The sequence below is a fragment of the Streptococcus cristatus ATCC 51100 genome (assembly GCF_011612585.1).
Classification (GTDB): domain Bacteria; phylum Bacillota; class Bacilli; order Lactobacillales; family Streptococcaceae; genus Streptococcus; species Streptococcus cristatus_H.
The window spans coordinates 346,028-401,866 of record NZ_CP050133.1; the positions used below are offsets into that span (position 1 = coordinate 346,028).

General features: G+C 42.6%; 64 protein-coding genes, 1 tRNA gene and 4 pseudogenes (2 of these 69 only partly in view). 60 read left to right on the top strand and 9 right to left on the bottom strand.

Going from position 1 to position 55,839, the window contains the following annotated elements:
- From HBA50_RS01735 to HBA50_RS01815, 17 genes and pseudogenes are all read left to right on the top strand, one after another.
- Positions 1-263: the final stretch of an enoyl-CoA hydratase gene (locus HBA50_RS01735; RefSeq protein WP_045500604.1), read on the top strand. The gene continues 529 nt to the left of window position 1, outside the view; the window shows 263 of its 792 coding nt (coding positions 530-792); the start codon falls outside the window, past its left edge; it ends in the stop codon at positions 261-263.
- Between the two features lie 118 nt (positions 264-381).
- Complete coding sequence (gene fabT / locus HBA50_RS01740) at positions 382-816, top strand: fatty acid biosynthesis transcriptional regulator FabT (protein WP_045500607.1); 435 nt, start codon at positions 382-384, stop codon at positions 814-816.
- On the top strand, positions 816-1,790 hold the full coding sequence (locus HBA50_RS01745; protein WP_045500609.1) for a beta-ketoacyl-ACP synthase III: 975 nt from the start codon (positions 816-818) through the stop codon (positions 1,788-1,790). The genes fabT and HBA50_RS01745 overlap by 1 nt, the downstream gene beginning before the upstream one ends.
- A gap of 54 nt (positions 1,791-1,844) precedes the next feature.
- Complete coding sequence (locus HBA50_RS01750; protein ID WP_005591706.1) at positions 1,845-2,069, top strand: acyl carrier protein; 225 nt, start codon at positions 1,845-1,847, stop codon at positions 2,067-2,069.
- A gap of 129 nt (positions 2,070-2,198) precedes the next feature.
- Positions 2,199-3,173, top strand: a complete 975-nt coding sequence (gene fabK, locus HBA50_RS01755; protein ID WP_005591707.1) for an enoyl-[acyl-carrier-protein] reductase FabK — start codon at positions 2,199-2,201, stop codon at positions 3,171-3,173.
- Entirely contained in the window at positions 3,166-4,086 is a 921-nt protein-coding gene (gene fabD, locus HBA50_RS01760; RefSeq protein WP_045500612.1) for an ACP S-malonyltransferase, read from the top strand. Before fabK ends, fabD begins: the two co-directional genes overlap by 8 nt.
- A gap of 12 nt (positions 4,087-4,098) precedes the next feature.
- Complete coding sequence (gene fabG / locus HBA50_RS01765) at positions 4,099-4,833, top strand: 3-oxoacyl-[acyl-carrier-protein] reductase (RefSeq protein WP_045500614.1); 735 nt, start codon at positions 4,099-4,101, stop codon at positions 4,831-4,833.
- Between the two features lie 51 nt (positions 4,834-4,884).
- Positions 4,885-6,117 carry a beta-ketoacyl-ACP synthase II gene (gene fabF, locus HBA50_RS01770; RefSeq protein ID WP_045500616.1) on the top strand — a complete coding sequence of 411 codons (1,233 nt, stop codon included), beginning with the start codon at positions 4,885-4,887 and terminating at the stop codon, positions 6,115-6,117.
- Positions 6,118-6,612, top strand: a complete 495-nt coding sequence (gene accB / locus HBA50_RS01775) for an acetyl-CoA carboxylase biotin carboxyl carrier protein (protein ID WP_045500619.1) — start codon at positions 6,118-6,120, stop codon at positions 6,610-6,612. It abuts the gene before it with no gap.
- A complete protein-coding gene (gene fabZ / locus HBA50_RS01780; RefSeq protein WP_008809611.1) occupies positions 6,609-7,031 on the top strand; it encodes a 3-hydroxyacyl-ACP dehydratase FabZ in 423 nt (140 codons plus the stop codon). The genes accB and fabZ overlap by 4 nt, the downstream gene beginning before the upstream one ends.
- An 18-nt stretch (positions 7,032-7,049) precedes the next feature.
- Positions 7,050-8,417, top strand: coding sequence for an acetyl-CoA carboxylase biotin carboxylase subunit (locus HBA50_RS01785; RefSeq protein ID WP_045500622.1), 1,368 nt, complete (start codon positions 7,050-7,052; stop codon positions 8,415-8,417).
- Between the two features lie 65 nt (positions 8,418-8,482).
- Complete coding sequence (gene accD, locus HBA50_RS01790; protein ID WP_045500624.1) at positions 8,483-9,346, top strand: acetyl-CoA carboxylase, carboxyltransferase subunit beta; 864 nt, start codon at positions 8,483-8,485, stop codon at positions 9,344-9,346.
- Entirely contained in the window at positions 9,343-10,113 is a 771-nt protein-coding gene (locus tag HBA50_RS01795; RefSeq protein ID WP_045500627.1) for an acetyl-CoA carboxylase carboxyl transferase subunit alpha, read from the top strand. The genes accD and HBA50_RS01795 overlap by 4 nt, the downstream gene beginning before the upstream one ends.
- A 182-nt stretch (positions 10,114-10,295) precedes the next feature.
- Positions 10,296-10,844, top strand: a complete 549-nt coding sequence (locus tag HBA50_RS01800; protein ID WP_009659051.1) for a carboxymuconolactone decarboxylase family protein — start codon at positions 10,296-10,298, stop codon at positions 10,842-10,844.
- Positions 10,845-11,091: 247 nt separating this feature from the next.
- Complete coding sequence (locus tag HBA50_RS01805) at positions 11,092-11,670, top strand: TetR/AcrR family transcriptional regulator (protein WP_045500633.1); 579 nt, start codon at positions 11,092-11,094, stop codon at positions 11,668-11,670.
- Positions 11,667-12,347 (top strand): annotated as a pseudogene (locus HBA50_RS01810) (ABC transporter ATP-binding protein). The gene HBA50_RS01805 and the pseudogene HBA50_RS01810 overlap by 4 nt, the downstream one beginning before the upstream one ends.
- A 3-nt stretch (positions 12,348-12,350) precedes the next feature.
- Positions 12,351-13,502 (top strand): FtsX-like permease family protein, encoded by a 1,152-nt coding sequence (locus tag HBA50_RS01815; RefSeq protein ID WP_045500636.1) that lies wholly within the window; start codon positions 12,351-12,353, stop codon positions 13,500-13,502.
- A gap of 27 nt (positions 13,503-13,529) precedes the next feature.
- Here the strand turns inward: HBA50_RS01815 and HBA50_RS01820 are convergent, their stop codons facing one another.
- Entirely contained in the window at positions 13,530-13,997 is a 468-nt protein-coding gene (locus HBA50_RS01820; RefSeq protein ID WP_045500638.1) for an NUDIX hydrolase, read from the bottom strand.
- A 121-nt stretch (positions 13,998-14,118) separates the two neighbouring features.
- Here HBA50_RS01820 and truA point away from each other — a divergent pair, with 121 nt between their 5' ends.
- From truA to tig, 5 genes are all read left to right on the top strand, one after another.
- Positions 14,119-14,868: a tRNA pseudouridine(38-40) synthase TruA gene (gene truA / locus HBA50_RS01825; RefSeq protein ID WP_005591721.1), complete on the top strand. Its 750-nt coding sequence runs from the start codon at positions 14,119-14,121 to the stop codon at positions 14,866-14,868.
- Positions 14,858-15,619, top strand: coding sequence for a bifunctional hydroxymethylpyrimidine kinase/phosphomethylpyrimidine kinase (locus HBA50_RS01830; protein WP_045500641.1), 762 nt, complete (start codon positions 14,858-14,860; stop codon positions 15,617-15,619). Before truA ends, HBA50_RS01830 begins: the two co-directional genes overlap by 11 nt.
- Positions 15,609-16,091, top strand: a complete 483-nt coding sequence (locus HBA50_RS01835) for an ECF transporter S component (protein WP_045500643.1) — start codon at positions 15,609-15,611, stop codon at positions 16,089-16,091. The genes HBA50_RS01830 and HBA50_RS01835 overlap by 11 nt, the downstream gene beginning before the upstream one ends.
- 12 nt (positions 16,092-16,103) lie before the next feature.
- A complete protein-coding gene (locus HBA50_RS01840) occupies positions 16,104-16,667 on the top strand; it encodes a TIGR01440 family protein (protein WP_045500645.1) in 564 nt (187 codons plus the stop codon).
- Positions 16,668-17,093: 426 nt separating this feature from the next.
- The gene (gene tig, locus HBA50_RS01850) at positions 17,094-18,377 is read left to right on the top strand and encodes a trigger factor (RefSeq protein ID WP_045500647.1); all 1,284 of its coding nucleotides are present in this window, start codon (positions 17,094-17,096) and stop codon (positions 18,375-18,377) included.
- Positions 18,378-18,550: 173 nt separating this feature from the next.
- On the opposite strand, the gene HBA50_RS01855 is transcribed toward tig, so the two are convergent.
- Positions 18,551-19,441 (bottom strand): helix-turn-helix domain-containing protein, encoded by an 891-nt coding sequence (locus HBA50_RS01855; protein ID WP_045500649.1) that lies wholly within the window; start codon positions 19,439-19,441, stop codon positions 18,551-18,553.
- A 183-nt stretch (positions 19,442-19,624) separates the two neighbouring features.
- Here HBA50_RS01855 and HBA50_RS01860 point away from each other — a divergent pair, with 183 nt between their 5' ends.
- The 10 genes and pseudogenes from HBA50_RS01860 to HBA50_RS01905 all read left to right on the top strand — a co-directional run bounded on the left by HBA50_RS01860 (position 19,625) and on the right by HBA50_RS01905 (position 26,976).
- Positions 19,625-20,026 carry a hypothetical protein gene (locus HBA50_RS01860; protein ID WP_045500652.1) on the top strand — a complete coding sequence of 134 codons (402 nt, stop codon included), beginning with the start codon at positions 19,625-19,627 and terminating at the stop codon, positions 20,024-20,026.
- 613 nt (positions 20,027-20,639) lie between these two features.
- Entirely contained in the window at positions 20,640-21,371 is a 732-nt protein-coding gene (gene rlmB, locus HBA50_RS01865) for a 23S rRNA (guanosine(2251)-2'-O)-methyltransferase RlmB (protein WP_045500654.1), read from the top strand.
- Positions 21,371-22,015: a hypothetical protein gene (locus tag HBA50_RS01870; protein ID WP_045500657.1), complete on the top strand. Its 645-nt coding sequence runs from the start codon at positions 21,371-21,373 to the stop codon at positions 22,013-22,015. Before rlmB ends, HBA50_RS01870 begins: the two co-directional genes overlap by 1 nt.
- Positions 22,016-22,158: 143 nt before the next feature.
- Positions 22,159-23,022, top strand: coding sequence for a DegV family protein (locus tag HBA50_RS01875; RefSeq protein ID WP_045500660.1), 864 nt, complete (start codon positions 22,159-22,161; stop codon positions 23,020-23,022).
- Between the two features lie 183 nt (positions 23,023-23,205).
- Positions 23,206-23,652, top strand: a complete 447-nt coding sequence (gene rplM / locus HBA50_RS01880) for a 50S ribosomal protein L13 (RefSeq protein WP_003026230.1) — start codon at positions 23,206-23,208, stop codon at positions 23,650-23,652.
- 18 nt (positions 23,653-23,670) lie between these two features.
- Complete coding sequence (gene rpsI / locus HBA50_RS01885) at positions 23,671-24,063, top strand: 30S ribosomal protein S9 (RefSeq protein WP_015605730.1); 393 nt, start codon at positions 23,671-23,673, stop codon at positions 24,061-24,063.
- A gap of 206 nt (positions 24,064-24,269) precedes the next feature.
- Positions 24,270-24,710, top strand: a pseudogene (locus HBA50_RS01890) (FtsX-like permease family protein); the annotation flags it as partial.
- Positions 24,711-24,768: 58 nt separating this feature from the next.
- Positions 24,769-25,074, top strand: a pseudogene (locus tag HBA50_RS10160) (DUF898 family protein).
- Between the two features lie 328 nt (positions 25,075-25,402).
- Positions 25,403-26,452, top strand: a complete 1,050-nt coding sequence (locus HBA50_RS01900; protein ID WP_045500665.1) for a DUF389 domain-containing protein — start codon at positions 25,403-25,405, stop codon at positions 26,450-26,452.
- 5 nt (positions 26,453-26,457) lie between these two features.
- Positions 26,458-26,976, top strand: coding sequence for a GNAT family N-acetyltransferase (locus tag HBA50_RS01905; RefSeq protein WP_045500667.1), 519 nt, complete (start codon positions 26,458-26,460; stop codon positions 26,974-26,976).
- A gap of 5 nt (positions 26,977-26,981) precedes the next feature.
- Here the strand turns inward: HBA50_RS01905 and HBA50_RS10215 are convergent, their stop codons facing one another.
- The 4 genes from HBA50_RS10215 to HBA50_RS01925 all read right to left on the bottom strand — a co-directional run bounded on the left by HBA50_RS10215 (position 26,982) and on the right by HBA50_RS01925 (position 28,852).
- Positions 26,982-27,248, bottom strand: a complete 267-nt coding sequence (locus tag HBA50_RS10215; RefSeq protein WP_045500670.1) for a hypothetical protein — start codon at positions 27,246-27,248, stop codon at positions 26,982-26,984.
- 182 nt (positions 27,249-27,430) lie between these two features.
- Complete coding sequence (locus HBA50_RS01915; RefSeq protein ID WP_045500673.1) at positions 27,431-27,634, bottom strand: CsbD family protein; 204 nt, start codon at positions 27,632-27,634, stop codon at positions 27,431-27,433.
- Positions 27,635-27,770: 136 nt separating this feature from the next.
- Positions 27,771-28,400 (bottom strand): DUF421 domain-containing protein, encoded by a 630-nt coding sequence (locus HBA50_RS01920; RefSeq protein ID WP_045500676.1) that lies wholly within the window; start codon positions 28,398-28,400, stop codon positions 27,771-27,773.
- The gene (locus HBA50_RS01925) at positions 28,400-28,852 is read right to left on the bottom strand and encodes a DUF3290 family protein (protein WP_045500949.1); all 453 of its coding nucleotides are present in this window, start codon (positions 28,850-28,852) and stop codon (positions 28,400-28,402) included. The genes HBA50_RS01920 and HBA50_RS01925 overlap by 1 nt, the downstream gene beginning before the upstream one ends.
- A 212-nt stretch (positions 28,853-29,064) precedes the next feature.
- On the opposite strand from HBA50_RS01925, the gene HBA50_RS01930 reads away from it, so the two are divergent.
- Positions 29,065-29,137: transfer RNA gene (locus HBA50_RS01930), tRNA-Thr, on the top strand.
- A gap of 53 nt (positions 29,138-29,190) precedes the next feature.
- Here HBA50_RS01930 and HBA50_RS01935 read toward each other — a convergent pair.
- Positions 29,191-29,454: a SemiSWEET family transporter gene (locus tag HBA50_RS01935; RefSeq protein WP_005591744.1), complete on the bottom strand. Its 264-nt coding sequence runs from the start codon at positions 29,452-29,454 to the stop codon at positions 29,191-29,193.
- Between the two features lie 403 nt (positions 29,455-29,857).
- Here HBA50_RS01935 and HBA50_RS01940 point away from each other — a divergent pair, with 403 nt between their 5' ends.
- From HBA50_RS01940 to HBA50_RS02030, 18 genes are all read left to right on the top strand, one after another.
- The gene (locus HBA50_RS01940; RefSeq protein ID WP_015605723.1) at positions 29,858-30,304 is read left to right on the top strand and encodes a LytTR family DNA-binding domain-containing protein; all 447 of its coding nucleotides are present in this window, start codon (positions 29,858-29,860) and stop codon (positions 30,302-30,304) included.
- Between the two features lie 5 nt (positions 30,305-30,309).
- Complete coding sequence (locus HBA50_RS01945) at positions 30,310-30,975, top strand: LiaF transmembrane domain-containing protein (protein WP_045500678.1); 666 nt, start codon at positions 30,310-30,312, stop codon at positions 30,973-30,975.
- A 135-nt stretch (positions 30,976-31,110) separates the two neighbouring features.
- Entirely contained in the window at positions 31,111-31,299 is a 189-nt protein-coding gene (gene rpmB, locus HBA50_RS01950) for a 50S ribosomal protein L28 (protein WP_001140948.1), read from the top strand.
- A gap of 145 nt (positions 31,300-31,444) precedes the next feature.
- Entirely contained in the window at positions 31,445-31,810 is a 366-nt protein-coding gene (locus tag HBA50_RS01955) for an Asp23/Gls24 family envelope stress response protein (protein WP_005591747.1), read from the top strand.
- A 2-nt stretch (positions 31,811-31,812) separates the two neighbouring features.
- Positions 31,813-33,477 (top strand): DAK2 domain-containing protein, encoded by a 1,665-nt coding sequence (locus HBA50_RS01960; RefSeq protein ID WP_045500682.1) that lies wholly within the window; start codon positions 31,813-31,815, stop codon positions 33,475-33,477.
- Between the two features lie 263 nt (positions 33,478-33,740).
- Positions 33,741-34,331, top strand: a complete 591-nt coding sequence (locus tag HBA50_RS01970) for an SP0191 family lipoprotein (protein WP_045500684.1) — start codon at positions 33,741-33,743, stop codon at positions 34,329-34,331.
- A 143-nt stretch (positions 34,332-34,474) separates the two neighbouring features.
- Positions 34,475-34,657 carry a hypothetical protein gene (locus HBA50_RS01975; protein WP_045500686.1) on the top strand — a complete coding sequence of 61 codons (183 nt, stop codon included), beginning with the start codon at positions 34,475-34,477 and terminating at the stop codon, positions 34,655-34,657.
- Complete coding sequence (locus HBA50_RS01980) at positions 34,654-34,848, top strand: hypothetical protein (protein WP_045500688.1); 195 nt, start codon at positions 34,654-34,656, stop codon at positions 34,846-34,848. Before HBA50_RS01975 ends, HBA50_RS01980 begins: the two co-directional genes overlap by 4 nt.
- Positions 34,835-35,710, top strand: a complete 876-nt coding sequence (locus HBA50_RS01985; protein WP_045500690.1) for an ABC transporter ATP-binding protein — start codon at positions 34,835-34,837, stop codon at positions 35,708-35,710. The genes HBA50_RS01980 and HBA50_RS01985 overlap by 14 nt, the downstream gene beginning before the upstream one ends.
- A gap of 11 nt (positions 35,711-35,721) precedes the next feature.
- A complete protein-coding gene (locus tag HBA50_RS01990) occupies positions 35,722-36,456 on the top strand; it encodes an ABC transporter permease (protein WP_045500692.1) in 735 nt (244 codons plus the stop codon).
- Between the two features lie 4 nt (positions 36,457-36,460).
- On the top strand, positions 36,461-37,567 hold the full coding sequence (locus HBA50_RS01995) for a sensor histidine kinase (RefSeq protein ID WP_045500694.1): 1,107 nt from the start codon (positions 36,461-36,463) through the stop codon (positions 37,565-37,567).
- Positions 37,564-38,163 (top strand): response regulator transcription factor, encoded by a 600-nt coding sequence (locus HBA50_RS02000; RefSeq protein WP_045500696.1) that lies wholly within the window; start codon positions 37,564-37,566, stop codon positions 38,161-38,163. Before HBA50_RS01995 ends, HBA50_RS02000 begins: the two co-directional genes overlap by 4 nt.
- Before the next feature lie 161 nt (positions 38,164-38,324).
- Positions 38,325-40,025, top strand: a complete 1,701-nt coding sequence (locus HBA50_RS02005; RefSeq protein ID WP_045500698.1) for an acetolactate synthase large subunit — start codon at positions 38,325-38,327, stop codon at positions 40,023-40,025.
- Positions 40,018-40,494 carry an acetolactate synthase small subunit gene (gene ilvN / locus HBA50_RS02010; protein ID WP_005591757.1) on the top strand — a complete coding sequence of 159 codons (477 nt, stop codon included), beginning with the start codon at positions 40,018-40,020 and terminating at the stop codon, positions 40,492-40,494. Before HBA50_RS02005 ends, ilvN begins: the two co-directional genes overlap by 8 nt.
- A 64-nt stretch (positions 40,495-40,558) precedes the next feature.
- Positions 40,559-41,581 (top strand): ketol-acid reductoisomerase, encoded by a 1,023-nt coding sequence (ilvC, locus tag HBA50_RS02015; protein ID WP_045500699.1) that lies wholly within the window; start codon positions 40,559-40,561, stop codon positions 41,579-41,581.
- Between the two features lie 66 nt (positions 41,582-41,647).
- The gene (gene ilvA, locus HBA50_RS02020; protein WP_045500700.1) at positions 41,648-42,898 is read left to right on the top strand and encodes a threonine ammonia-lyase IlvA; all 1,251 of its coding nucleotides are present in this window, start codon (positions 41,648-41,650) and stop codon (positions 42,896-42,898) included.
- A 93-nt stretch (positions 42,899-42,991) separates the two neighbouring features.
- Positions 42,992-43,891, top strand: coding sequence for an SPFH domain-containing protein (locus tag HBA50_RS02025; protein WP_045500701.1), 900 nt, complete (start codon positions 42,992-42,994; stop codon positions 43,889-43,891).
- Positions 43,892-44,001: 110 nt separating this feature from the next.
- Positions 44,002-44,217, top strand: coding sequence for a capsule biosynthesis transcriptional regulator (locus HBA50_RS02030; RefSeq protein WP_001130035.1), 216 nt, complete (start codon positions 44,002-44,004; stop codon positions 44,215-44,217).
- A gap of 93 nt (positions 44,218-44,310) precedes the next feature.
- On the opposite strand, the gene HBA50_RS02035 is transcribed toward HBA50_RS02030, so the two are convergent.
- Positions 44,311-45,051, bottom strand: coding sequence for an amino acid ABC transporter ATP-binding protein (locus tag HBA50_RS02035; protein WP_045500703.1), 741 nt, complete (start codon positions 45,049-45,051; stop codon positions 44,311-44,313).
- Positions 45,048-46,613: an ABC transporter substrate-binding protein/permease gene (locus tag HBA50_RS02040; protein ID WP_045500704.1), complete on the bottom strand. Its 1,566-nt coding sequence runs from the start codon at positions 46,611-46,613 to the stop codon at positions 45,048-45,050. The genes HBA50_RS02035 and HBA50_RS02040 overlap by 4 nt, the downstream gene beginning before the upstream one ends.
- 190 nt (positions 46,614-46,803) lie before the next feature.
- On the opposite strand from HBA50_RS02040, the gene HBA50_RS02045 reads away from it, so the two are divergent.
- The 9 genes and pseudogenes from HBA50_RS02045 to sufB all read left to right on the top strand — a co-directional run.
- On the top strand, positions 46,804-48,639 hold the full coding sequence (locus HBA50_RS02045; RefSeq protein ID WP_243746225.1) for a DUF2207 family protein: 1,836 nt from the start codon (positions 46,804-46,806) through the stop codon (positions 48,637-48,639).
- 88 nt (positions 48,640-48,727) lie between these two features.
- On the top strand, positions 48,728-49,570 hold the full coding sequence (locus tag HBA50_RS02050) for an undecaprenyl-diphosphate phosphatase (protein WP_045500706.1): 843 nt from the start codon (positions 48,728-48,730) through the stop codon (positions 49,568-49,570).
- Positions 49,571-49,681: 111 nt separating this feature from the next.
- Positions 49,682-50,425, top strand: a complete 744-nt coding sequence (mecA, locus tag HBA50_RS02055) for an adaptor protein MecA (RefSeq protein WP_005591765.1) — start codon at positions 49,682-49,684, stop codon at positions 50,423-50,425.
- Positions 50,416-51,588 carry a glycosyltransferase family 4 protein gene (locus HBA50_RS02060; RefSeq protein ID WP_045500708.1) on the top strand — a complete coding sequence of 391 codons (1,173 nt, stop codon included), beginning with the start codon at positions 50,416-50,418 and terminating at the stop codon, positions 51,586-51,588. The genes mecA and HBA50_RS02060 overlap by 10 nt, the downstream gene beginning before the upstream one ends.
- An 83-nt stretch (positions 51,589-51,671) precedes the next feature.
- Positions 51,672-52,444 (top strand): annotated as a pseudogene (gene sufC, locus HBA50_RS02065) (Fe-S cluster assembly ATPase SufC).
- 41 nt (positions 52,445-52,485) lie between these two features.
- Positions 52,486-53,748 carry a Fe-S cluster assembly protein SufD gene (sufD, locus tag HBA50_RS02070; protein WP_045500710.1) on the top strand — a complete coding sequence of 421 codons (1,263 nt, stop codon included), beginning with the start codon at positions 52,486-52,488 and terminating at the stop codon, positions 53,746-53,748.
- Between the two features lie 40 nt (positions 53,749-53,788).
- Complete coding sequence (locus tag HBA50_RS02075) at positions 53,789-55,021, top strand: cysteine desulfurase (RefSeq protein ID WP_045500712.1); 1,233 nt, start codon at positions 53,789-53,791, stop codon at positions 55,019-55,021.
- Entirely contained in the window at positions 55,008-55,445 is a 438-nt protein-coding gene (gene sufU, locus HBA50_RS02080) for a Fe-S cluster assembly sulfur transfer protein SufU (protein ID WP_045500714.1), read from the top strand. Before HBA50_RS02075 ends, sufU begins: the two co-directional genes overlap by 14 nt.
- A 17-nt stretch (positions 55,446-55,462) precedes the next feature.
- A protein-coding gene (sufB, locus tag HBA50_RS02085) for a Fe-S cluster assembly protein SufB (RefSeq protein ID WP_045500716.1) crosses the window boundary here: on the top strand, positions 55,463-55,839 show its beginning. The gene runs 1,036 nt beyond the window's last position; only the first 377 of its 1,413 coding nucleotides appear in the window; it begins with the start codon at positions 55,463-55,465; the stop codon falls past the right edge of the window.

Genomic DNA, 55,839 nt, shown 5'->3' on the forward strand with positions numbered 1-55,839 from the left:
TGGATTATGGTTTGCTTTATAAGGTCTGTGAAGCAGAAAAACTGGAAAAAACAACGGAACAGTTGCTGAAGAAGCTAAAACGCGGCTCGCTGAATTCTTACAGAGCTATGAAAGAAATGGTCTGGAAGAGTTTATTTAGCGGTTGGAAAGAGTATGCAGAGCTGGAGTTGGCTTTGCAGAAATCCCTTGCTTTCACAGAGGACTTCAAAGAAGGCGTCCAGGCTTACACTGAGAAGCGTCGTCCTCAATTTACAGGTAAGTAAGGATTTTGCAGGCTAAGAAAATTGTTTGAAAATCAAATAAATTTTCAAAAGGACTTGCAAATTATTTTGAGATCTGATAAAATTTGAATGTCAAAGTATTTATGAAGGAGGTGTTGGTTTGAATTATCAATTAGTCAATGATTATTTAACATCCATTTTTAATAATGTTTTGGTTATTGAAGAGTCCAGCCTCCGAGGTAGTCAATTTAAAGACGTCTCTATTAAAGAAATGCACACTATTGATGTTATTGGTACCATGCCTAATGCGACTCCAAGCGATATTTCAAAGGAATTGTTAGTCACTTTGGGGACTGTCACAACCAGCTTGAATAACTTGGAGCGTAAAGGGTATATCGAGCGTCGCCGTTCATCCATTGACCGTCGTGTAGTTCATCTGAGTTTGACCAAGAAGGGGAGGCTCTTGTATCGCCTTCATAAACGATTCCACAATCGCATGGTCATGCAAGTAGTGGAAGGAATGTCCTCAGAAGAAAAAAATGCAATGCAAAAAGGTTTGCAGAACTTGTATAATTTTTTAGAGGAGTTGAAATAATGAACTATGCAAGAATTACTCAAGTAGCTCATTATGCTCCAGAGCAGATTGTCACAAATGATGATCTAGCCAAGATGATGGATACAAGTGATGAATGGATCTCAAGTCGTACGGGTATCAAACAGCGACATTTATCTCGGACTGAGTCAACAAGTGATTTAGCTACAAAGGTCGCTGAGCAATTGCTAGAAAAGGCCCAACTGTCTGCTGATCAGCTTGATTTTATCATTGTTGCGACGATCACTCCGGATTCTATGATGCCGTCAACCGCAGCTAGAGTGCAGGCCAATATTGGAGCTACCAAGGCTTTTGCTTTTGACTTGACGGCAGCTTGCAGTGGCTTTATCTTTGCCTTATCAACTGGAGAAAAGTTCATTTCCTCTGGTCGCTATCAAAGAGGTTTGGTCATCGGTAGCGAAACGCTATCAAAGGTCGTTGATTGGTCGGATCGTGCGACGTCAGTCTTATTTGGTGATGGGGCTGGAGGAGTCTTGCTTGAAGTGGCAGAAAAGCAGCATTTTTGGGCTGAAAGTCAGTTTACTGATGGCTTGAGAGGTCAGAGTTTGACTTGTGGTGGACTTGGTTTGTCCTCTCCGTTTTCGGAAAAGCAAGTTGATGATCGCTATTTGAAAATGGAAGGCCGAGCAATCTTTGATTTCGCTATTCGTGATGTGGCACAGTCTATCAAAAATACCATTGAAGAGAGTCCATTTTCAGTGGAGGAGCTTGATTATCTGCTCTTGCATCAGGCTAATATCCGAATTTTAGATAAAATGGCTAAGAAACTCGGAGTTTCTCGGGAAAAACTACCTGCTAATATGATGGAATATGGCAATACTAGTGCAGCTAGCATCCCGATTTTATTATCTGAGTGTGTCCAACAGGACCTGATTAAGCTGAACGGAGATCAGACTATTTTATTGTCAGGTTTCGGTGGAGGTTTGACATGGGGCACGCTTATTGTTACAATTTAGTTAATCATGTGGAAACACATAGATAAAAAATATATTTTTTAAAGGAGTCTATCCATGGCAGTATTTGAAAAAGTACAAGAAATTATCGTTGAGGAACTTGGTAAAGAGCCATCAGAAGTTACACTTGAGTCAACTTTCGATGATCTTGAAGCAGATTCATTGGATTTGTTCCAAGTAATTTCAGAAATCGAAGATGCATTTGACATCCAAATCGAAACTGAAGAAGGCTTGAAAACAGTTGGTGACTTGGTTGCCTACGTAGAAGAAAAAACAAAATAATAAAGATTTGAGAGTATCGCAAGATATTCTCTCTTGTTTAGGTAATAGTTTGAATTTCAAAGTAAAAAGGCTGCTATCTAGCGGTTTGGGCTCAAGCTATTACTTAAGCAATGATTAGAGGAAGGTATTATGCAAACACGAATTACAGAATTATTAGATATTAAATATCCTATTTTCCAAGGTGGTATGGCTTGGGTCGCAGATGGTGACTTGGCTGGTGCTGTTTCAAAGGCTGGTGGTCTTGGGATCATCGGTGGTGGTAATGCGCCTAAGGAAGTGGTGAAAGCCAATATTGATAAGATTAAGTCTTTGACGGATCGTCCTTTCGGTGTCAATATCATGCTTCTGTCGCCTTTTGTAGATGACATCGTGGATTTGGTGATCGAAGAGGGTGTAAAAGTGGTGACGACTGGTGCGGGCAATCCAAGCAAGTACATGGCTCGTTTCCACGAGGCAGGTATTACGGTGATTCCTGTTGTACCAAGTGTGGCTTTGGCTAAACGGATGGAAAAAATCGGAGCAGATGCCGTTATTGCTGAAGGAATGGAAGCTGGTGGTCATATCGGTAAGTTAACGACCATGACCTTGGTTCGTCAGGTTGTAGAAGCAGTTAACATTCCAGTTATTGCGGCTGGTGGTATTGCGGATGGATCTGGTGCTGCGGCTGGTTTTATGTTGGGAGCAGAAGCGGTTCAGGTCGGCACACGCTTCGTTGTAGCTAAGGAATCAAATGCCCATCAAAATTATAAAGATATGATTTTGAAAGCTCGTGATATCGATACGACAATTTCTGCTCAGCACTTCGGTCATGCGGTTCGTGCGCTCAAGAATAAGCTGACTCGCGATTTTGAAAAGGCTGAAAAAGAAGCCTTCAAGCAAGAAAATCCAGACTTGACTGTTTTTGAAAATCTGGGTGCTGGTGCCTTGGCCAATGCGGTTGTCCGTGGCGATGTGGAAAATGGTTCCGTCATGTCCGGTCAGATTGCCGGCTTGGTCAGCAAGGAAGAAACAGTCGAAGAAATCCTCAAGGATATCTATTATGGCGCTGCTGAAAAGATTCAGCAGGAAGCAAAACGTTGGGCAGGAGTAACTAGAAATGACTAAGACAGCCTTTCTATTTGCTGGTCAGGGAGCCCAATATCTGGGAATGGCTCGTGACCTCTATGAACAGTATGATGTGGTTAAGGCAACTTTTGAGGAAGCGAGTCAAGTTCTGGGCTATGATGTTCGGGCGTTGATTGACCAAGATGAAGAAAAACTCAACCAAACTCGCTATACTCAACCAGCAATTTTGACAACTTCTCTTTCTATTTATCGCCTGCTGGCTGAAAAAGGAATCCAGCCTGATATGGTGGCTGGCCTCTCTCTAGGTGAATACTCTGCCTTGGTAGCTGCTGGTGCGCTGGACTTCAAAACAGCGGTAGCTCTAGTCGCTAAACGCGGAGCTTTCATGGAGGAAGCGGCTCCTGCTGGTTCTGGAAAGATGGTTGCGGTCCTAAATGCGGACGTGGCTCTTATCGAGGAAGCCTGCCAGACGGCTAGTCAGCTAGGAGTCGTCTCTCCTGCCAATTACAACACTCCAGGTCAAATCGTCATTGGAGGAGATGTGGCAGCGGTGGATAAAGCGGTGGAACTCCTCAAGGAAGCAGGTGTGAAACGCTTGATTCCGCTGAATGTTTCAGGTCCTTTCCATACAGCACTCTTGAAACCAGCCAGTGAGCAATTAGCTCGGGTTTTGGCTGAAACAGAATTTGCTGATTTTCAGCTTCCGCTAGTGGGCAATACAGAGGCGGATATCATGGAAACCGATAGAATTAAGGAATTATTAACTCGTCAGGTCATGGAGCCGGTTCGTTTCTACGATAGTATCGCTAAAATGCAGGAAGCTGGTGTGACAGAGTTTATCGAGATTGGTCCAGGGAAAGTATTGTCTGGCTTTCTGAAAAAAATTGATAAATCAGCAGTTGTTTATCATGTTGAAAGTGTGGAGACTTTGACAACCCTGCTGGAAAAATAATGGGGAATACCTATGGAATTAAAGAATAAAAATGTTTTTATTACAGGCTCTAGCCGTGGGATTGGTCTGGCTATTGCCCATAAGTTTGCAAGTGCAGGTGCCAATATTGTCTTGAACGGTCGTGGTCAAATTTCAGATGACGTTTTGGCGGAGTTTGCTGGCTATCCGGTCAAAGTCGTGGCTATTTCAGGCGATGTGTCTGATGGCGCTGATGCTAAGCGAATGATTGATGAGGCGATTGTGGCTTTGGGTTCTGTAGATGTCTTGGTCAATAATGCTGGAATTACCCGCGATAAGATTATGCTCAAGATGACAGAGGAAGACTTTGAGCAAGTGCTGAAGGTCAATTTGACTGGAGCCTTCAATATGACGCAAGCTGTCTTGAAACCAATGACCAAGGCTCGTCAGGGAGCAATTATCAACCTATCAAGTGTTGTCGGTTTGACTGGTAATGTCGGTCAGGCCAACTATGCAGCCTCTAAAGCTGGCTTGATTGGATTTTCTAAGTCAGTTGCTCGTGAGGTAGCTGGGCGCAGTATCCGTGTCAATGTGATTGCCCCAGGCTTTATCGAATCGGATATGACAGACGGGCTTTCTGAAAAAATCAAAGAAGCTTCTCTGGCTCAAATTCCAATGAAACGGTTCGGCAATACCGAAGAAGTAGCGGATGTTGCCCTATTCTTAGCAGGCCAGGAATACCTTACTGGTCAGGTCATCGCGATTGATGGCGGACTGACAATGCAGTAATTGCATGTATTTGGATTTGACAGTTTACCAATTATCATAAAGGAGTTCACTATGAAACTAAATCGAGTTGTTGTAACAGGTTATGGCTTAACCTCTCCCATCGGAAATACACCAGAAGAATTTTGGAATAGTTTAAAAGAAGGTAAGATTGGGATTGGTCCCATCACCAAGTTTGATCATAGCGATTTTGCTGTTCATAATGCGGCTGAAGTCCAAGACTTTCCTTTTGATAAATACTTTATCAAGAAAGATACCAATCGTTTTGACAACTATTCTTTATATGCCTTGTATGCAGCTCAAGAAGCGGTAACAAATGCCAATCTTGATGTAGAAGCAATTGACAAAGATCGCTTTGGTGTCATCGTGGCTTCTGGTATCGGTGGTATCAAGGAAATCGAAGATCAAGTTATCCGTTTGCATGAAAAAGGTCCAAAACGCGTTAAGCCAATGACTCTTCCAAAAGCTTTGCCAAATATGGCTTCAGGAAATGTTGCGATGCGCTTCGGAGCAAACGGTATCTGTAAATCAATCAATACTGCCTGTGCCTCATCAAATGATGCCATTGGGGATGCCTTTCGTTCTATCAAGTTTGGTTTCCAAGATGTCATGTTGGTGGGTGGATCAGAAGCTTCTATCACTCCATTTGCCATTGCTGGTTTCCAAGCTTTGACTGCCCTATCAACTACGGAAGATCCAACTCGTGCTTCTATTCCATTTGATAAAGACCGTAACGGCTTTGTCATGGGAGAAGGATCTGGTATGTTGGTGCTTGAAAGTCTGGAACACGCCGAAAAACGTGGAGCGACTATCTTGGCTGAAGTAGTTGGTTATGGAAATACTTGTGATGCTTATCATATGACTTCACCTCATCCAGAAGGTCAAGGTGCTATTAAGGCAATTAAATTGGCTTTGGAAGAGGCAGAGATTTCTCCAGAGCAAGTGGCTTATGTCAATGCCCACGGTACTTCAACTCCTGCTAATGAAAAAGGAGAAAGCGGAGCTATCGTAGCTGTTCTTGGTAAAGAAGTACCTGTATCTTCAACCAAGTCATTCACAGGACACTTGCTTGGAGCTGCAGGAGCGGTAGAAGCAATCGCTACAATCGAAGCCATGCGCCATAACTTTGTACCAAAAACAGCTGGAACAAGTGAATTGTCAGACTATATTGAAGCAAATGTCGTTTATGGACAAGGCTTGGAGCAAGAAATTCCTTATGCGATTTCTAATACATTTGGTTTTGGCGGCCACAATGCTGTTCTGGCATTCAAGCGTTGGGAGGGCTAGATGAATATCAATGAAATTAAAGACTTGATGGCTCAGTTTGACCAATCAAGCCTGCGTGAATTTTCTTATAAAAATCAAAATGATGAATTGACTTTCAGCAAGAATGAAAGTTCTGCCGCAGTCGCAACAACTCCAGCAGCCAGTGCAGCCCCTGTTGTAGCTCCAGTGCAGCCAGCAAGTGCACCTGTAGCTGAGACGGTTTCCCCAGCAGCCAGTGCAGCCCCTGAGGTGGCTCCAGAGGCTCCGGCACCAGCTGCTGAGGGTGATGTCGTGGAAAGTCCCTTGGTTGGCGTGGCTTACTTGGCCGCAGGTCCAGATAAACCAGCTTTTGTCAGTGTAGGAGACCAAGTTAAAAAAGGTCAAACCCTGATGATTATTGAAGCCATGAAGGTCATGAATGAAGTGCCAGCACCGAAAGATGGTCTGATTACAGAAATTCTGGTTCAGAATGAAGAAATGGTTGAGTTTGGGAAAGGGCTGGTACGCATCAAATGATTGATATCAATGCAATAAAAGAGGCGCTTCCGCACCGCTATCCTATGTTGTTGGTGGACCGTGTATTGGAAGTCAGCGAAGATGAGATTGTCGCTTTGAAAAATGTGACGATCAACGAGCCATTCTTTAACGGACATTTCCCTCAGTATCCAGTTATGCCAGGTGTCTTAATCATGGAAGCACTGGCTCAAACGGCTGGTGTGCTGGAATTGTCTAAAGAAGAAAACAAGGGCAAGCTGGTCTTCTATGCTGGCATGGATAAGGTCAAGTTCAAAAAGCAAGTTGTACCTGGCGATCAATTGATTATGACGGCCAAGTTTGTTAAGCGTCGTGGCACTATTGCAGTGGTAGAGGCCAAGGCCGAAGTTGATGGTAAGCTTGCAGCAAGCGGAACCTTGACCTTTGCGATTGGTCAATAAGAAAGAGGAGATTTCACCATGTTTCGTAAAATTTTAATTGCTAACCGTGGGGAAATTGCGGTCAGAATTATTCGTGCAGCTCGCGAGCTGGGAATTGATACAGTCGCTGTTTATTCAACGGCTGATAAGGAAGCGCTCCACACCCTACTGGCTGATGAGGCAGTCTGCATCGGGCCAGCCAAGTCTACGGATTCTTATCTGAACATGAACGCGGTCCTGTCTGCTGCTGTTCTGACAGGTGCAGAAGCCATTCACCCTGGTTTTGGTTTTTTGAGTGAAAACTCTAAATTTGCGACCATGTGCGAAGAAGTCGGCATTAAGTTTATTGGACCTTCAGGTGCTGTTATGGACTTGATGGGGGACAAGATTAATGCTCGGGCTCAGATGATTAAGGCAAAAGTGCCGGTTATCCCAGGTTCTGACGGGGAAGTCCATACCTCTGAAGAAGCCTTGGAAGTGGCCGAAAAGATTGGCTATCCAGTCATGCTCAAAGCTTCTGCTGGCGGTGGTGGAAAGGGTATTCGTAAGGTTGAAAAGCCTGAGGATTTAGTAGCGGCCTTTGAGTCTGCTTCTAGTGAAGCCAAAGCGGCTTTTGGGAATGGCGCTATGTATATGGAGCGAGTTATCTATCCAGCGCGCCATATTGAGGTGCAGATTTTGGCAGATCAGCAGGGGCATGTAGTCCACTTGGGCGAGCGAGATTGCTCTTTGCAGCGGAATAATCAGAAGGTGCTGGAAGAAAGTCCATCTGTGGCAATTGGTAAAACCCTACGTCAGCAGATTGGTGAAGCAGCTGTTCGGGCTGCTGAGTCTGTCGGCTATGAAAATGCCGGAACGATTGAATTTCTGCTGGATGAAGCCAAGGGTGAATTCTACTTTATGGAGATGAATACTCGGGTGCAGGTAGAGCATCCAGTGACTGAGTTTGTTACCGGTGTGGATATTGTTAAAGAGCAGATTAAGATTGCAGATGGTCAAGAGCTGTCCTTCAGTCAAGAAGATGTTGAGATTCGAGGACATGCGATTGAATGTCGGATTAACGCTGAAAATCCAGCCTTTAACTTTGCACCGAGCCCAGGCAAGATTTCCAATCTTTATCTGCCAAGTGGCGGAGTGGGATTACGCGTGGATTCGGCGGTCTATCCTGGCTACACCATTCCTCCTTACTATGACAGTATGATTGCCAAAATCATCGTTCACGGGGAAAATCGCTTTGATGCCCTGATGAAGATGCAACGGGCTCTCTATGAGCTAGAAATCGACGGTGTCGTGACCAATAGCAGTTTCCAACTGGATCTGATTTCAGATCCTAATGTGATTGCTGGTGATTATGATACAGCCTTTCTCATGGAGAAGTTCCTTCCGGCTTATCAAGAGAAAAAATAGATGACAAGGAGTGATTTTGTTTGAAAGAAGCAGAATCACTCTAAAATTTAATGAAGGAGTAAGCAATGCCTTTGTTTTCAAAAAAGGATAAATATATTCGGATCAATCCTAATCGTTCCTCTCGTGCCTTGCCTCAGCCAAAACCAGAAGTTCCAGATGAGCTTTTTTCCAAGTGCCCTGGTTGTAAGCATACCATTTATCAAAAAGATTTGGGGGCAGAGCGTGTCTGTCCAAGCTGTGGCTATACTTTTCGGATTTCAGCTTTTGAGCGTCTGAGTTTGACGGTGGATGAAGGAAGCTTTGAGGAATTGTTCACCGGTATTGAGACGACAGATCCCTTACATTTTCCAAATTATCAAGAAAAACTGGCAAAGATGCGGGAAAAGACTGGCCTAGATGAGGCCGTTTTGACTGGAATCGCTCTGATAAAAGGCCAAAAATTAGCCCTTGGGATCATGGATTCCAACTTTATCATGGCTTCCATGGGAACGATTGTCGGAGAGAAGATTACCCGTCTCTTTGAGTATGCGACAGAGCATCAGTTGCCAGTCGTCCTCTTTACGGCTTCTGGCGGTGCCCGCATGCAGGAAGGTATCATGAGCTTGATGCAAATGGCTAAAACTTCTGCTGCTGTACAACGTCATTCAAAGGCTGGTCTTTTTTACCTGACCGTTTTGACAGATCCTACTACAGGTGGTGTCACAGCCTCTTTTGCTATGGAGGGCGATATTATCTTGGCGGAAGCGCAGGCTTTGGTAGGCTTTGCCGGTCGTCGGGTTATTGAGTCTACTGTACGGGAAAAATTGCCAGATGACTTCCAAAAGGCAGAGTTTTTGCTGGAACATGGCTTTGTTGATGCGATTGTCAAACGTGGTGAATTGCGGGATCGGATTGCTACTCTCTTGAGATTTCATGGAGGTGACCAATGACAAAAATCAGTCAGATTATCAAAGCAGCGCGTGATCAGTCCCGTTTGACGGCTCTGGATTTTGCCCAAGGCATTTTTGATGATTTTGTGGAACTGCACGGAGATCGTGGTTTTCGTGATGATGGTGCTGTCATTGGCGGTATCGGAACATTAAATGGTCAGCCAGTCACAGTGGTCGGCATTCAAAAAGGTCGCAATTTGCAAGATAATTTACGGCGGAACTTTGGTCAACCTCATCCGGAAGGCTATCGCAAGGCTCTACGTCTCATGAAGCAGGCTGAGAAATTCGGCCGTCCAGTCGTGACCTTTATCAATACGGCTGGTGCCTATCCTGGCGTCGGTGCTGAGGAGCGCGGACAAGGCGAAGCCATTGCCCGTAATCTCATGGAAATGAGTGATCTGAAAGTGCCCATTATTGCCATTATCATCGGCGAGGGTGGCTCTGGCGGGGCACTGGCCTTAGCAGTTGCTGATAAGGTCTGGATGCTGGAAAACTCTATGTATGCCATTCTCAGTCCAGAAGGCTTTGCCTCGATTTTATGGAAGGATGGCAGCCGAGCAATGGAGGCGGCGGAGATGATGAAAATCACCTCGCACGAGCTTTTGCAGATGGGTGTCGTTGATAAGGTCATCCCCGAACGTGGCTTTAATAAAAATGAGCTCTTAGCTGCAGTCAAGCAAGAGATCAGTACTGAACTAGCGGAACTTTCCAAACTTTCTCTCGAGCAACTTTTGGAAGATCGCTATCAGCGTTTTAGAAAATATTAGTCAGAAGCCTTAGGGCTTCTTTTTCTTGTTTGAGAGAGGTAAGGAGACAGTTAAAGCAGTAATATATTTTGGTTTGACATGTAGCAATATATTCTCTTTATAGAGGCCATATAAAATATATATTATACAAGCTGTCAGACCTATGTTAAGATAGTTGCTAATCAAAAGAAATGAGGTTTCATATGTCAGAATTTACTATCCATACGATTGAGTCTGCACCAGCTGAGGTGAAAGAGGTTTTAGAAACGGTTCAAAAAGATAACGGTGGCTACATTCCTAATCTTATCGGTCTTTTGGCCAATGCGCCAACAGCTTTGGAAACTTATCGGACGGTTGGGGCTATCAATCGTCGAAACAGCCTGACACCGACTGAACGTGAAGTGGTGCAGATTACGGCCGCGGTCACTAATGGCTGTGCTTTCTGTGTAGCGGGTCATACAGCTTTTTCAATCAAGCAGATTCAAATGAATGATGATCTTTTGGAGGCTCTGCGCAATCGTACTCCGATTGATACAGATCCGAAGCTAGATACGCTTGCTAAATTTACCATTGCTGTCATTAATACTAAGGGACGGGTCGGAGATGAGGCTTTGGCAGACTTCCTAGAAGCGGGCTATACGCATGAGAATGCTCTGGATGTGGTTCTGGGTGTCAGCCTTGCGACCCTCTGCAATTATGCCAATAATCTGGCCAATACGCCAATAAATCCAGAATTGCAGCCTTATGCCTAGTCTTTGAGGAGATGAGAAGGGCTTTTAGCTCCTTCTTTATCATTAGCTATAGCCAAGCAAAAAACTAGTTCCAAACTGGAGAGACTTTCTCTGGTTTAACTTCCAGAAGAGTTTTATCAATACTTTAGAAAATATAAAAGAATCGAAGCCGAAAGGCTTCTTTTTATACTTGTTTTTTAATGTTCTGTGTGATATTATATTTTAAGAAACATATGTTGCGCAACAATTGTATCTAAAAGGAGTTTTGATGCCACCTAAAAATAAATTTACTCGTGATGAAATTATCCAAGCAGCTCTAGGGATTGTCAGAGAAGACGGTTTGGCTGGTTTGACCGCTCGTTCTCTAGCGGAACGATTACAGTCTAGTCCCAAGGTTATTTTCGGTCAGTTTGAAAATATGGAGGATCTAAGTCATTCGGTTGTTCGGGCGGCTGAATTCGTTCTGGTCCAATATATTCGTTCGGCTTTGGAGCGAGCCAAGCCTTTCAGAGCAGTTGGCATGGCCTATATCCTTTTTGCCAGTCAGGAGCCTCAGCTCTTTAAAATTCTCTATCTAAATCCTCACAAGCACCCCATTGAGTCTTTCAAGGACTTTTTACCTCAGAAAGACCATAGTTATCAGCAGATATTAGAGTCGATTGTGGAGGATTATCCCATGCCCATAGAAAGTGCAGAGTTCGTTTATCAGCATTTATTTATCTATTCTCATGGTTTGGCTAGCATGATAGCATCGGGTATTTATTCTTTTAGTCAGGAGGAAGTGACAGAGCGCTTAACGCAAGTATTTACTGCCCTCCTAAAGGAAATGAAAGGAAAGCAAGAATGATTAGATTAAAGGGAATTCGTAAGTCCTACAATGGAAGAGAAGTTTTAAAAGGGATCGACTTGGAGATTGCTGCCCAAGATTACTTGGTCATTTTGGGAGCTTCTGGATCTGGAAAGTCAACCTTGCTCAACGTTTTATCAGGCCTAGAAAAACCAGACAGTGGTCATGTTTATTACGATGAGGAAGATCTATCCCAGCTGACAGAAGGTCAATTGACGGCTTTTCGTCGAGCGAAGATTGCCTTTATTTTTCAGTAGTATTTCTTACTTCCAAATCTTACAGTGGAGCAAAATGTCAAAATGGGTGCTAATCTAGCAGGCAATCAAGATTATGTCCGTATTTTGGAGGCTTTAGGTTTAGGTGATAAACTTCAGCATTATCCAAGTCAACTGTCAGGCGGTGAGCAGCAGCGGGTGGCTATTGCACGAGCCCTAGCTAAAAGACCGAATGTCCTCTTTTTGGACGAGCCGACTGGAGCCTTGGACGAAGCAACAGGTCGTCAGATTCTAGCCTATATTTCAAGTCTTCAAGAGGAGCTAGGATTTACGCTGGTCATGGTGACCCACAATGCAAATATTGCTCAGATGGCTAAGACCATTGTCCATATCAATAGCGGTCAGATTCAAAGCTTAGAGACAAATAGTCAGCCCAAGACGGCCTATGAGATTGGATGGTAAGCTATGTTTTCAATAAAAGATTTGTATAGATTAGTCGTTGTATCAATTATCAGCTTTTGTGCGGTCTTTGTGACCAATCTCTTCTTAAATTTTTATCTGGATATCCGTTTACTAGATCAAACAAATTGGTTGCCTGAGATTCGAGCTGCTTACGATGCTCAAGTTGCGATTTCTTGGTTGATTGCATCCATTAGCGGAGCTGTTTTATCCCTAACATCGATACTCCTTCTCTTCTTTTACATTCGGCAATTTATTGACCAGCATAAGCCAGAATTAGGAGTTTTAAAAGCTCTGGGCTATAAAAACTGGGAAATTGCTCGAAAGTTTTGGCTTTTTAGTCTTCCAATTGGTTTGGGAACAGGCACTGGCTATTTCTCTTCTTTTGCCATGATGCCGCATTTTTATCAGTTGCGTAATCAAAGCGGAGTTTTGCCTGAAATTACCATTCGACAACATTGGTCCCTTTTCCTGTTTCTCGTTGTCTTGCCAACTTTATCCTTTGCTGCTTTAGCTGTTCTCTACGCTAGTTATTGTCTACGTTTGCCTGCTCTAGACTTGCTCAAGCGGGTCAGCCCTAGTCGAAAGCCACCAAAAAGGAAAACAGTAAAGCAAATAAGGAAGGACCGCCCCTTTTTAAAAGACCTTTCTGCCAGTCTGCTCTGGTCTAGAAAATTATTAATATTCTTTGTCATTTTCGGTTCGATGTGCTTTTCAGCTATGATTCAGCTATCATTTGGTATGAAAGAATTGACAGACGAAACCATTCAGATCATGATGATGTCAATCGGTACTGTCCTATCAGTAGCAATCCTCTATCTGTCGCTGGGAGTACTCCTGCAGGAAAATCAAGAAACCCTAGCTATTATGAAGGTTTTTGGTTATAGCAGAAATGAGTGCCATAAGAGTTTATTTGCTCCTTATCGTATTCTTGCTTTTTTGGGCTTTGTCTTAGGAACGGGCTATCAATACGGGATTATGCAGCTTTTACTCAGATTGATGGAAAAATCCATAGCTCAGAAAGTTGACTATGATTTTGATTTTGGAGTCTGCCTGATGACTTTGCTAGTCTTTGTCTTAGTCTATGAAAGTTTAATCTATTTATCCAATAGAAGGATAGATCAACTGACTATTAAGCAGGTCATGTTGGGAGAATAAAGAAAAAATGAAGTGATGCTGTTCACTTCATTCTTTTTTGCTGATGATATGCTGGATACCTGTTTGAAGGTGCTTGAGGATGTGTGTGATTTCCTTTGGAAAAACTTTGTAGTTTTCCAAGTCTGTCAGGGGGATCCAGTAGACTTGTTCTTGCTTATGTTGGTAATCAAATTGCTTGCCGTGAGGCTTCATTAGGTAATAGAAGCAAATCTCATGACAGTCTAGTCCCTTGAGGATGCCGGTTGAGTTGGAAAATAGATTTTCATGAACAAAAGCTAGCTTTTCAATCTCATACTTTTGTCCTGTTTCTTCGAAAACTTCTCGCTGGACAGCTTCTTTGGAGGTCTCTCCAAATCTGACTGCCCCTCCAACTGAATAGAAATAGTCCTCGCTAGAAGATGACATGACACAGAGGGCTTCCTCCTCAATGATAATTGCAGCAGCCCGATAGCGAAAGCGCTCCTGCCCTTGGGTGTAAGAAATATCCTTTGCCATAGTGTCCTCCTTGCGTTTTTTAGTTTACTTGATTTAGAGCTTCCTGTCAATGCTTTCTGTACCCAGACAGTTATATTCTTTCTCTCTTGCGACAGGCTTTTTTTCCTGTTAAAATAAGGACATGACTCGTTATAAAGCCCTTATTTCCTACGACGGACATGACTTTGCTGGCTTTCAGCGCCAGCCTCATGCTCGGAGCGTTCAGGAAGAAATCGAAAAAACCTTAACTCGTATTAACAAAGGCCAGCCCATTGTCATCCACGGAGCTGGTCGGACCGACAGCGGCGTTCATGCGCTTGGGCAGGTCATTCACTTTGACCTCCCGTCAGCTAGGGATGAAGAAAAGCTGCGTTTTGCCTTGGATACCCAGACGCCAGAAGATATTGATGTCATTTCTGTGGAGGAAGTGACGGAAGATTTTCATGCCCGTTACAAGCCGCACAGCAAGACCTATGAGTTTCTGGTGGATATTGGTCGTCCAAAAAATCCGATGATGCGCCACTATGCGACCCATTATCCCTATCCTTTGGAGATTCCTCTGATGGAGCAGGCCATCAAAGCCTTGGAGGGAACGCACGATTTTACGGGCTTTACAGCCTCAGGTACCAGTGTGGAAAATAAGGTTCGCACGATTACAAAGGCTAGTCTGACTTTTGATGCGCAACGCAATTTTCTAGTCTTTACTTTTTCGGGCAATGGCTTTCTCTATAAGCAAATCCGCAACATGGTGGGAACCCTGCTCAAGATTGGAAATAAGCGGATGCCGGTCAACCAAATCGAACGGATTTTAGAAGAAAAGGATCGGCAGCTAGCTGGGCCGACTGCAGCACCTAACGGTCTTTACCTAAAGGAGATTATCTATGAAGAATAAGCTGATTTTAGCCCTTTCTGGCAATGATATTTTTAGTGGTGGTGGTCTTCATGCGGATTTGGCTACTTATACGGTCCATGGCCTGCATGGTTTTGTAGCGGTGACTTGCTTGACCGCTATGACGGACAAGGGATTTGAAGTCCTTCCGACCGACGAGCAGGTCTTTGCGCAGCAACTCTCCTCGCTCAAAGATGTGCCGTTTTCGGCTATCAAGTTGGGCTTGTTACCAACGGTTGCCATTGCAGATCAGGCTCTGGACTTCATCAAAAAGCAAGCGGGGATACCAGCCGTGCTAGACCCTGTCCTAGTCTGCAAGGAAACCCACGATGTGGAAGTGTCGGCTCTTCGTGATGAATTGATCAAATTTTTCCCTTATACGACCATTATCACGCCCAATCTACCAGAAGCAGAAATCCTGACCCAGTCGGATATCAAGAGTCTGGATGATCTCAAGGCTGCGGCTGTGACTCTCCATGAACTGGGAGCTCAAAATGTCGTCATCAAGGGAGGAAATCGTTTCAACCAAGATCAGGCCCTTGATTTATTTTACGATGGCAAAGACTTTGTGTTGTTGGAAAGTCCTGTTTTACCAAATAATAATACAGGAGCCGGCTGTACCTTTGCTTCTAGCATAGCTAGTCAGCTTTTAGCAGGCCAATCACCTCTTGAAGCCGTCAACTATTCAAAAGATTTTGTTTACCGCGCTATCCAGCGCTCAGATCAGTATGGAGTTATTCAATATGAAAAATAATCAGACAAGAAAAATCGCTTTGCTGGCTGTCATTACAGCCCTATCCATTGTTTTAGGGAATTTTTTCAAAATCCCTACGCCCACTGGTTTTCTAACCTTGCTAGATGCAGGGATTTACTTTACCGCATTTTATTTTGGTCGTAAGGAAGGAGCCTTGGTTGGGGGTTTGTCAGGTCTCTTGATTGACTTGGTGGCCGGTTATCCTCAGTGGATGGTCTTTAGCCTCATCTGTCATGGCCTTCAAGGCTACTTTGCTGGCTTCACTGGCAAGCAGCGTTATATCGGTTTGCTTTTGGCTGGACTTGCCATGGTCGGTGGCTATGCTCTCTTTGGTAGCATTTTGAGTGGCCCTGGTGCAGCTATCGCAGCGATTTGGGGCAATGTCATGCAAAATATTTTTGGTTTGGTGGTTGGATATGCCCTTTACAGAGCTTTTCCCCTTGTCTTGAAAAGAGCCGTTCAGCCAGAGTAAGTGAGGTCAAAGATGGATTTAGAGAAGCTTGAAAAGGAGACCAGACAGATCGCTACAGATGTCTTGGACAAGGCGGGTTTGGTCAAGGGAAATATTTTTGTCCTAGGTCTATCTTCTAGTGAAGTCATGGGGGGACAGATTGGCCAGCATTCCAGTAGGGAAGTCGGCCAGGTCATTGTCAAGACCTTGTTAGATATTCTGCAAGCTCGGGGGATTTACTTGGCCGTTCAAGGCTGCGAACACCTCAACCGTGCCTTAGTTGTGGAACGAGAATTGGCAGAAAAGAAAGACCTAGAGATTGTCAATGTCCTGCCCAGCCTACATGCAGGCGGGAGTGGCCAGCTAGCGGCTTTTGACTATATGAAAGATCCTGTGGAGGTTGAGTTTATCACAGCCCATGCTGGCTTGGATGTGGGAGATACGTCAATCGGAATGCATGTCAAGCATGTTCAGGTTCCGATTCGCCCTCAACTGCGCAGTTTGGGCCAGGCTCACGTTACCGCCCTTGCCAGTCGTCCCAAGTTGATTGGCGGAGCTAGAGCGTCTTATATTGAAGATAGGGTTCGAAAATCTTAGTAGAAGAGGAGAAGAGGCTGGGACAAAAGTCCTAGCCTCTCAATTGTCTTTGGATTGTCGAGCAAGACGCAGTGGTTGAGTGGGCTCTACTACGCTGATTTCATCAGCTTTTACAGCCCTACTCAACTGTGCGGAGGTGGGACGACGAAATCGAATTCTAACGAATTACCGATTTCTGTCCCACTCTCTTTTCCAAAATGGCAGATTTTGCTAGTCGATTCTCGTGTTGGAGAGGGAAATAAATCCACAGTGATAGTAAAATATTGTCTGCTAAGAGCTGGGCAATGGTCAAAAAAGAGTAAAAAGTAGCTTGGATTTCAGCGTATGAAAGGGGAAAAAGGCGAAAAATAAAAGGTGTCGCTTGAAAAAACTGCTACTTATGTTATAATGGATTGTATGCAAAAAATTTGAAGGAGAACTGACAGAATGTCTGTATCATTTGAAAACAAAGAAACAAATCGTGGTGTATTGACTTTTACTATCGGTCAAGACCAAATCAAACCTGCTTTGGATCGTGCTTTTAATGCAGTTAAGAAAAATATCGCTGTACCAGGTTTCCGTAAGGGTCATATTCCTCGTCCAGTCTTCAACCAACGTTTTGGTGAAGAATCACTTTACCAAGATGTCTTGAATGCATTGCTTCCAGCAGCTTATGAAGCAGCTGTAAAAGAAGCTGGTCTTGAAGTGGTTGCACAACCAAAAATTGATGTGACTTCAATGGAAAAAGGTCAAGAATGGGTGATCACTGCTGAAGTTGTGACAAAACCTGAAGTGAAATTGGGTGCTTACAAAGACCTTGAAGTATCTGTAGACGTTTCTAAGGAAGTTACTGATGCTGAAGTTGATGAGCGCATTGAGCGTGAACGCAATAACTTGGCTGAATTGGTTCTGAAAGATGGAGCAGCAGCTGAAGGTGATACAGTTGTCATCGACTTTGTTGGTTCTGTTGACGGTGTTGAATTTGACGGCGGAAAAGGCGATAACTTCTCACTTGGACTTGGTTCAGGTCAATTCATCCCAGGCTTCGAAGACCAATTGGTTGGTCACTCAGCTGGTGAAACAGTAGACGTTGTTGTAACCTTCCCAGAAGACTACCAAGCAGCTGACCTTGCTGGTAAAGAAGCAAAATTCGTTACAACAATCCATGAAGTAAAAGAAAAAGAAGTTCCGGCTCTTGATGATGAACTTGCAAAAGACATCGACGAAGAAGTTGAAACTCTTGCTGAATTGAAAGAAAAATACCGTAAAGAATTAGCAGCAGCGAAAGAAGCAGCTTACAACGATGCAGTTGAAGCAGCAGCGATTGACCTTGCAGTAGAAAATGCAGAAATCGTTGACCTTCCAGAAGAAATGATTCACGAAGAAGTTCATCGCGCTGTGAACGAATTCCTCGGCAACATGCAACGTCAAGGGATCTCTCCTGATATGTACTTCCAAATCACTGGTACAACTCAAGAAGACCTTCACAAACAATATGAAGCAGATGCTGCAGCACGCACTAAGACGAACCTTGTTGTAGAAGCAGTTGCGAAAGCAGAAGGCTTTGAAGCTAGCGCTGAAGAAGTTGAAGCAGAAATCACTTCATTGGCAACAGACTACAACATGGAAGCAGACCGCGTTCGCCAATTGCTTTCAGAAGAAATGCTTAAACATGATATCGCTGTTAAAAAATCAGTTGAAGTTATCACAAGCACTGCTAAAGTAAAATAATAGCTTCTAGTCAGCCCTAGTGGATGCCAATGCAAGCACAAGAGAGAACGATTTGTTCTCTCTTTTTTGATGTTGGAGGGATAGTTTAAAAATAGGAAAACTAATCTCTACATTAAAATAAGCTCTATAATTCTTACAGGGAGTGAACCACTGTAGAAATTATAGAGCTCATATCACAACATCCATGGAATGCCCATTTCGTTTGATGCCTTAGTAGCATGAAATGCAGCTATTTCGTTTTCAATAATTTTTAATAATTCATCTTCCTCTAGTAAACGTAATATTTCAAGGTTCTTTTGTATTAGCTCTTCATTGCTATCACAAATTCCGATTCTGGCCGAATGAAACGCAATTGCATCATACCGTTTAAGTAATTTTGCTGTTTTAATAACAATCGAACAAATATGACTACACATCGGAAAGTGTTTGTAATAAAAATAAAAGGTAGACAAATTTGATAGAAGGGCTAGTTTTATGGGAAGGATATTTTGGAAATCAGAGTATTTTTCTAGTCTGTGAAGAATTAATTGAGTGGTATCTAGAATAGTCTCCGTAGGAAGGACAAAAAGAATGGAGTTTAAAATGTTGAAATCTGATGCGTACCAGGTGTCATGGTGTTTTAGATCGTTCCATAAAATGTCAACGATATCTTGTGTCACCTTATCTCTGTTTGAAATTCCATTCTTTCTGACTTGAAGTATGACTGTCAAGGATTGGTGCAATTTTTGGATAGAGATATCCCAATGAGTTTTTAGATAAGATTCACATTTTTTGTAAATTGTTTCGAGTTCTCCTGCTCCACTAATTGAATGAATATTGCTGATTTGATTTAATAGTTGAGTATGCTCACTAGGATGGTAAAGATTACAAATATAATCAAATTCATCAAAGCTCATGTTAATTTGCTGAAGTAAAAAAGCCATGTTCTCATACTTTGGAACGACAAGTCCATTCTCTATCTTAGAGAGTGTTGTAGGAGATAGTACATTGCCACACACATTTGACTGAGTGAGGTTTTTAGACTTTCTAATTTCTTGATAAACTTTTCCAAAATCATATCTCATATCATAATCTCCAAAAAAACTTGAAAATAGTTAAAACAATACTACATGATTCTGACTACATTATATAATTTAGTAAGGAGGAATGCAAAGAAATATAAAAAATTTCAAGTCGTAAATTATGCTGTGTTATTTTCTTATATATTCTTAATAAACTCTATATTAGGCTAGAGAATTGTGTAGGATATGGAATTTCGAAATAAGAAAGTAGGTCAAAAAATGGCTAAGAAAAAGATGCTGTTAACTTTATCAGTCGTAGCATTAGGAATTGCTTCATATGCTTTGCTGAAACCAGTTATTGCAGAAACAACAATCGGCAAAACAAACGGAAATCAGACGATTTCAATTTATAAGAATTTACTAAAAGGTAAATCTGAAAAAGAAATTAATGACTACTTTTCAGGTTTATCAGACAGTAAACTGATCATTGCAGACAAATCAGGTGGTTTTACAACTAGCTCTACAGATGACTACAGTAATCCAGTAGAGACAACTGATGAGAATGGCAATAAAGAATTAAAATCTTTCCAAGATAAAAGTGTTGCTGCAACAGTTGGTGAAATCAAAGAAGCACTTAAGAATAACTAAATCATACAACTTGCTGATGTTAATTGCTGGTTGTTGAATTAGAGAGAAAAGTTCCACTGAAAAGTGGAATTTTTTTTGTCGCATGTTTAGTTATGTGCCTCTATGATAAGAACTTTAACCTCTTGGTGTGAATGCTTAGAGGAAGTATGTCTAGCTTAAGCCTCGGCTGGCCACTTTTCCTATAGATTCGTGGCAATCTAGGTCTCGGCTGGCCACTTTTCCTATAGATTCGTGGCAATCTAGGCCTCGGCTGGCTACTTTTCCTATAGCTTCATGGCAATCTAGGCCTCGGCTGGTCACTTTTCCTATAGTTTCTTGGTAACCCAGACCTCAGCTGGTCACTTTCCTTTGGTTTTTAAGGTAAATGATACTTCTTGATAACTGTTGACCAAAAGTGAGTGCCTGATGAAAGGTGATGTCTCTTGTTTGGAAAATGGCTAGCGGAACTAGCTAGTCTGGCTAGTTTCTAGGTTTCAAATGCGGAATTATTTCAAAAATAAATAGGATAACGAAAAGCAGTTTTTAGCTGATTACTGAGAAATGCTAGGCTGTCATAGAGAGATATTTAGCTTTTAGACAGATTTTTTGGGGGAGCTTGTGATATACTGTTAGTATGGAAAAAAATGATATTGTTTACGGCGTGCATGCTGTGACCGAGGCCTTGATGGCCAATACGGGAAATAAACTTTACATTCAGGATGATTTGCGTGGCAAAAACGTGAGCAAGCTGAAAGATTTGGCGGCAGAAAAGAAGGTTTCTATCTCTTGGACACCCAAGAAAACCTTACAGGAGATGACGGATGGAGCCGTTCACCAAGGTTTTGTCTTGCGGGTATCAGAGTTTGCCTATGCAGATTTGGCGGATGTTTTGAAAAAAGCGGAGCAGGAAGAGAATCCTCTGCTGTTGATTTTGGATGGCTTGACAGACCCGCATAATCTGGGCTCTATCTTGCGCACGGCTGACGCTACCAATGTCACGGGAGTGATCATTCCCAAGCACCGAGCAGTCGGCGTGACACCAGTTGTGGCCAAGACCTCTACGGGGGCTATCGAGCACATTCCTATTGCCCGTGTGACCAATCTCAGCCAGGCTCTGGACAAGCTCAAGGAAGCTGGCTTCTGGATTTTTGGGACGGATATGCAGGGGACGCCTGTTCATAAGTGGAATACGGCAGGCAAGCTAGCCCTCATCATCGGCAACGAAGGCAAGGGCATTTCCAGCAACATCAAAAAGCAGGTGGACGAGATGCTGACCATTCCCATGAATGGCCATGTCCAAAGCCTCAATGCCAGCGTCGCAGCGGCCATTCTCATGTATGAAGTCTTTAGAAATCGGGTGGGCTAATGCAAGTACTAGGAAGCTATCTGTTAGAAAAATATCAAACAGAAACGTTTGAACCGATCATTTATGATATCTATCATAATAAAAGAGAAGATAATTATTGCTTTTGCTTTGAAATCACTGAGGAAGCAGATCAGTATCCCTTAGAGGATTTATTGACCCAATATTCCTTGAATTGCACGGATTTATACGGTCAAGGAAGTCAGGTAAATGGTGCTTTGAAATACCTAATTGAGGTCGAAACCTTATCCAGTGATAAGGCGGATCTCATCAGTATTCTCAATCTTTCTACAATTTTAAATAAAGAGATTGTGAATTACGTAAAAGGAAAATATGAGTGCCTTGCTGAAAAGAGGTGTATGAGTTCCTTTTATATGGGAAATCAAAAAGTGGAAGTTCCTGTGCTTGCCTACCGAAGCGATGACTCTGGGATGGTTTCTTTCCAAAATAAATATCCAGAAGTACAATTAACAAATTTATTTTTAGAGGATAAAAAATATGATGTTGAGTGTTTAGATGGGGAATGGATTTGTATCGAATTACTTGATGGTAAGGCAAACTTGATTTTAACAGATTCACAAGATGAATATTTCCAATATATGTTTGATTTGAAAGGTTTTCAAGGTGTTAGTCCTGTTCTAGACTAACCGAGCGAAACTAGGTTTCCTAAGAAGCAAGCAATTTCCAATAGCTAGTCCCGATATGGTGGCAGGCAAAGCATCACTATTAACCCTCTTATGTCCATGGAGCAGCCTTCTCTGTGGCAACTAAAAAATGATGGAGAAAAAAGATGACCTTTAAAATTTTAACGGATTCGACGGCAGACCTGCCAGAAAGCTGGACCCAAGAACATGATGTGCAGGTTCTGGGCTTGACCATTCAGCTGGACGGCCAAACCTACGAGACTGTCGGGCCAGATAAGCTGACCAGTGAGCAGCTTTTAGCCAAGATGGAGTCCGGCAGCAAGCCGACTACCAGCCAGATCAATGTCGGCCAATTCGAAGATGTTTTTCGCCAGTATGCTCAGGAGGGCACAGCGGTTCTCTATGTGGCTTTTGCTTCAGCCTTGTCTGGAACCTACCAAAGTGCAGTCATGGCGCGGGAGATGGTCTTAGAGGATTATCCTGAGGCGATCATCACCATCCTTGATACCAAGGCAGCTTCGATGGGTGAAGGGCTCTTGGTGATGAAGGCTGTAGAAGCGAGAGTGGCAGGTCAAAGTCTGGAGCAGACGGCAGACTTGCTCCAAAGTCTAGTGCCTAGAGTCCAGACCTATTTCTTAGTAGATGACCTCAACCACCTCATGCGGGGTGGCCGTATTTCTAAGGCAGCGGCTCTCATGGGAAGCTTGGTCAATATCAAGCCCATCATCGCAGTCACAGCTGACGGAAGTCTGGATTCGGTCGCTAAGGTGCGAGGCAAGAAGAAGGCGCAGGCCGAGGTGGTTCGGATGACCTTAGAGACGATTTCTGATCCACGGGTGGTGGTCGCCTATGCAGGTGAAAAAGAAGTCGCTGAAAATGTCAAGGAGCAGCTTTTGGCTTCTGGACAAATCACAGAAGTTCTTATCCTGCCTCTTGGTCCGGTTATTTCGACGCATACTGGGCCAGGTACCCTAGGACTCTTTAGCATTGGCAGTGAACTTTCAGACTAAATAGAAATGAAATCGTTATTTTATAAATAATTGCATCAAATATATTGACTTTTGGTTAGAAAATTTGGTATGATAGTAGGCGGTATTGTTTACCCCATTTGTAAGGCCCCGGAACCTTTCAAATAACCCGCGGACCGGAACATCCGCCCTGTAAACAAAAACGATATTCATATAGGAGAAATCATGAACAAAACAACATACATGGCTAAGCCAGGTGAAGTTGAACGCAAATGGTATGTAGTAGATGCTACTGATGTACCTCTTGGACGCCTTTCTGCAGTTGTAGCAAGCGTACTTCGTGGAAAAAACAAACCAACATTCACACCACACACTGATACAGGTGACTTCGTAATCGTTATCAACGCTGAAAAAGTTAAATTGACTGGTAAAAAAGCAACTGATAAAGTTTACTACACTCACTCAATGTACCCAGGTGGTTTGAAGTCTATCACTGCTGGTGAACTTCGCTCTAAGAACGCTGTTCGTTTGATCGAAAAATCAGTTAAAGGTATGCTTCCACACAATACTCTTGGCCGTGCTCAAGGTATGAAGTTGAAAGTATTTGTAGGCGCTGAGCACACTCACGCTGCACAACAACCAGAAGTTCTTGATATTTCAGGACTTATCTAAGGAAAGGAACAATAAAGTATGTCACAAGCACAATATGCAGGTACTGGACGTCGTAAAAACGCTGTTGCACGCGTTCGCCTTGTTCCAGGAACTGGTAAAATCACTGTAAACAAAAAAGATGTTGAAGAGTACATCCCACACGCTGACCTTCGTTTGGTTATCAACCAACCATTCGCAGTTACTTCAACTGTTGGTCAATATGACGTTTTCGTAAACGTTAATGGTGGTGGCTACGCTGGTCAATCAGGCGCTATCCGTCACGGTATCGCTCGTGCCCTTCTTCAAGTAGACCCTGACTTCCGCGATTCATTGAAACGCGCAGGCCTTCTTACTCGTGATGCCCGTATGGTAGAACGTAAGAAGCCAGGTCTTAAGAAAGCACGTAAAGCTAGCCAGTTCTCAAAACGTTAAGAACCAGCTACACTACAGGCTTTACAACACTTCATGGTTCACACCATGGGGTGTTTTTTTGACGTTTTTTAACAAAATTCACACCACTTTTCACACCAAATTCAGGCTCTTTGTCAACTGTAGTGGGTTACCAAAAAGTCATACTCTGGAGAGGACAAGATTTGTTCTCTCCTTATAAACAATCGCTTCATTTTGAAAATCAGGAAAGCGTTGTTTACGGATCTAGTAAAGCAAATAATAGCCAAGAAGGCAATGCAATGTTTGGTGGCTTCTTCTTTATCGGTATCTTCCTATCCATTATCTTTATGGTCGGTACAGTATTAGTCATCTACTACAAACAAATCTCTGAAGGATATGAAGACCGCGAACGCTTTGTAATTTTGCAAAAGGTTGGTTTGGATCAAAAGCAGATCAAGCAAACTATTAACAAGTAAATCTTGACCGTTTTCTTTCTTCCTGTAATCTTTGCCTTCCTCCATCTGGCCTTTGCTTATCATATGTTGAGCTTGATTCTAAAGGTCATTGGAGTAGTCGATGCGACCATGATGTTGATTATAACCTTATCAATCTGTGGAATCTTTGCACTCCTCTATGCTTTAATCTTTATGATTACTTCAAGAAGTTATCGTAAGATTGTTCAAATGTAAAAAATAATAATGCAATAGAGTGTCTAGAATATAAACATATAAAAATAAAGGAGATAATATGAAATCTGAAAGTTATTTTGACGGAGGAATCCTAGATTATATTGGATACTCTATCTTAGTAGCCATAATTTGCGGGCTTACCTTGGGGATCGCAACACCTTGGGCGGTTTGTATGATGCAAAATTGGTAAACCAAACATACGTTAGTGGATGGTCAACGTCTATACTTTGACGGGACTGGAGTACAACTGTTCGGTAACTAGATTAAGTGGTTTCTTCTAACCATCATCACGTTTTGAATCTATGGCTTCTGGTTAACTATCAAAATGGAGCAATGGATTGTGAAACATACTCATCACGCCTAATCATGAAACTACATCTTCTTTTATAGGAGATGCAGTCTTTTGTTCTTAGAATAAGGAAACTGAAATTTTGTCTGTTCTCTATCTTGGAAAGGATATAAAAATCTTTTAAACTGATGGATTTCTTCAGGGAAAGACCATGAAATTTTTGATATAATATGGAGGATAGACTGATAGATACTTTTTTATTTGTCTAGTAAAAAGGGATATTTTTCAAAAGACTTACAGGTGAGAACTAAGAAAATTTAAATACATATGTAATGTTTGACAGAAAATCACTCTGCCCTCATCAATGGATAAACAGAAATAAATCAAATAAAAGGAGTAACCAATGACCAGAAACTATTCAACACGGGAATACCGTGAAAAATTATACGATGATCTTCATGTTAGATCGAGAGATATAGCGATTTTGATGTGTGCAATTTTTATTGCCTCTATCGGACTAAATATGAATTCAACAGCTGTTATTATAGGGGCCATGTTAATTTCACCTCTCATGACACCGATTGTTGGACTAGGATTAGGTTTAGCTATTTTTGACACTCGTTTAGTTAAGCAAGCTCTAGGGGTTTTACTTACTCAAGTATTGGTCAGTTTACTTGTATCGACTCTGTATTTCTGGATTACTCCCTTATCTTATGCAAGTAGCGAGTTGATTGCACGAACTTCTCCAACGATTTGGGATGTCCTCATTGCTATTGCCGGTGGGATTGCTGGTGTGATCGGTTCAAGGAAAAAAGAAGCAAACAATATTGTGCCAGGAGTAGCCATTGCTACAGCTCTGATGCCACCTATCTGCACTGCCGGCTATGGTTTAGCTAATGGAAATGTACGATTTTTATTTGGTGCTCTCTATCTTTTCTTGATTAACTGTGTCTTTATAATGCTAGCCAACATTATAGGAGCAAAAATTTTAATGAGAAAATCTCCCTTAACTTCATTCAAAGAGCTAAGCATTAAAATGAAAATTGGTTTGATATCTTTGATTGTATTATTGGTTGTTCCAGCCGGTTATTCGGCGGTTACTCTGACTATAGAACAAGCGCGAAAAGAAGGTGTCAAACAGTTTGTAGGAAAAGAGTTTGCCAATTATACGGTCATCAATCAAGTCTACAAGTCAAGGGACAATGAATTGGTCTTGACAATTGTTGGTGACCCGATTTCAGAAGAAGAATTAGAAATAATTCACCAAAAACAAGCCTCTTACGGTATTCAATCTGTTCAATTGAAAGTCAATCAAGTCCATAATTCGACAAAATTAGATAGTGAAGCGACCAAGGAATTTTATGAAACCATTGACAAGTATATCGATCAAAAACTCTCTGAAAAGGATTCGCAAAAAGATCTCGTAAAAGAAAATGAAGCAGACAAGGATTGAGGGCGATGAACAGAATAGGTTTAGAGTTGCTGTCTGAAGAAAATAGTCTAGATGTCTATTCTTTTGAAAAAGAAAATCGGGAGTATTTTGAGCGAAATTTACCTCCCAGACCAGCTAACTATTTTGATTTAGAAGCTTTTTATAAAATTATAGCGCAATTGTTAACGGAACAAACGAATCGTGATGTCTATATGCATCTTATTAGAGATTCGCAAGGCATGATGGTCGGAAGAATCAATTTAAGTGTTTTAGGGAGTGATAGAAAAACAGCAGAACTTGGATATAGGATTGGAGAAAATGTTACTAATTTAGGCTATGCAAGCGAAGCGGTTAAACTCGTTTTAGACAAAGCATTTCATACTTATGGTTTAAATAGAATCATTGCGGGAGCGGCAACGGATAATCTTGCCTCTAAGAGAGTGCTTTTAAAAAATGGTTTCACCTTTAGTAGGATCATAGAAAATGACCTACAAATGAATAATGAGTGGGTTCATACAGCGGTATTTGAGATAATGAATCTATAACATCATCATTTCCAGTTTAGTGACAGGAATGATGGAGTCGTTAATCTTTGCGGACATTCAAGAATTTTCTCTGGATCTCTTTTTTCTAAAAAGTCAAGAGTTTCCCGGAAATTTCTCTGAGTCATTTTTTGAGATTTATAAAAGCAATTTTCACGAATTGTTTGATTAGCGATATCAGCTGTAATTACATATGCTTTTGTTACCTGTTTATCACTATGAGTTAAGGCTCCAGAAACAGGCTGTAGTGAAACTCCAGCTTGTTTGGCTAACATGGCTTCTGTGTATCTCAGTTTATAAAAGGATCGTAGAAAAAGTCTCAGTTTGACATTCAGGGGATGCTTCTGATCTCTCCTGAAAAGTCAGTGCCTTTGCAATATAGAAAAACACCCTCATCCATAGTTCTGCTAAAAGCATAGGATAAGAGTGTTTTTTTATTAAGAACGAAAGACGATGATTATTCTTCGTCTTTTTTGATAATGTTTTTAACGCCTGCGATAGCACCTTCAACAGCGCCTTTTGCGTCTTCAGCAACTTCTTTCACTTTTGAAGCTACTTTTTCAGCAGTTCCTTCTGCTTGAGTTTTTGTATCGCCAGTAAGTTTACCGAAGCCTTCTTTGAGAGAGCCCTTAGCTTGGTTGAATTTTTCTTCGATTGACATGGAAATTTCCTCCGTTTATTTAGTGTATTATCTAAGTTGGATGCGGTTTGATACTCATTCAAGCGAGATAATAGATATAAGTATAACCTCTTTACGAAGAAAAAGCAAATAACTGCTACGAAATGACAACTAATTTTTAATAGGTCACCACATTAATTTCACCTTTGTCATACTCTGCAATGAAGATATCGGAGATATTTTCAAATCCTTCTTTTTGTAGTTCGGTCATTAACCACTCTTCTGACTTGCCGATAGTTTCTAAGATTTCAAGTTGGACAACTCCATCGGTAATGATTGGATATTTTGGATTTTCATCGCCAATTCTTACGATAATCAATTGACCATTTTGCTCGATGACAGCTCTTTTGACTTCTTTCAGTTGGAAGACTCCTTGAGAGCGTAATTTCAAAGCGACGTCTGATGCGGATAGCCCTTTTGAACGGCAGGCTTCAGGATCTAGTTTACCGTTTTTGATGATAATGGTTGGTTTCCCATCAATCAGATGTTTGATATAGGAAACGTTGGTATTTAGCCATTTTAAGAGCAAAATCAGAATAGTCCAGATAATCAAGATGACTGCATATTGAAGGATCGTAATGGAGCTATTGTAGATGACCCCGCCGATAATGCCACCGAGAACAAAGTTTTGTACTTGGTCTGTTGCGGAACTTGGTGCTAAATTCCCTTTACCTGTCACATTGATGACAAAAACGAGGGAAACGAGTCCCAAAGCTAACTTAATTGCAATTGTAATAAAAAAGCTCATTATTTTTCAACCTCCACGAGTTCAACGTCTGATTTGTGCAGTTCCATTTTTTCTAACAAATAGCTATCGTGATCGGTTCCGCTAATGGCACGGTAGAATTGTTTGCCAACCTTGATAATTGCGCCATCTGTCGTAGCTGAAGTATTGACGTAGACCTCCTCCTTCTCAACGCCTAATTCTTTTGAGATAACCTCAATAAAATGTAAGGAGCTTCGGAATTGATTGTCATTTGATTGATTACTTTGGAAATTCGTAATGCTAATCAAAACAGTGGCTACTAGGGTCAAAATAGAAATAATGGATAGTTCGCGGAACTTACTTCCTCGTCTATCTTTATAGGCCTTAAAGGCAAAAAATCCCGTCACCAAAACCAAGCAGGCGGATACAATCACCATCACCCAATTCTGCTGGCTAATCTGACTCAGTACATAGTCATACGAATAGAATTTCATAAGATCCCTCACTTTTTTTGAATTCAAGCTATTATAAAACAAATCAGCAACTGCATCAATAGCTTTTTTTGAAAAAATAAAGTTTTCTGGAACTTGTTTGAAATATGGAAACTGTATATTCCTAGGTAGAATATTTACTTCATTCGAGTTTCCAAACTGCCAATAGAACTTGACAAAATCATTCAGAGTGCTAGAATAGGAGACAAGTAGAGGCCGATTTAGCTCAGTTGGTAGAGCAACGCACTCGTAACGCGTAGGTCACAGGTTCGAACCCTGCAATCGGCAGAAAGAAAACCAGCACCTTTTTTATGGGGTTGCTGGTTTTGTTTATATACTTCTTATAAAGAAGTAAGAAAAGTTAGGCCACCTAATATCACTCCCGCAGCATTGGGAATAATGAGGATCCAGTCTTTTTTAGGTTCTTTTGTCCAACCGTAGATAACCCAAATCAGGCAAGAAACTGCTGCGAATAGTGGTTGGAAAGGTTGAGCTTTGGATCCTTGTAAGTTTGCGATAATTTGTGGAATATAAGCGACGAATACAAGAATTCCAATAAAAGCTCCAATAGATCCGACAAAACGATTAATTTTTTGTTTTGACATACGATACCTCCTGAGCGTCCATTATATCAAAACGGGAAAAATTGTCAAATGAGACGTAAGCCAGTATGGAGAATAAGTTTTAGTTTTTATCTAAAACTAAGATAAAGAGCCAAGTGTGGTTTGAGAAGTAGCGTTAGAATTGTTCATACCCGATTTATCCATGTTAGGCTGGATAGAGAGCTTATGATCATAGAAATAGTAGTAAATCAGTATTGTCGTGTTGATAAAAATGGGTAATGATCAATTTCTTTGAAGCCTTATGTTTGGAAAATTCAAGATTTTTTATTTCATTTCAATCTTTTAAAACAACCACTTACCAGTCGAAATTGACCACTTACTGAAAGTCCCTTGTTTCTTTTCAAGAAATTGTTATAATGAAGATAGAAAAAGGGGAGGAGTGCTTATGAAGGTTCGAATTGAGCTAGACGATCGTTTGGCTGATACAGAATTGGTGATTCGAGTATCGCGGATTGATGAGAGAATTCAGAAGATTCAAGATGCTTTGAATGAAGCGACTGCTCCAGCCATTCTCTTTTATAAGGAAAATAGTGAGTATTTTGTGGACTTGGCGGAGATTCTTTTTTTCGAGACGGATGGAGCCAAAATCTTTGCCCACGCGCGCAATGATGCCTACGAGGTCAAGTTGAAACTCTACGAGCTGGAGGAGTTGCTGCCCCGTTATTTTTGCAGAATTTCCAAGTCAACCATTGCTAATGCTAGGGCGATTTATTCTCTAGAAAAGTCTTTCTCGGGTACCAGTTCCGTCCAGTTTTCTGAGACACATAAGAAAGTGCATGTTTCAAGGCATTATTATCAACTACTAAAAGAAAAGTTAAGTGAAGTGAGGTAATCATCATGAAAAAAACAATTCTAGGCGTCGGTTTTTTGGTTTTAGCCGGCTGGATTTTGCTTCAGGGAAACTTTGGTATTCCTATGTTTAATTTTAATATCTGGCCCCTGCTCTTGGTCGGCATGTTTGCTTATTTTGCTTTGGAAAATTTCTTGGAGCGAGATTTTGGTGCTGCCCTGATCATGACGATTATTGCTCTGATAATTGCTAATTCTGTCTATCACTTCTTGGCTATCTCTACAGGCACCTTGGTAATGGGTGGTGTTTTGGCCTGCATTGGGCTTAACATGATTTTCAAGCCAAGAAGGATCTGGGGTGTTCGTTATTTGTCTAGAAAGGGTTTGTCTACAACAGAAGGAGAGATTTCTTTTGGCAGCGGCACTCGCTATATCAATTCGGAGAATTTCGTCCATGATAAAGTAGAATGTGTTTTTGGTAGTGCGACCGTATATTTTGATAATGCCAGAATTTTAGGCGATTCTGCTAGTTTTGATGTGGAAGTAGCCTTCAGTAGTGCGACGCTTTACATCCCAAGTAACTGGCAAGTAGAACTAAATGTGGACAATGCTTTCGGTACAGTGGTCAATCCGCATAATGTCAATGAGAAAGACAAGATTTTATATGTGCGTGGTAACGTCGCCTTTGGCTCTTTGAAGATTGTTTACATTTAAGAAAACGGATTATTGGTTAGAAATTGTAAAGTTTGGGAAAATGTACTTGCCAAACGTCAAGTTTTTTGATAATATAGTACGGTATGTGGTGCTAGCACATCCGTAATATTAGATCTAATAGGAGGAAACACACTAATGGCTAAAGTATGTTACTTTACAGGTCGTAAGACTGTATCTGGAAACAACCGCTCTCACGCGATGAACCAAACAAAACGCGCTGTTAAACCAAATCTTCAAAAAGTTACTGTTTTGATCGACGGAAAACCTAAAAAAGTTTGGGCTTCAGCTCGCGCGCTTAAGTCAGGTAAAGTTGAACGCGTTTAATACATGAAAGGGATTGGAAAGATTTATTCCTTCCCTTTTTTGTTGTTGAATTTTCAGACTAGACAGTTTATTTCTGTCCTTCCTCTTTTACACCCTGTCTAAAATATGGTAAAATAAACTATAAAATACTTTTGAGGTACAAGTGATGACTGTAAAAATCAATACAAAAGATGGTCAAATTGAGCTGACTGATGACGTGATTGCAACAATCGTTGGCGGCGCAGCAACCGAAATTTTTGGTGTGGTTGGAATGGCCAGCAAAAATGCAATTAAAGATAACTTTCAAGCTCTTTTGGGTAAAGAAAACTATGCCAAGGGTGTGGTAGTAAAAACGTCTGAGGATGGTGGTATTGCAGTTGATGTTTATACTGTTTTGAGCTACGGCATTAAAATTAGTGAAGTTTCCAAAAATATCCAAGAACGCGTTAAGTTTAGTTTGGAAAATCAACTTGGGATCACTGCCCACACAGTGAATGTCTATATCCAAAATATTAAAGTTGTAGGAGAATAATCGTGTCAAATATTACTACTAGTTTATTTCAAGAAATGGTGCAGGCGGCATCAACTCGTTTAAATAAACAGGCTGAATATGTCAATTCTTTAAATGTTTTCCCAGTTCCAGATGGTGACACAGGAACCAATATGGGCATGACCATTGAAAATGGTGCCAAAGAAGTAGCTGATAAGTCAGCTTCAACAGTTGGTGAAGTGGCTGCTATCTTTGCCAAGGGACTTTTGATGGGTGCGCGTGGGAACTCTGGTGTTATCACGTCTCAGCTCTTCCGTGGTTTTTCACAAAGCGTAAAAGGCAAAGATGAGCTTGATGGACAAGCTTTGGCTCTTGCCTTCCAGTCTGGTGTAGAAGTAGCCTATAAGGCTGTTATGAAGCCAGTTGAGGGAACAATTCTGACTGTTTCTCGTGGTGCGGCCATCGGTGCTAAAAAGAAAGCTGAAGCGACAAATGATGCTGTCGAAGTTATGAAAGCGGCTCTTGAAGGAGCAAAGGCTGCCCTTGCTAAAACTCCAGATATGTTGCCAGTTCTCAAGGAAGTTGGTGTTGTGGACTCTGGTGGTCAAGGTTTGGTCTTTATCTATGAAGGTTTCCTTTCTGCCCTGACTGGCGAATATATCGCATCAGAAGATTTCCAAGCGACTCCAGCTACGATGACTGAGATGATCAATGCTGAACACCACAAATCTGTAGCAGGCCATGTGGCGACAGAAGACATCACTTTTGGTTATTGTACAGAAATCATGGTGGCTTTGAAGCAAGGACCAACCTATGTCAAGGACTTTGACTATGATGAATTCCGTAATTATTTGAATGAACTTGGTGATTCCTTGCTGGTAGTTAATGATGATGAAATCGTGAAAGTGCACGTTCATACAGAAGATCCAGGTCTGGTCATGCAAGAGGGACTGAAGTATGGTAGCCTTGTCAAGGTAAAAGTGGACAACATGCGCAACCAGCACGAAGCCCAGCTTGAGAAGGAAGAAAAAGCTACCAAGCCAGCTGAAGAAAAAGAGTACGCTATTATTGCAGTAGTAGCTGGTGATGGCCTTGCTGAAATCTTCAAGGCTCAGGGTGTGGACTATATCATTTCCGGTGGTCAGACTATGAACCCTTCTACAGAGGACTTTATCAAGGCTGTTGACCAGGTGAATGCGCGTAATATCATTTTCCTACCTAACAATAAAAATATCTTTATGGCGGCTCAATCTGCAGCGGAAGTGCTTGAGCAACCAACGACAGTGATTGAAACACGCACGCTTCCTCAAGGTTTGACAAGCCTTTTGGCCTTTGATAGTGGAAAAACCATCGAAGAGAACCATGAGCGAATGACAGCTGCCTTGAGCGACGTGGTCAGCGGTAGCATTACGACTGCAGTTCGTGATACGACCATTGATGGCCTCGAAATCCATGAAAATGATAACTTGGGTATGGTTGATGGCAAAATCCTTGTGTCAAATCCAGATATGTTAACAACTTTAAAAGCAACCTTTGCGAAGATGTTGGATGAAGACAGTGAGATTGTTTCCATCTATATCGGTGAAGATGGTGACGAGGAATTGGCAAATGGCTTGGCTCAAGATCTGATGGAAGAATATGAAGATCTAGAAGTTGAGATCCATCAAGGAAATCAGCCAGTTTATCCATATATTTTTAGTGTAGAATAATTTATTTGGGAGTGGGACAGAAATCGGTAATTCGTTAGAATTCGATTTCGTCGTCCCACCTCCGCACAGTTGAGTAGGGCTGTAAAAGTTGATGAAATCAGCGTAGTAGAGCCCACTCAACCACTGCGTCTTTGCTCGACAATCCAAAGACAATTGAGAGGCTAGGACTTTTGCCCCACTCTCTTTGATTTTTTTATATGTAAGATTTAGACAAGATAGTGGTATTATGGTATACTGGAAAAAATAAAAAGAAAAGGTGTACTATGAAAAAGTTATTTATTCTAGTTATTTCTGCTTCTGTATTATTGACAGGATGTGTAGTTCCGAAATTTGGCAAGCATCGTCCAAAGGCTCCAGCTGAATCAAGAGTTGCTGAAACGAGCTCAAGTTCCAGCTCCAGTGATTCATCTTCTTACTCACTTCCTGAAAGCAAAGAGATTGTTTCTAAAACCTTGGTCGGAGACCTTAAAGGTATCCATCATCGCGACACGGTGACCTATCAGGGAGACAAGCTCTTGAAACTACGAATGGAGCTACTGAGCGACTTGCCAGAAGAAGCCAGTGGAGCTGCAGCTACTATGAGCCCAGAGGAAATGACAGCTATCATCCGAGAAGGCATGGAATCAGAACCAAACTATGTGGAAGCTAGGAATATGGAAGGAGTGACGATTGAATACTCCGTAACAGCTGATAAGAAACTACAGGCCATAGTTGATCTGGATTTTGAGAAAATGGATGTAGCGAAAGCAGCGAGTCTATCTTTCTTTAAAGACTTGGGGCTTAATGACATAAAAGACGCTTCTCCTTCAATGTTTATCCTAGGGATGAAATTGGGCGGCTTGAAAGAAGAATAAGAATATTTAAAAGGCGAGTCATCTCGTCTTTTTTGCTGTCTAGAATGACATTTGTCATATAGTCCAATGACAAAATCATCTAGTCGGAAGAGGGAGGAAGTTCTATAATACAAGTAAGAAATGAAGAAATTAGGAGTGGTTACATGAAAATGTGGTTGATAAAAGTAACAGTCTTGAGTCTTGTTGGGATGATGTTTTACCAGTTGGCAAGAATGGACGGAGCGGAACTTTACCACTTTTCTTGGGAAATTTTTGCTGGCTTGGGAATGGCTGGCTATGTTCTAAAGGAAGTGACCAAGTTAGGAAAGAAGGTAGAGAAGAAATGAAAAGATACTTGTCCATCCTATTTATTGGATTTTCAGCTGCTTTATGGATTCTGCAGATGGCGACAGGTCTCTTGTTGGAATTTCTACCCCAGCAATTCTATCTAGGTATCTGGGGAGTGATTCTAGTTGTCTTTGTCATCTGGCCGCTCATCTATGATTTTATTAAGGAGGAAGATCATGAAATTGATTGAAGTGAAAAAGCTATCTAAAAGCATTCGGGGGAAAGAGATTTTGCGCCACATTTCCTTTGACATTGAAGAAGGGGATTGTGTGGCTCTGATTGGCCCCAACGGAGCTGGCAAAACAACTCTGATGGACTGTCTCCTAGGCGATAAATTCCTGACTTCTGGTCAAGCCCAGATTCAAGGGTTAAAGCCGACAGATAATCGTTTGAAAGAGATGGTTGCCATTTTGCCTCAGGAAAATACAGTGGTGGGAGATTTGAAAGTCAAGGAACTCCTTGCTTTCTTTCGCTCTATCTATCCTAACAGCCTGTCTGAAGAGGAAATCGATGCCTTGTTGGGCTTTTCTGACAAGCAAAAAAACCAGCTAGCTGCCAAGCTTTCTGGTGGTCAAAAACGTCTCTTCTCCTTTATCTTATCCTTGATTGGCCGTCCAAAGATCCTCTTCTTGGATGAACCGACTTCGGCCATGGACACCTCGACCCGCCAGCATTTCTGGGAAATAGTGGACCAGCTCAAGAAGCAAGGCGTGACCATTGTCTATTCTTCCCATTACATTGAAGAAGTGGAGCATACAGCTGACAGGATTTTGGTGCTTCATAAGGGAGAGCTAATCCGCGACACCACGCCTTATGCCATGCGCAAGGAAGAGCAGGAAAAACACTTCACACTGCCCCTTTCCTATAAAGAAATCGTGGAAAAGATAGCTGGTGTGACAGAGATTGAAATCAAGCAAAAGGCGCTATCTTTTGCGACCAAGGATGCCAGTCAAGTCTGGCAAATTCTGCAGGAGCATGGCTGTACGATTGAAGAAATCGAAGTCCGCAATCGCACCCTGCTGGATAGTATTTTTGAGACGACACAAGAGTAAAGGAGAGCATTATGAAAAATATGGTTAGTTTAATGAAAATGGAGTTGATTTTGATGAAGCGGCAGGCGGCTTACTACCTGCTCTCTATCGGTCTGCCCAGCGTGTTCTATCTGATCTTTTCAGGAATAATGTCAGGTTCTGATGTACCGGCGCTTGTGCTCCGAACCTATCTCTTTTCTATGACACTTTTTAGTATCATGTCTAGTGCCTTTTTTAGCATTCCTAGCACCTTGCAGTCGGACAAGACCAATAACTGGCAAAAATTGATTCAGCATTCGCCCGTTTCTATGGTAGAATATTATATATCAAAGCTTTTCAGTGCTTTACTGACCTTTCTGCTTTCCATCATCGTTGTCTTCTCTGTTGGACATTTCGTTCGTGGAGTCAATATGCCCATGATGGACTGGCTGGCGATTGCCCTAATTCTTTTGGTCGGTAGTATGGTCTTTATCGCCATGGGCGTCTTGGTCAGTCTCCTGCCCAGTGCCCAGCTCATGTCGGTCGTAGGCAATATCGTTTATATGGCTTTAGCGGTCTTGGGTGGGCTTTGGTTTCCGCTGACTATGTTTCCAGACTGGTTGCAATCTATCGGCAAGCTAACTCCGAGTTACCAGCTCATGCAGGTGGTTTCTGCCTATTTGGAACACCATGACTGGAATGTCTCTGCCATGCTAATCGTCCTAGCCTATACCATATTCTTTAGCATTTTAGTCCTTCAGCTCAAAAAACGGATTGAGGTTAAATAGTTTTATGTGGGAAAAGTTCAAAAACATACATCATATGTTTCATATTTCTCTGGTCTTTATCATCTTTCCAATAGCGGGTGTCATCAGCGGTGAATACCCGCTTTTGACTTTGCTTTGGACAGCATTGTTTATAGGGGCTTACTATACCATCCTCACAGAGAAAAAGCCTTTCTACCAGGCTCTGTCCTGGTGGATCATGCTTGCCTACATTTTTTATACTCCCATTTGGCTGAGTGTGGGCTTCGTGTGGTATATTTTTTATTTGTCCAATCTTCTAGTTTATCATTATAAGGAAATTTCCTTTACATCTTGGCGCTTCTGGACTTTCTTAGCTATCCAACCGGCTCTTCTGGTCGGGTTGTATCTGCAACATCAATTGAACACTGGCTATCTGGTCTTTTTCTCAACGACCTTTCTCTTTTCGGATTTCTTGACCCTAGGTCTGCATCGTATCCAAGTCGCTGAACAGCTTAAGGAAGAAAAAAGCAAGCAGAACGCTCAGCTCAATCTTTTCTTAGCGGAAAATGAGCGCAATCGAATTGGACGGGATTTACATGATAGTTTGGGCCATACCTTTGCCATGCTTAGTGTCAAGACGGAACTGGCCCAGCAATTCCTGCAAATGGAGGCCTACGAGCAGGCGGAGAAAGAGATGGAAGAAGTGCGACGGATCAGTAAGCAGGCCATGGCTGATGTTCGACGGATTGTAGACAATCTCAAGACGCGGACGCTAGATGAAGAATTAGCAACAATTCGAACCATGCTGGAAATGAGCGATATTGACTTGGAGCTTCATAATCAGCTCAATGTTGCCAGCATCCCTACGGAAATGCAGTTTACCATTAGTATGATTTTGTTGGAATTAGCAACCAATATTATCAAGCATGCAGAGGCCAAGAAGTCCAGAATTGATTTGTATAGTCAGGATCGAGATTTGATCTTGGAAGTTGAAGATGACGGCCGAGGTTTTAAGCAAGTGACAGGCCAAGACTTGCATTCGGTACGTGAGCGCTTGGAGGGGCTTGACGGTAGCCTGGAAGTCATCAGCAATCACAAGCCGACCATTATTCGCGTGCGCTTGCCGTACAGGATTAAAGGAGACGAGCGATGAAGATATTATTAGCAGAAGATCAGAGTATGCTGCGGGATGCCCTTAGCCAGCTCTTGCAGTTGCAGCCGGATGTTACTAGTGTTTCTCAAGCGGCAGATGGTCGTGAAGCTATGGAGCTACTCAAGACCAATCCAGTCGATGTGGCTATCTTGGATGTAGAGATGCCCTATCAGACAGGGCTGGATGTCCTAGAATGGGTGAAGGAGCATCAGCCAGCTGTCAAGGTCATCATTGTGACGACTTTTAAGCGGCCAGGTTATTTTGAGCGAGCGGTCAAGGCGGATGTTGATGCTTATGTACTCAAGGAGCGGAGCATTGCGGATCTGATGAAAACTATCCACACGGTCTTGGCTGGGCAAAAAGAATATTCGCCTGAACTTATGGAAGTGCTGATGACTCATAAAAATCCCCTCTCCCATCAGGAGCTTCTAGTCTTAGAGGCAGCAGCAACTGGGCTTTCTAATAAAGAAATTGCTGAAAAACTCTATTTATCAAATGGAACTATTCGCAACTATATGTCGACCATCCTGACTAAGCTAGCAGCAGACAATCGTACGGAAGCTGTCCGAATTGCTCAAGATCAAGGATGGATATAAGATAACTATCTCGCTACATTCGGATTTAGCGGGATTTTCTTATCTTTTTCAATCAGAATGAAAAAAAACATCCGCGATACTTGCAATTTTTTTCAAAAATGTTATCATAGTAGAAAGCTTTTTGAATTTTTAGAAAATTGTAAATAAATGAAAGGGGAAATATGGAAAGAATCCAATTAGAAACTCCTAAGTCCGGCTCGCAGCTGGTCTTGGAAACCTTGAAAAATCTTGGTGTTGATACTATTTTCGGCTATCCTGGTGGTGCAGTCTTGCCCCTCTATGATGCTATTTATAGCTTTAAAGGTATCCGCCATATTCTTGGTCGCCATGAGCAGGGGTGTGTTCATGAAGCAGAAGGCTACGCTAAGTCTACTGGGAAAATTGGTGTGGCCGTTGTAACCAGTGGTCCGGGGGCAACCAATGCCATTACTGGGATAGCCGACGCTATGAGTGACAGTGTTCCCCTTTTGGTTTTTACTGGGCAGGTAGCGACGCCAGGCATTGGTAAGGATGCCTTTCAAGAAGCAGACATTGTCGGTATTACTACTCCCATCACTAAGTACAATTATCAGGTACGGGAGACGGCAGGCATACCAAGAATCATTACGGAGGCTATTCATATTGCGACCACAGGTCGTCCAGGGCCAGTCGTCATTGATTTGCCAAAGGATGTCTCAGCTCTGGATACGGACTTTATCTATGACACTCAGTTGCATCTGCCAAGCTATCAACCAACAATTGAGCCTAATGAATTACAGATTAAGAAGATTCTTAAACAGCTTTCTAAGGCTAAAAAACCCGTTCTTCTTTCTGGTGGCGGTATTAGCTATGCAGGAGCAGCAGCGGAGATGGTTGCTTTTGCGGAGCGGTATCAGATTCCAGTAGTGACCTCATTGTTGGGTCAGGGAACGATTGCGACAGATCATCCTTTGTTCTTAGGTATGGGTGGCATGCATGGTTCTTTCGCGGCTAATATTGCTATGACGGAAGCAGACTTCATGATTAGCATTGGATGTCGTTTTGATGACCGTCTGACTGGTAATCCTAAGACCTTTGCTAAAAGTGCTAAGGTGGCCCACATTGATATCGATCCAGCAGAGATCGGTAAAATCATCAGCGTGGATATTCCTATTGTAGGAGATGCCAAGAAAGCTTTGCAAATGTTGCTTGAAGAAGAGCAAGTGCACAACAATACCAGCAAGTGGATAGAAAAGGTGACACGAGACAAGGAGCGGGTGCGCTCCTATGATAAGAAGGAACGAGTTGTCCAACCTCAGGCTGTTATTGAGCGCGTGGGTGAGTTGACCAAGGGAGACGCTATTGTAGTAACGGACGTTGGCCAGCACCAAATGTGGACAGCCCAGTATTATCCTTATCGCAACGAGCGTCAGCTAGTTACGTCTGGTGGTCTGGGAACCATGGGCTTTGGTGTTCCAGCAGCGATTGGAGCCAAGATTGCCAATCCAGATAAGGAAGTAGTTCTCTTCGTTGGAGATGGCGGCTACCAGATGACCAATCAAGAGATGGCTATCCTAAATATCTACAAGATTCCGATTAAGGTTATCATGCTCAATAATCATTCGTTGGGGATGGTTCGTCAGTGGCAGGAAGCCTTCTATGATGGTCGGACCTCCGAGTCAGTCTTTGACAGTTTGCCAGATTTTCAGCTCATGGCTCAGGCTTATGGTGTCAAATCCTATAAATTTGATAATCCCGAGACTATTGCTCAAGATTTGGAAGTCCTAAAGGAAGATATACCGATGTTTATCGAGGTAGATATTTCTCGCAAGGAGCATGTGCTTCCAATGGTGCCAGCTGGCAAGAGCAATCATGAGATGTTGGGGGTGAAGTTCCATGCGTAGAATGTTGACAGCTAAACTCCAAAATCGTTCGGGTGTTCTGAACCGCTTCACTGGTGTGCTTTCCAGACGTCAGGTCAATATCGAAAGTATCTCTGTAGGTGCGACCGAGGATGAAAATGTTTCTCGGATCACCATTATCATTGATGTAAATTCCCTCAATGAAGTGGAGCAGATTATCAAGCAGCTTAATCGCCAAATTGATGTGATTCGGGTGCGAGATATTACAGATCATCCTCATCTAGAGCGAGAAGTTATTTTGATCAAGGTATCGGCACCAGTTGCTAAGCGTGCAGAAATTTTGGCCATTATCCAGCCTTTCCGTGCAACGGTAGTCGATGTGGCACCAAGCTCGATCACTATCCAGATGACGGGCGATGCAGAAAAGAGCGAAGCGCTCTTACGAGTCATCCGTCCTTACGGCATTCGCAATATCGCACGAACTGGGGCAACTGGCTTTACCCGAGATTAAGCCAAACCTTAAATTTGTTAAAACAGCCTAAGAGGCAATAAAAATAGAAAAGAGAGTAAACATTATGGCAGTAACAATGGAATACGAAAAAGATGTAAAAGTAGCAGCACTTGACGGTAAAAAAATTGCCGTTATCGGTTATGGCTCACAGGGGCATGCCCATGCGCAAAACTTGCGTGATACAGGCCACGATGTGATTATCGGTGTTCGTCCTGGTAAGTCATTTGACAAGGCTAAAGAAGATGGCTTTGACACTTACACAGTGGCAGAAGCCACTAAATTGGCTGATGTGATCATGATTTTGGCTCCAGACGAAATCCAACAAGAATTGTACGAAACAGAAATCGCTCCGAACTTGGAAGCTGGCAATGCTGTTGGTTTTGCCCACGGCTTCAATATCCACTTTGAATTTATCAAGATTCCTGCTGATGTAGATGTCTTCATGTGTGCACCGAAAGGTCCTGGTCACTTGGTTCGCCGTACTTTCGAAGAAGGCTTTGGTGTTCCTGCTCTCTATGCGGTTTACCAAGATGCGACTGGCAATGCCAAAGATATCGCTATGGACTGGTGTAAAGGTGTTGGTGCAGCTCGTGTTGGTTTGCTTGAAACAACTTATAAAGAAGAAACTGAAGAAGATTTGTTTGGTGAACAGGCTGTACTTTGTGGTGGTTTGACTGCCCTGATCGAAGCAGGTTTTGAAGTTTTGACAGAAGCAGGCTATGCTCCAGAATTGGCTTACTTCGAAGTGCTGCACGAAATGAAACTCATCGTTGACTTGATCTATGAAGGTGGATTCAAGAAAATGCGTCAATCTATTTCAAACACTGCTGAATACGGTGACTATGTATCAGGTCCACGTGTGATTACTGATCAAGTCAAAGAAAACATGAAAGCAGTTCTTGCAGATATCCAAAATGGTAAATTTGCAAATGACTTTGTAAATGACTATAAAGCTGGACGTCCAAAACTCACTGCTTACCGTGAACAAGCAGCTAACCTTGAAATTGAAAAAGTCGGTGCAGAATTGCGTAAAGCAATGCCATTCGTTGGTAAAAACGACGATGATGCTTTCAAGATCTACAACTAAGATTGTGTGGAAAACTCAGCTGGGATACCAGCTGAGTTTGTTTACCTCATTTGGAAAGGAAAAGGAATGTTAACAGCAAAAGATATCGTCCGTGCTCATAAGGTATTAAAAGATGTTGTTGTCAATACACCGCTTGATTATGATCATTACTTGTCAGAGAAGTATGGGGCAAAGATTTATCTTAAAAAGGAAAATGCCCAACGTGTCCGTTCTTTCAAAATCCGTGGTGCCTATTATGCCATTTCTCAGTTGAGTAAAGAAGAGCGAGAACGTGGGGTTGTCTGCGCTTCTGCGGGCAATCACGCACAGGGTGTCGCATACACTTGTAATGAAATGAAAATTCCAGCTACTATTTTTATGCCTATCACAACTCCTCAGCAAAAAATTGGACAGGTTCGTTTCTTTGGTGGCGATTTTGTTACGATTAAGCTAGTAGGAGATACTTTTGATGCTTCTGCTCGGGCGGCTATGGAATTCACACGGATGGAAAATCGGACTTTCATCGATCCTTTTGATGATGCTCATGTTCAAGCAGGCCAGGGAACGGTTGCTTATGAAATCCTAGAAGATACAGCTCGGGAGTCCATCAATTTAGACTTGGTCTTGGTACCAGTAGGAGGCGGCGGTCTCATCGCAGGAGTATCCACTTACATCAAGGAAAGCCAGCCACAAATTGAAGTGATTGGGGTAGAGGCGAATGGAGCCCGCAGTATGAGAGCAGCTTTTGAAGCAGGCGGTCCTGTCAAACTCAATGAAATTGACAAATTTGCGGACGGTATCGCAGTTCAAAAGGTAGGGGCCTCTACTTATGAAGCGACGAAGAAGAATGTAGAAACACTTATCGGGGTTGATGAAGGCTTGATTTCAGAAACCTTGATTGATCTCTATTCTAAACAAGGAATCATCGCAGAGCCTGCTGGTGCAGCTAGCGTAGCAGCCTTAGAAGTGTTGCGAGAATATATTAAAGGAAAAACAGTCTGCTGTATCATTTCGGGCGGAAATAATGACATTAACCGTATGCCAGAAATGGAAGAGCGTGCCCTTATCTATGATGGTATCAAGCATTATTTTGTAGTGAATTTCCCGCAGCGGCCAGGTGCTTTACGTGAATTTGTAAATGATATCTTAGGGCCAAATGATGACATCACTCGATTTGAATACATCAAGAGGGCCAGCAAAGGAACCGGACCGGTCCTGATTGGGATTGCTTTGGCCAATAAGCATGACTATGCAGGCCTGATCAATCGAATTGAGCAGTTTGACCCATCCTTTATCAATTTGAACGGAAATGAAACGCTTTACAACATGCTAGTCTGATCCTAAAAATATTTTAGCAAAAGTCCGCTTTTTGATTGCAAGCGATTGAGGACTGTGCTAGAATATAATATATTAAATCAAGGAGATGCGCTTATGTTTTTAAATTTCTTCTTTTTCTTCTTTCTCTTTTTCATCATTCTTTGTGTTTTAGCGGCATTTAGCTCGCTCTATGTCGTGCGCCAGCAGTCTGTTGCTATCATTGAGCGTTTCGGCCGCTACCACAAGACCAGTACAAGTGGGATGAATGTGCGTTTGCCTTTGGGAATTGACAAAATTGCTGCTCGTGTCCAGTTGCGTTTGCTGCAGAGCGAGATTATTGTCGAAACCAAGACTCAGGATAATGTCTTTGTGACCATGAATGTTGCGACCCAGTATCGGGTAAATGAACACAATGTCACGGATGCTTATTATAAACTCATGCGACCAGAAGCGCAGATCAAGTCTTATATCGAAGATGCCCTGCGTTCCTCTGTTCCCAAACTGACCTTGGACGAGCTCTTTGAAAAGAAAGATGAGATTGCCCTAGAAGTTCAAAAGCAGGTTGCTGAAGAAATGTCGACTTATGGCTACATCATTGTCAAGACCTTGATTACCAAGGTTGAGCCAGATGCAGAAGTTAAACAGTCTATGAACGAAATCAACGCGGCTCAACGCAAGCGGGTGGCAGCTCAGGAATTGGCAGAAGCAGATAAGATTAAAATTGTAACTGCTGCAGAAGCTGAGGCTGAGAAAGACCGTCTTCATGGGGTCGGTATTGCAGAGCAGCGGAAGGCAATCGTAGACGGCTTAGCAGATTCAATTAAGGAGCTCAAAGGCGCCAATGTTGAGTTGACAGAAGAACAGATTATGTCCATCCTCTTGACTAACCAGTATCTAGATACCTTGAATAATTTTGCAGATAAGCAAGGAAATAACACGATCTTCCTTCCAGCAAATCCTGATGGAGTGGAGAGTATTCGCACCCAGATCCTTTCAGCCCTCAAAGCTAAATAAATATAGAATATTCAGAATTATTTAATTTGTTTGTTTTGGTTTTTCTAAGTTGACAAACTGTATAAAAACCATTATATTAGTATTCGAAATAAGTTAGAGAGGAGTAAGAAATGGCTAAATCAAATTTTGAAAAAGTAGAGTCAGTCGTTGGATGGGTTCGTGACAAAAAAATTACAGGTTACCGTATTAGTAAAGAAACAAACGCGCGTGAAATGTCAATTATTGCTCTTGCTCAAGGACGTGCAAAAGTAAAAAATATTTCTTTTGAAACAGCTCTTGGCTTGATTGATTTCTACGATAAGAATCATGAAAAGTTTGAAGACTAATCTTCGGAAAGTGGGGAAACCCGCTTTTTTATTTTGCGAATAAAAAAACAAGGCGGATGTATCTTTTTCCGTCTTGTTTGTTTGATTGGTTGTTTATTTTAAGAAGCGATGTAGGAATTCCTTGGTTCGTTCTTCTTTAGGATTGGTAAAGAATTCTTGTGGAGTGCCTTCTTCTGCGATGACGCCCTTATCCATAAAGATAACACGGCTGGAAACATCGCGGGCAAATTCCATTTCGTGGGTCACGACAATCATGGTCAGGCCTTCTTTAGCCAATTCTTTCATAATTTTCAGGACTTCGCCGACCATTTCTGGGTCAAGAGCTGAAGTTGGCTCATCGAAAAGGATGGCATCAGGATTCATGGAAAGCGCACGTGCAATGGCAACCCGCTGCTTTTGTCCACCTGAGAGTTGTTTAGGCTTGGCTTGCCAGTAGAGCTCTCCCATGCCCACCTTTTCCAGATTTTCTTTGGCAATCTTTTCTGCCTCAGCACGCTCTCTTTTGAGTACGGTTGTCTGAGCTACGATGGTGTTTTCCAGCACATTGAGATTTTCAAAAAGATTGAAACTTTGGAACACCATACCTAATTTTTCGCGGTAGTGAGTCAGGTCGTAGTTTTCATCCAAGACATTTTTCCCGCGGTAGAGAATTTCGCCAGCAGTAGGTGTTTCTAGGAGGTTGATGGAGCGGAGAAAGGTTGATTTTCCGCTACCAGAACTTCCGATAATGGAGATAACTTCGCCCTTGCGGACAGTCAGAGAAATGTCTTTTAAGACTTGATTCTCCCCATAAGATTTTTTGAGATTTTTAATTTCTAAAATTGTTTCGGTCATTGTTTCAATTCTCCCGTCTGCATTTGGTTGGCACCTGTTGTGTAATGATCTGTGTCAAATTTCTGCTCGATGAAACGTAGGATTCGAGTGACGGTAAAGGTCAAGACAAAGTAAATAACTGCGATAATAGTGAAGGTTTGGAAATACTGATAAGTCTGAGTTGCAATGGTATTTCCTGAGAAGTAGAGCTCCACCACGGAGATAACATTCAGGACAGATGTATCCTTGATATTGATGACAAATTCATTCCCCGTCGCAGGTAGAATATTGCGGACCACCTGTGGCAGGACGACCTTGCGCATGGTTTGGCCGTGGGTCATTCCGAGCGCGGTAGCCGCTTCGAATTGTCCTTTATCAACGGCAAAGATACCACCACGGACAATTTCACTCATGTAAGCACCAGTATTGATAGAAACGATGAAGATGGCTGCAGCTGTCCGGTCAATCGAAATGCCAAAAGCCTGAGCCGTTCCATAGTAGATAACCATGGATTGTACAATCATAGGCGTACCACGGAAGATTTCAATATAAACATTAAGGAACCAACCGAATAGTTTTTGTAGGAAGGCTAGAGCCTTATTTTTTGAAATGGGCGCTGTCCGATAGACCCCAATCAGCAGACCGATGAGGAGACCAGCGATCGTCCCTGTAATGGAAATGAGCAAGGTCAAACCAGCTCCGCGTAAGAATTGTGGCCAATTTTCCTTCCAAATCTTAAAAACTTTGTTGAAGAATGTATCTTCAGCATCGTCGGTGTCAGTATCCACAGGCTGATTCTTAATCATCTGATCCATCAGCTGGACTTGGTCATCCGTTGAGAGTTTAGCGATAGCTACATTAGCTTGCTCGATTCGGCTGTCGTCTTTACGCATACCGACAGCGATGGAGGCGTCTTCTTCGCCAACCTCAAAGCTCTCTTTGAATTGGATCATTTTGAACTTAGAATTGGCAGCTTCAGCTGTCAGAGCTTCGGGACGTTCAGAGATGTATCCGTCAATAACACCAGATTCTAGAGCTTGGCGCATTTGGGCGAAATCCCCCATAGCTGTTTCTTGTTTAGCTCCAGGCAACTGAGAAATCAGATTGTAAAGATAGACACCTTGCTGAGAGGTGATCTTAGCATCTTTAAAGTCCTTGAGGGTCTTAGCATTAGCGTAGTTGCCGTCTTTTCGAACCAGCATAACAGGCTCACTAGTATAGTAGCTGTTAGAAAAGGCGATTTCTTTTTTCCGTTCAGCTGTTGGGCTCATACCAGCGATAATCATATCGATTTTACCAGAGGTCAAGGCTGGAATCAGTCCGTTCCAAGAGGTTTTAACAACTAGAGGTTCCTTGCCCATTTCCTGAGCAATCTTCTTAGCAACTTGGACATCGTAGCCATTGGCATACTGATTTGTTCCTTCAATTTTAACAGCACCATTTGAATCATCATCTTGGGTCCAGTTGAAAGGGGCATAGGCCGCTTCCATCCCAATTCTAAGATAATCATCCGCCTGAGCTACGGTAAAGGTCCCCAGACAGACGAGGAGGGCTGTCAATAAGGTTAAAATGAATTTTTTCATATTCTCTCCTAGTCCTTCTAAAATAGTTCTTTCTATTCTACCGAAAAATATTTGACTTTTCAATCCCGGTAAGCCCTTACTTGAGAAAAATGCTATAATAGGATAAAGATTTAGAAAGGGACTTTGGTTTATGAAAAGGTACTTGTCAGGGATTTTTATTCTTTTTTTGAGTTTATTTTTTGCTGGAACGGTGTCAGCTTTAGACTATCAAATCCAGTCATATCAAGGAGATTTGGAGATCCACGCCGATAATACAGCCACCTATACGGAAGAGGTGACTTATCATTTTGATGATGATTACAATGGCCAGATGGTCTCCTTAGGCTCAGCAGGAAAGATGCCAGAAGGCTTTGCTATTGATTCAGATCCAAAAGTTTCCGTGAAAACGAATGGAGTCGTAAAATATGACTTTGAGCCACGAGTCACAGATTTGGGAGATGGCTACGAGGTTAAGATTTACAATGCGGGTAAAGAAGGCGATACGGTCAAAGTAACAGTCACATGGAACTTGACCAATCTTCTGTTTCTTCATAAAGATATTGCAGAGCTCAAATGGACGCCGATCAGTGATTGGGAAGAAGAGCTGCAAAATGTGACGATTAAGGTTTGGGGCCTAGGAACTTGGACCTTAACGGACATGTATGTTCATACAGGTTATTTTGGCCAATCGGCTACTATAGATAGGGACCGAGGTGATTATCGGATACAGCTATCTCATTTGCCTAGCAGGAAGAAGGTTGAACTGCATGGATATTGGCATCGCCAAGCTCTGCATCAGGCAGTAGAGGATCCAAAAGCAACCAACTATCTACAGACTTTTCAAGCAGTTGAGAAAGAGATTGTAGCCAAGAGCCAGTTTTATCATCGCTTGGGGGAAGTTTATCTGCCTCTTTTGGGGTTGTTCTTGCTGATGCTTTCGGGAATATTTTATCTGATCTTTCGAGTTAAGATTCGTCCTAGCCAAGCTTTTCCAAAAGATGCTCGCCTCTATGAAGCTCCGCAAGATCTGGCTCCGCTCATTGTAGCGGCCAATATCTTTGCTGTGGATATGAGAGAAGTTGATCCGACCAGTGGCGGACGGGCGCATTTAAAATTTGAAAATCTAGTGCAGGCAACCTTGCTGGATTTGATGGATCGAGGCTACATCGAGCTTTTAGGAACTGCAGACAAGCCAATCTTGAAACCAACTTCTAAAAAAGGTTTGTCAGAGTTTGAAGGTCAATTCTTACAGATGGCATTTGGCGACCGTAAACAGGCAGCTGTAGCAGACTTGTTTGAATCTTATCAGATTTCAGAAGATCTTTATAAAAATAAAAAATCAACAGATGAAGCGCGAATCCGTCAAATAGGCAATCGAATAAAAAATCGCTTTTCAACTGATTTAAACCTTTTGTCTGAACAAGTATTAAAGGAGATTCGGGAGCTAAACTTGCTGGATCACTATCGTCCTTTGAAACGAGGAGAAAAGCTTCTCTTGTGGTTGGCTCTAATGGCAAGTTTCCTTGCTTTTGGCTTGACTCTCTTGACATTTTTTGTCTATTTGATCAAGCTAGACGGTTTTATTTGGTCTTATCTTCCACTTGCAGCTGTCGCTTCAGTCTTGACCGTTCTGCTGGGCAGAGCCTTGCAGTTATATCAGCGGGATGGTGTCTTGAGCGATGAGGGAGCCCATGATTTCTATCTCTGGAATAGCTTTGCGAATATGCTACGCTACATCGCTCGCCTATACGATACCGAGGTAGAAGGCATTGTCCTGTGGAACCGACTTTTGGTCTATGCTACCCTATTTGGCTATGCGGATCGTGTTAGTCGGGTCATGAAGCTGCGTCAGATTTCCTTGGAAAACGCGTCTATGAATACTTATCTACAATACAATCTTCATCCTATTTTCTACGCAAGTTCCCATAGTTTTTCAAATTATGGACACATTGCCTCGACGGCCAGTCATTTTTCTGTTTCATCGGGAGGCGGAGCAGGGGGTGGCTTCTCTGGTGGCGGTGGAGGCGGAGGTGGCGGAGCCTTTTGATAAAAAGCTTGCCAAAGCCCTTGTGAAAGCTTTTCCTCTCCTCCAATATGTGGTATAATAAATGTTAAAGTTGTTTTAGGAGTTATGTATGTTTATTATTGAAATTTTAAAGTCCATTATTTATGGAATTGTTGAAGGAATTACAGAGTGGCTACCCATTTCGAGTACTGGCCACTTGATTCTGATTCAAGATTTTATTAAGTATAAAAATGAAAATCCAGCCTTCATGGAAATGTTCAATGTTGTCATTCAACTGGGAGCCATCTTAGCGGTTGTGGTGATTTATTTTGATAAGCTCAACCCTTTTAAACCAGGGAAAACAGCTCGTCAAATTCAGCTGACCTGGCAGCTCTGGGCCAAGGTGGTCGTTGCTGCTTTGCCAGCTGCAATCATCGGTCTCTTCCTAGACGATTGGTTTGAAGTCCATTTTTATAATCTGGTATCCGTCGCAATCATGCTGATAATCTACGGGGCTGCCTTTATCTATCTGGAAAAACGAGAGCAGGTGGAACCGACTGTTACAGAATTGAGTAGACTTCCTTATCAAACAGCCCTTTATATCGGTCTTTTCCAAGTCTTGTCCCTCTTTCCAGGAACTAGCCGATCAGGTGCGACCATTGTCGGTGGTCTCTTGAATGGTGTCAGCCGACCAGTTGTGACAGAGTTTACTTTCTACTTGGGGATTCCAATCATGTTTGGTGCAAGTGGGCTGAAAATCCTGAAATTTATCATCAAGGGTAATTCTTTAGGTTTCGATCAATTATTCCTTTTATTGGTTGCTATGGGAGTGGCCTTTGGAGTCAGTCTTTATGTAATTCGCTTCCTGACAGACTATGTCAAGAATCATGACTTTACAATCTTTGGTAAATATCGGATCGGACTCGGAGTTTTGCTGTTGGTTTACGGTCTGATTAAGGTTATTATTGGCTAATCAAGGCTTGGGAAATTTTCCCAGCCTTTTCTTATTTGACCAGTTATTTTTTTGAAATAAGTTTAGAATTTTAGTATAATAGAAAGACTATGAAAGTATGAGGTTGATGAGATGGAAGTGAAACAGATTAATGATTCGACGATTAAAATCACCATCCAGTTGGAAGATTTGGAAGAACACGGAATGGAAATTGCAGATTTCCTAGTTCCCCAAGAAAAAACAGAAGAATTTTTCTATACTATTTTGGATGAGTTGGAAATGCCGGAAAGCTTTTTAGACAGTGGTATGCTAAGCTTTCGAGTGACGCCTAAGCCAGACAAGCTGGATGTCTTTGTGACGAGATCCAAGATTGATAAGAATTTGAATTTTGAAGATTTGGGAAATCTACCGGATATGGATGAGCTCAGCCAGATGTCGCCAGATGAATTCTTAAAGACTTTGGAAAAAAATATCTTTGAAAAGAGTAAGGATGACCTTGAGGCGGTCAAATCTTTAGAAGCAGCAGAGGCTGATCAGGAGGCCTCTGTAGATTCTTCAGAAGATAGGGAAGAAAATCTAGACCGTTATGTCTACTATATTTTGTCATTTACTGATTTGCAGAGTGCAGTTTCTTTCGCCAAAACGGTTGACTATCCAATAGACCTATCAGAACTTTATAAATACGACTCTGCCTACTATCTGACTATTTTGGTAGATTTGGAAGATCAACCTGCTCTTTATCCAGCTTGGTTACTGGCTAAAATGCGTGAATTTGCTGAGGATACAGATATTACACGTTCTGTCCTACAAGAACACGGGCGTCTGCTTTTGGTGACAGAAGCCATCCAACAGTTGCAGAAAGTTGAATGCGTATGATTGCTTTTCCATTGAAATTCATTTTGGTGCTACTAGCAACATTTTTTGTCGGAGTTTTGCTGACTCCCCTCGTTCGGCTCTTGGCTTTTAAAATGGATGCAGTCGACTATCCTAATGCTCGACGAATCAATAAAAAGCCCATGCCGAGTGCAGGCGGTTTGGCGGTTGTAGCGGCTTTTACCTTGGCAACTTTGGTCTTCATGCCGCAGATTGTTGGCGTCACTTTTTTTGAACAGACTTATTTTGACTATATTTGGCCGGTTGTGTTAGGGGGCTTGATTGTTGCCCTTACGGGGCTTATCGATGATATTAAAGAATTAAGTCCTTTGATGAAGTTAGGGGGGATTGTGCTGGCTGCCTGTCTGATTTGGTGGCTGACAGATTTCCGTTTGGATGATTTTAAGATTCCTTTTGGTGGTCCCCATCTCTTTTTCCCACCTTGGCTATCTTTTATTTTGACCATTCTCTGGATTGTCTCCATTACCAATGCGGTTAATCTCATGGATGGTTTAGACGGCCTTGTTAGCGGGGTCTCCATTATTTCCTTACTAACCATGGGCATTGTTTCCTACTTTTTCTTGCCAGGCCATAATTTATTCCTGACTTTGACAATCCTGGTCTTAGTAGCCTCTATTGCTGGCTTCTTTCCTTACAATTATCATCCAGCCATTATATATGGAGGGGATACGGGGGCTCTTTTCATCGGTTTTATGATTTCGGTCCTGTCTCTACAAGGCTTGAAAAATGCGACGGCGGTAGCGATTGTCACGCCTATGATTATCTTGGGTGTACCGATTACCGATACTTTTTTAGCAATCGTTCGTCGGACTTTGTCTGGTCAGAAATTTTACCAGCCTGACCGTCACCACCTTCATCATAGGCTCTTGTCCTTAGGGCTGACACATCGGGGAACAGTTCTGGTTATCTATGGAATTTCGATGATTTTCTCAATGATTTCTCTCCTGCTAAATGTATCGACTCGCATCGGTGGACTCCTCCTCGTGATTGGCCTTCTGCTAGGTGTCGAACTCTTGGTAGAACTAATAGGTGTTCTGGGTCCACAGAGGACGCCTCTGCTCAATATTCTGCGCTTTATCGGAAACTCTTCTTATCGAGAAGAAGTTCGAGAGAAGAGATACCAAAAGAAACATAAACAAGAATAGTTCTAAACAAAATAAAAGCCTTTTGGGCTTTTTTTTGGTATACTAAAGTATGTAAATCAGCTAAGCAAAGAAAGGAAAAAGAAATGTCTGTCTTAGAAATCAAAGATCTTCATGTTGAAATTGAAGGGAAAAAAATTCTCAAAGGGGTAAATCTTACTCTGAAAACGGGAGAAGTTGCAGCGATCATGGGCCCAAATGGAACAGGGAAATCTACCTTGTCTGCAGCCATTATGGGCAATCCTAACTACGAAGTGACTCAAGGAGAGGTGCTTTTTGATGGGGTTAATATCTTGGAGCTAGAAGTGGATGAACGGGCTCGCATGGGACTCTTCCTTGCGATGCAGTATCCTAGTGAAATTCCTGGTATTACCAATGCAGAGTTTCTCCGTGCGGCCATGAATGCTGGCAAGGAAGACGATGAAAAAATCTCTGTCCGCGACTTCATTACTAAACTAGATGAAAAGATGGAACTGCTCAACATGAAGGAAGAGATATGGCTGAGCGCTATCTTAATGAAGGCTTCTCAGGTGGTGAGAAAAAACGCAACGAAATCCTGCAGTTACTCATGCTAGAGCCAACCTTTGCGCTCTTAGACGAGATTGACTCAGGTCTCGATATCGATGCTCTTAAGGTCGTTTCTAAAGGGGTCAATGCTATGCGTGGAGAGGGCTTTGGTGCTATGATCATCACCCACTACCAACGCCTGCTCAACTATATCACTCCAGACGTTGTTCATGTCATGATGGAGGGGAAAGTTGTTCTTTCTGGCGGTCCAGAATTGGCAGTTCGCTTGGAAAAAGAAGGCTATGCCAAATTGGCTGAAGAGTTGGGCTTCAACTATACTGAAGAAGTCTAGTCAAACATTCTTTTGACTTTGATAAAAGATAGGAGAATGACATGACAAAAGAATTGATTCAAGAATTTTCACAAATTCACGCAGAACCAGTATGGTTGGCTGATCTCCGTCAGCAGGCCTTTGACCAGATTGATCAACTGGACTTGCCAGTCATTGAGCGGGTCAAATTTCACCGCTGGAATCTGGGAGACGGACGACTTTCTGATAGCGAGCCTTTGACCAGTGTGCCAGATTTTACGGCTCTCGGAGACAATCTCAAGTTTATCCAAATGGGAACCCAAACTGTCCTTGAGCAATTGCCAGCTGACTTGGCAGAGCAAGGTGTGATCTTCACAGATTTTCACACAGCTTTGGAAGAAATTCCAGAGCTGGTAGAGAAGCATTTCATGTCCGCAGTCAAGTATGACGAGGATAAATTAGCAGCTTACCACACGGCCTATTTCAACAGCGGTGCGGTTCTTTATGTGCCGGACAATGTTGAGATTGACCAGCCGATTGAAGGAATTTTTTATCAGGACAGCGAAAGCGATGTTCCTTTTAACAAGCATATTTTGATTATCGCAGGCAAGCATTCCAAGGTTAACTACTTGGAACGCTTGGAAACTTACGGTGAAGGAGCTGTTCCAGTAACAGCCAATATCACTGTTGAAGTCATTGCTCAGGCTGGAGCTCAGATTAAGTTTTCAGCTATTGACCGCTTGGGCGAAAATGTAACGGCTTATATCAGCCGTCGCGGTAAGCTGGACAACGATGCCATGATTGACTGGGCCATCGGCGTTATGAACGAAGGCAATGTCGTAGCTGACTTTGACAGCGACCTCTATGGTAATGGAAGCCATGCGGATATGAAAGTAGTGGCGCTCTCAAGTGGCAAGCAAGTTCAGGGAATCGATACCCGCGTAACTAACTATGGCTGCAACTCTATCGGAAATATCCTGCAACACGGGGTTATCCTGGAAAAAGGAACCTTGACCTTCAATGGTATCGGACATATTATCAAAGGCGCTAAGGGAGCAGATGCCCAGCAGGAAAGTCGGGTTCTCATGCTGTCTGACCAGGCTCGCTCAGATGCTAATCCAATCCTACTGATTGATGAGAACGATGTAACGGCTGGTCACGCGGCTTCTATCGGTCAGGTGGATCCAGAAGATATGTATTATCTCATGAGTCGGGGTCTTGATAAGGCGACGGCTGAACGCTTGGTCGTGCGCGGCTTCTTAGGTTCAGTGATTGTGGAAATCCCTGTTAAAGAAGTCCGTGATGAAATGATTGAAAATATCGATATTATTCTCGCAAAAAGATAAAAAGCTGGGCCTTGTCCCGTATAAGTAGATAGGAGTCTTCATGTCTGGATTTAATGCAGAAGCAATCAAGCAAGATTTTCCCATTTTGGACCAAATTGTCAATGATGAGCCTTTGGTTTATTTGGACAATGCGGCGACAACTCAGAAACCTAAGCAGGTGCTGGCAGCTATTGAAAACTACTATTTTAGAGACAATGCTAATGTCCACCGGGGTGTGCATACGCTAGCTGAGCGGGCGACAGCAGCCTATGAAGCAGCCAGAGAAAGAGTTCGTTCTTTTATCAATGTGGCCTCTAGCAAAGAAGTACTCTTTACACGAGGAACCACGACGAGTCTCAATTGGGTGGCTCAGTTTGCGACTGAAAGGCTGCAGCCTGGTGATGAAGTGATGATCTCTATCATGGAGCACCATTCCAATGTCATTCCTTGGCAGGAAGCTTGTAGGAAGACAGGAGCCAAGTTGGTCTATGTTTATCTCAAAGATGGTGCTCTGGATATGGAGGATTTCCATGCCAAGCTCAATGAGCGGACCAAGTTTGTCTCTCTGGCTCATGCTTCTAATGTTCTCGGTATCATCAATCCCATCAAGGAAATTGCCCAGTTGGTTCATCAGCAAGGAGCGCTTTTGGTGGTGGACGGGGCTCAATCCATTCCGCACATGAAGATTGATGTACAGGATTTGGATGTGGACTTCTTCGCCTTTTCGGGGCATAAGATGGCTGGACCTACTGGTATCGGGGTTCTCTATGGCAAGGAAGAACTGCTAGAGCAGATGTCGCCAGTCGAGTTTGGCGGCGAAATGATTGATTTTGTCTATGAGCAGGAAGCGACCTGGAAGGAGCTTCCTTGGAAGTTTGAGGCCGGCACTCCGAATATGGCTGGAGCAATCGGTCTTGCGACGGCCATTGATTATTTGGAAGACTTGGGTATGGATGCCATTGCTCAGCATGAGCAGGACCTGATTGCCTACGTATTTCCTAAACTTCAGGCAGTGGAAGGCTTGACCATATATGGCTCTCAAGATTTAGCTCAGCGCTCCGGCGTGATTGCCTTTAATCTGGATGGTCTCCATCCGCATGATGTCGCGACAGCTCTGGACTACGAAGGAGTAGCTGTTCGAGCAGGTCACCATTGTGCCCAGCCTTTGCTCACCTATCTGCAGGTACCAGCGACTGTACGGGCCAGCTTTTACATCTACAATACCTATGCAGATTGTGACAAGCTGGTAGATGCTTTAGAAAAGACAAAGGAGTTTTTCAATGGCGCTTTCTAAGTTAGACAGTCTTTACAAGGCGGTTGTGACCGACCACTCGGCTCACCCCCATCATCATGGGAAGCTGGAAGATGTGGAGCAAGTAGTTCTCAATAACCCGACCTGTGGCGATGTTATCAGCCTGTCTGTGAAGTTTAATGCGGAAAATCAGATTGAGGATATTGCCTTTGTGAATTCAGGCTGTACTATCTCAACGGCTTCGGCCAGTATGATGACGGATGCGGTTCTGGGCAAGACAAAAGAGCAGGCCCTGGAATTATCAGAAGTTTTCTCGCAGATGGTTCAGGGCCAGGAAGACAGTCGCCAGAAAGAATTGGGAGATGGAGCCTTTTTAGCTGGCGTTGCCAAATTCCCACAGCGGATTAAGTGTGCGACCTTGGGTTGGAATGCCCTCAAGCGAGCAATTGAAGAAGATAAAAAGTAAGAATGTGAAAGGAAATTATGTCAGAAGAAAGAGTAGAACCAAAACCAATTGATCTCGGTGAGTACAAGTTTGGTTTCCATGACGATGTTGAGCCTGTTATCTCGACAGGGAAAGGGCTGAATGAAGCGGTCATTCGTGAGCTTTCTGCAGCCAAGGGTGAACCAGAGTGGATGTTGGATTTCCGCCTTAAGTCCTACGAGGTTTTCAAAAAGATGCCGATGCAGACTTGGGGGCCAGATTTGTCAGAAATTAATTTTGATGACTTGATTTATTACCAAAAGGCCTCTGATAAGCCTGCTAGAAGCTGGGATGAAGTGCCTGAGAAGATCAAGGAAACCTTTGAGCGGATTGGGATCCCAGAAGCGGAGCGAGCTTACCTTGCTGGTGCAGCTGC

Coding starts and splice junctions, on each gene's coding strand:
- fabZ (WP_008809611.1), top strand. CDS start 6,609: ATGATTGATATCAATGCAATAAAAGAGGCGCTTCCGCACCGCTATCCT.
- HBA50_RS01920 (WP_045500676.1), bottom strand. CDS start 28,400: ATGAGCTTTTTTATTACAATTGCAATTAAGTTAGCTTTGGGACTCGTT.
- HBA50_RS01945 (WP_045500678.1), top strand. CDS start 30,310: ATGAAAAAAACAATTCTAGGCGTCGGTTTTTTGGTTTTAGCCGGCTGG.
- HBA50_RS01785 (WP_045500622.1), top strand. CDS start 7,050: ATGTTTCGTAAAATTTTAATTGCTAACCGTGGGGAAATTGCGGTCAGA.
- HBA50_RS01855 (WP_045500649.1), bottom strand. CDS start 19,441: ATGAGATATGATTTTGGAAAAGTTTATCAAGAAATTAGAAAGTCTAAA.
- HBA50_RS02040 (WP_045500704.1), bottom strand. CDS start 46,613: ATGAAAAAATTCATTTTAACCTTATTGACAGCCCTCCTCGTCTGTCTG.
- HBA50_RS01800 (WP_009659051.1), top strand. CDS start 10,296: ATGTCAGAATTTACTATCCATACGATTGAGTCTGCACCAGCTGAGGTG.
- HBA50_RS01805 (WP_045500633.1), top strand. CDS start 11,092: ATGCCACCTAAAAATAAATTTACTCGTGATGAAATTATCCAAGCAGCT.
- rpmB (WP_001140948.1), top strand. CDS start 31,111: ATGGCTAAAGTATGTTACTTTACAGGTCGTAAGACTGTATCTGGAAAC.
- HBA50_RS01860 (WP_045500652.1), top strand. CDS start 19,625: ATGGAATTTCGAAATAAGAAAGTAGGTCAAAAAATGGCTAAGAAAAAG.
- HBA50_RS01795 (WP_045500627.1), top strand. CDS start 9,343: ATGACAAAAATCAGTCAGATTATCAAAGCAGCGCGTGATCAGTCCCGT.
- sufD (WP_045500710.1), top strand. CDS start 52,486: ATGACAAAAGAATTGATTCAAGAATTTTCACAAATTCACGCAGAACCA.
- HBA50_RS02025 (WP_045500701.1), top strand. CDS start 42,992: ATGTTTTTAAATTTCTTCTTTTTCTTCTTTCTCTTTTTCATCATTCTT.
- HBA50_RS01915 (WP_045500673.1), bottom strand. CDS start 27,634: ATGTCAATCGAAGAAAAATTCAACCAAGCTAAGGGCTCTCTCAAAGAA.
- rplM (WP_003026230.1), top strand. CDS start 23,206: ATGAACAAAACAACATACATGGCTAAGCCAGGTGAAGTTGAACGCAAA.
- HBA50_RS01990 (WP_045500692.1), top strand. CDS start 35,722: ATGAAAAATATGGTTAGTTTAATGAAAATGGAGTTGATTTTGATGAAG.
- truA (WP_005591721.1), top strand. CDS start 14,119: ATGACTCGTTATAAAGCCCTTATTTCCTACGACGGACATGACTTTGCT.
- sufU (WP_045500714.1), top strand. CDS start 55,008: ATGGCGCTTTCTAAGTTAGACAGTCTTTACAAGGCGGTTGTGACCGAC.
- HBA50_RS01985 (WP_045500690.1), top strand. CDS start 34,835: ATGAAATTGATTGAAGTGAAAAAGCTATCTAAAAGCATTCGGGGGAAA.
- HBA50_RS01995 (WP_045500694.1), top strand. CDS start 36,461: ATGTGGGAAAAGTTCAAAAACATACATCATATGTTTCATATTTCTCTG.
- HBA50_RS01750 (WP_005591706.1), top strand. CDS start 1,845: ATGGCAGTATTTGAAAAAGTACAAGAAATTATCGTTGAGGAACTTGGT.
- mecA (WP_005591765.1), top strand. CDS start 49,682: ATGGAAGTGAAACAGATTAATGATTCGACGATTAAAATCACCATCCAG.
- HBA50_RS01970 (WP_045500684.1), top strand. CDS start 33,741: ATGAAAAAGTTATTTATTCTAGTTATTTCTGCTTCTGTATTATTGACA.
- ilvC (WP_045500699.1), top strand. CDS start 40,559: ATGGCAGTAACAATGGAATACGAAAAAGATGTAAAAGTAGCAGCACTT.
- HBA50_RS02030 (WP_001130035.1), top strand. CDS start 44,002: ATGGCTAAATCAAATTTTGAAAAAGTAGAGTCAGTCGTTGGATGGGTT.
- HBA50_RS01835 (WP_045500643.1), top strand. CDS start 15,609: ATGAAAAATAATCAGACAAGAAAAATCGCTTTGCTGGCTGTCATTACA.
- HBA50_RS01975 (WP_045500686.1), top strand. CDS start 34,475: ATGAAAATGTGGTTGATAAAAGTAACAGTCTTGAGTCTTGTTGGGATG.
- HBA50_RS01830 (WP_045500641.1), top strand. CDS start 14,858: ATGAAGAATAAGCTGATTTTAGCCCTTTCTGGCAATGATATTTTTAGT.
- ilvA (WP_045500700.1), top strand. CDS start 41,648: ATGTTAACAGCAAAAGATATCGTCCGTGCTCATAAGGTATTAAAAGAT.
- HBA50_RS01980 (WP_045500688.1), top strand. CDS start 34,654: ATGAAAAGATACTTGTCCATCCTATTTATTGGATTTTCAGCTGCTTTA.
- fabK (WP_005591707.1), top strand. CDS start 2,199: ATGCAAACACGAATTACAGAATTATTAGATATTAAATATCCTATTTTC.
- HBA50_RS01745 (WP_045500609.1), top strand. CDS start 816: ATGAACTATGCAAGAATTACTCAAGTAGCTCATTATGCTCCAGAGCAG.
- HBA50_RS01840 (WP_045500645.1), top strand. CDS start 16,104: ATGGATTTAGAGAAGCTTGAAAAGGAGACCAGACAGATCGCTACAGAT.
- HBA50_RS10215 (WP_045500670.1), bottom strand. CDS start 27,248: ATGTTAGCCAAACAAGCTGGAGTTTCACTACAGCCTGTTTCTGGAGCC.
- HBA50_RS01815 (WP_045500636.1), top strand. CDS start 12,351: ATGTTTTCAATAAAAGATTTGTATAGATTAGTCGTTGTATCAATTATC.
- HBA50_RS02050 (WP_045500706.1), top strand. CDS start 48,728: ATGTTTATTATTGAAATTTTAAAGTCCATTATTTATGGAATTGTTGAA.
- accB (WP_045500619.1), top strand. CDS start 6,118: ATGAATATCAATGAAATTAAAGACTTGATGGCTCAGTTTGACCAATCA.
- fabD (WP_045500612.1), top strand. CDS start 3,166: ATGACTAAGACAGCCTTTCTATTTGCTGGTCAGGGAGCCCAATATCTG.
- HBA50_RS01955 (WP_005591747.1), top strand. CDS start 31,445: ATGACTGTAAAAATCAATACAAAAGATGGTCAAATTGAGCTGACTGAT.
- rpsI (WP_015605730.1), top strand. CDS start 23,671: ATGTCACAAGCACAATATGCAGGTACTGGACGTCGTAAAAACGCTGTT.
- HBA50_RS01875 (WP_045500660.1), top strand. CDS start 22,159: ATGACCTTTAAAATTTTAACGGATTCGACGGCAGACCTGCCAGAAAGC.
- accD (WP_045500624.1), top strand. CDS start 8,483: ATGCCTTTGTTTTCAAAAAAGGATAAATATATTCGGATCAATCCTAAT.
- fabG (WP_045500614.1), top strand. CDS start 4,099: ATGGAATTAAAGAATAAAAATGTTTTTATTACAGGCTCTAGCCGTGGG.
- HBA50_RS01820 (WP_045500638.1), bottom strand. CDS start 13,997: ATGGCAAAGGATATTTCTTACACCCAAGGGCAGGAGCGCTTTCGCTAT.
- HBA50_RS02000 (WP_045500696.1), top strand. CDS start 37,564: ATGAAGATATTATTAGCAGAAGATCAGAGTATGCTGCGGGATGCCCTT.
- HBA50_RS02075 (WP_045500712.1), top strand. CDS start 53,789: ATGTCTGGATTTAATGCAGAAGCAATCAAGCAAGATTTTCCCATTTTG.
- HBA50_RS01940 (WP_015605723.1), top strand. CDS start 29,858: ATGAAGGTTCGAATTGAGCTAGACGATCGTTTGGCTGATACAGAATTG.
- HBA50_RS02005 (WP_045500698.1), top strand. CDS start 38,325: ATGGAAAGAATCCAATTAGAAACTCCTAAGTCCGGCTCGCAGCTGGTC.
- HBA50_RS01900 (WP_045500665.1), top strand. CDS start 25,403: ATGACCAGAAACTATTCAACACGGGAATACCGTGAAAAATTATACGAT.
- fabF (WP_045500616.1), top strand. CDS start 4,885: ATGAAACTAAATCGAGTTGTTGTAACAGGTTATGGCTTAACCTCTCCC.
- rlmB (WP_045500654.1), top strand. CDS start 20,640: ATGGAAAAAAATGATATTGTTTACGGCGTGCATGCTGTGACCGAGGCC.
- HBA50_RS02035 (WP_045500703.1), bottom strand. CDS start 45,051: ATGACCGAAACAATTTTAGAAATTAAAAATCTCAAAAAATCTTATGGG.
- HBA50_RS01870 (WP_045500657.1), top strand. CDS start 21,371: ATGCAAGTACTAGGAAGCTATCTGTTAGAAAAATATCAAACAGAAACG.
- HBA50_RS01905 (WP_045500667.1), top strand. CDS start 26,458: ATGAACAGAATAGGTTTAGAGTTGCTGTCTGAAGAAAATAGTCTAGAT.
- ilvN (WP_005591757.1), top strand. CDS start 40,018: ATGCGTAGAATGTTGACAGCTAAACTCCAAAATCGTTCGGGTGTTCTG.
- HBA50_RS01935 (WP_005591744.1), bottom strand. CDS start 29,454: ATGTCAAAACAAAAAATTAATCGTTTTGTCGGATCTATTGGAGCTTTT.
- HBA50_RS01925 (WP_045500949.1), bottom strand. CDS start 28,852: ATGAAATTCTATTCGTATGACTATGTACTGAGTCAGATTAGCCAGCAG.
- HBA50_RS02060 (WP_045500708.1), top strand. CDS start 50,416: ATGCGTATGATTGCTTTTCCATTGAAATTCATTTTGGTGCTACTAGCA.
- tig (WP_045500647.1), top strand. CDS start 17,094: ATGTCTGTATCATTTGAAAACAAAGAAACAAATCGTGGTGTATTGACT.